This window comes from Bacillus songklensis, from assembly GCF_042649685.1.
GTDB classification, from domain to species: Bacteria; Bacillota; Bacilli; order Bacillales; family Bacillaceae_H; genus Bacillus_BA; species Bacillus_BA songklensis.
The window spans coordinates 369,102-424,494 of the sequence record NZ_JBHRZT010000072.1 but is presented as its reverse complement, the minus strand read 5'-3'; the positions used below and the strand labels follow the sequence as shown (position 1 = coordinate 424,494).

62 protein-coding genes, 3 tRNA genes, 3 other RNA genes, 2 pseudogenes and 2 other annotated features (2 of these 72 only partly in view) are annotated in these 55,393 nt (G+C 40.4%); of the genes and pseudogenes, 19 read left to right on the top strand and 51 right to left on the bottom strand.

Annotated features, from left to right (window positions below; translation table 11 throughout):
• Positions 1 to 532, top strand: the 3' portion of a protein-coding gene (locus ACFOU2_RS20950) for a hypothetical protein (protein WP_377918233.1). 164 nt of this gene lie to the left of the window's left edge; 532 of the gene's 696 nt are visible here — the last part of the coding sequence; its start codon lies beyond the left edge, outside the window; it ends in the stop codon at positions 530 to 532.
• A 24-nt stretch (positions 533 to 556) separates the two neighbouring features.
• On the opposite strand, the gene ACFOU2_RS20945 is transcribed toward ACFOU2_RS20950, so the two are convergent.
• Positions 557 to 1,243: a metallophosphoesterase gene (locus ACFOU2_RS20945; RefSeq protein ID WP_377918232.1), complete on the bottom strand. Its 687-nt coding sequence runs from the start codon at positions 1,241 to 1,243 to the stop codon at positions 557 to 559.
• A gap of 63 nt (positions 1,244 to 1,306) precedes the next feature.
• Between ACFOU2_RS20945 and ACFOU2_RS20940 the strand changes: the two genes are divergently transcribed.
• A complete protein-coding gene (locus ACFOU2_RS20940; protein ID WP_377918231.1) occupies positions 1,307 to 1,438 on the top strand; it encodes a hypothetical protein in 132 nt (43 codons plus the stop codon).
• A 264-nt stretch (positions 1,439 to 1,702) separates the two neighbouring features.
• Here ACFOU2_RS20940 and ilvD read toward each other — a convergent pair whose 3' ends face one another.
• Positions 1,703 to 3,379, bottom strand: a complete 1,677-nt coding sequence (gene ilvD, locus ACFOU2_RS20935; RefSeq protein ID WP_377918230.1) for a dihydroxy-acid dehydratase — start codon at positions 3,377 to 3,379, stop codon at positions 1,703 to 1,705.
• Positions 3,380 to 3,846: 467 nt separating this feature from the next.
• Positions 3,847 to 5,970 (bottom strand): DNA helicase RecQ, encoded by a 2,124-nt coding sequence (gene recQ, locus ACFOU2_RS20930; RefSeq protein WP_377918229.1) that lies wholly within the window; start codon positions 5,968 to 5,970, stop codon positions 3,847 to 3,849.
• A 256-nt stretch (positions 5,971 to 6,226) separates the two neighbouring features.
• Between recQ and ACFOU2_RS20925 the strand changes: the two are divergent.
• The 3 genes and pseudogenes from ACFOU2_RS20925 to ACFOU2_RS20915 all read left to right on the top strand — a co-directional run.
• Positions 6,227 to 6,870 (top strand): annotated as a pseudogene (locus ACFOU2_RS20925) (aminotransferase class I/II-fold pyridoxal phosphate-dependent enzyme); the annotation flags it as partial.
• Between the two features lie 416 nt (positions 6,871 to 7,286).
• Entirely contained in the window at positions 7,287 to 7,649 is a 363-nt protein-coding gene (locus ACFOU2_RS20920; protein WP_377918228.1) for a hypothetical protein, read from the top strand.
• A 67-nt stretch (positions 7,650 to 7,716) separates the two neighbouring features.
• Positions 7,717 to 7,881: a hypothetical protein gene (locus ACFOU2_RS20915; protein WP_377918227.1), complete on the top strand. Its 165-nt coding sequence runs from the start codon at positions 7,717 to 7,719 to the stop codon at positions 7,879 to 7,881.
• Positions 7,882 to 8,068: 187 nt separating this feature from the next.
• On the opposite strand, the gene ACFOU2_RS20910 is transcribed toward ACFOU2_RS20915, so the two are convergent.
• The gene (locus tag ACFOU2_RS20910) at positions 8,069 to 8,158 is read right to left on the bottom strand and encodes a putative holin-like toxin (RefSeq protein ID WP_377918226.1); all 90 of its coding nucleotides are present in this window, start codon (positions 8,156 to 8,158) and stop codon (positions 8,069 to 8,071) included.
• 213 nt (positions 8,159 to 8,371) lie between these two features.
• Positions 8,372 to 9,595, bottom strand: coding sequence for an MFS transporter (locus ACFOU2_RS20905; RefSeq protein ID WP_377918687.1), 1,224 nt, complete (start codon positions 9,593 to 9,595; stop codon positions 8,372 to 8,374).
• 188 nt (positions 9,596 to 9,783) lie between these two features.
• Between ACFOU2_RS20905 and ACFOU2_RS20900 the strand changes: the two genes are divergently transcribed.
• The gene (locus ACFOU2_RS20900; RefSeq protein WP_377918225.1) at positions 9,784 to 10,092 is read left to right on the top strand and encodes a hypothetical protein; all 309 of its coding nucleotides are present in this window, start codon (positions 9,784 to 9,786) and stop codon (positions 10,090 to 10,092) included.
• Positions 10,093 to 10,107: 15 nt separating this feature from the next.
• Here ACFOU2_RS20900 and ACFOU2_RS20895 read toward each other — a convergent pair whose 3' ends face one another.
• Positions 10,108 to 11,202 (bottom strand): nitric oxide synthase oxygenase, encoded by a 1,095-nt coding sequence (locus tag ACFOU2_RS20895; RefSeq protein WP_377918224.1) that lies wholly within the window; start codon positions 11,200 to 11,202, stop codon positions 10,108 to 10,110.
• Positions 11,203 to 11,547: 345 nt separating this feature from the next.
• Between ACFOU2_RS20895 and ACFOU2_RS20890 the strand changes: the two genes are divergently transcribed.
• A complete protein-coding gene (locus ACFOU2_RS20890; protein ID WP_377918223.1) occupies positions 11,548 to 11,907 on the top strand; it encodes an ion channel in 360 nt (119 codons plus the stop codon).
• A gap of 155 nt (positions 11,908 to 12,062) precedes the next feature.
• On the opposite strand, the gene ACFOU2_RS20885 is transcribed toward ACFOU2_RS20890, so the two are convergent.
• Entirely contained in the window at positions 12,063 to 12,359 is a 297-nt protein-coding gene (locus tag ACFOU2_RS20885; protein WP_377918222.1) for an HAD-IA family hydrolase, read from the bottom strand.
• A gap of 35 nt (positions 12,360 to 12,394) precedes the next feature.
• Complete coding sequence (locus ACFOU2_RS20880) at positions 12,395 to 12,634, bottom strand: HAD hydrolase-like protein (protein ID WP_377918221.1); 240 nt, start codon at positions 12,632 to 12,634, stop codon at positions 12,395 to 12,397.
• Between the two features lie 492 nt (positions 12,635 to 13,126).
• Between ACFOU2_RS20880 and ACFOU2_RS20875 the strand changes: the two genes are divergently transcribed.
• Positions 13,127 to 13,453: a helix-turn-helix domain-containing protein gene (locus tag ACFOU2_RS20875; RefSeq protein WP_377918220.1), complete on the top strand. Its 327-nt coding sequence runs from the start codon at positions 13,127 to 13,129 to the stop codon at positions 13,451 to 13,453.
• A 222-nt stretch (positions 13,454 to 13,675) separates the two neighbouring features.
• Here the strand turns inward: ACFOU2_RS20875 and ACFOU2_RS20870 are convergent, their stop codons facing one another.
• Together ACFOU2_RS20870 and ACFOU2_RS20865 are read right to left on the bottom strand one after the other, a co-directional pair.
• A complete protein-coding gene (locus ACFOU2_RS20870; protein ID WP_377918219.1) occupies positions 13,676 to 15,259 on the bottom strand; it encodes a cation:proton antiporter in 1,584 nt (527 codons plus the stop codon).
• A gap of 181 nt (positions 15,260 to 15,440) precedes the next feature.
• Complete coding sequence (locus ACFOU2_RS20865; RefSeq protein WP_377918218.1) at positions 15,441 to 15,926, bottom strand: GNAT family N-acetyltransferase; 486 nt, start codon at positions 15,924 to 15,926, stop codon at positions 15,441 to 15,443.
• 214 nt (positions 15,927 to 16,140) lie between these two features.
• Here ACFOU2_RS20865 and ACFOU2_RS20860 point away from each other — a divergent pair, with 214 nt between their 5' ends.
• Positions 16,141 to 16,359, top strand: coding sequence for a hypothetical protein (locus ACFOU2_RS20860; protein WP_377918217.1), 219 nt, complete (start codon positions 16,141 to 16,143; stop codon positions 16,357 to 16,359).
• 166 nt (positions 16,360 to 16,525) lie between these two features.
• On the opposite strand, the gene ACFOU2_RS20855 is transcribed toward ACFOU2_RS20860, so the two are convergent.
• From ACFOU2_RS20855 to ACFOU2_RS20845, 3 genes are all read right to left on the bottom strand, one after another.
• On the bottom strand, positions 16,526 to 16,876 hold the full coding sequence (locus ACFOU2_RS20855; protein ID WP_377918216.1) for a DUF1033 family protein: 351 nt from the start codon (positions 16,874 to 16,876) through the stop codon (positions 16,526 to 16,528).
• 116 nt (positions 16,877 to 16,992) lie between these two features.
• Positions 16,993 to 17,139, bottom strand: a complete 147-nt coding sequence (locus ACFOU2_RS20850; protein WP_377918215.1) for a hypothetical protein — start codon at positions 17,137 to 17,139, stop codon at positions 16,993 to 16,995.
• Between the two features lie 358 nt (positions 17,140 to 17,497).
• Positions 17,498 to 18,538: a LysM peptidoglycan-binding domain-containing protein gene (locus ACFOU2_RS20845; RefSeq protein WP_377918214.1), complete on the bottom strand. Its 1,041-nt coding sequence runs from the start codon at positions 18,536 to 18,538 to the stop codon at positions 17,498 to 17,500.
• 210 nt (positions 18,539 to 18,748) lie between these two features.
• Here ACFOU2_RS20845 and ACFOU2_RS20840 point away from each other — a divergent pair, with 210 nt between their 5' ends.
• Together ACFOU2_RS20840 and ACFOU2_RS20835 are read left to right on the top strand one after the other, a co-directional pair.
• Positions 18,749 to 18,937, top strand: a complete 189-nt coding sequence (locus ACFOU2_RS20840) for a hypothetical protein (protein ID WP_377918213.1) — start codon at positions 18,749 to 18,751, stop codon at positions 18,935 to 18,937.
• Positions 18,938 to 19,091: 154 nt separating this feature from the next.
• Positions 19,092 to 19,499 carry a hypothetical protein gene (locus ACFOU2_RS20835; protein WP_377918212.1) on the top strand — a complete coding sequence of 136 codons (408 nt, stop codon included), beginning with the start codon at positions 19,092 to 19,094 and terminating at the stop codon, positions 19,497 to 19,499.
• 206 nt (positions 19,500 to 19,705) lie between these two features.
• Here the strand turns inward: ACFOU2_RS20835 and ACFOU2_RS20830 are convergent, their stop codons facing one another.
• On the bottom strand, positions 19,706 to 20,044 hold the full coding sequence (locus ACFOU2_RS20830) for a MerR family transcriptional regulator (RefSeq protein ID WP_377918211.1): 339 nt from the start codon (positions 20,042 to 20,044) through the stop codon (positions 19,706 to 19,708).
• A gap of 422 nt (positions 20,045 to 20,466) precedes the next feature.
• On the opposite strand from ACFOU2_RS20830, the gene ACFOU2_RS20825 reads away from it, so the two are divergent.
• Positions 20,467 to 20,589 (top strand): GapA-binding peptide SR1P, encoded by a 123-nt coding sequence (locus ACFOU2_RS20825; RefSeq protein ID WP_377918210.1) that lies wholly within the window; start codon positions 20,467 to 20,469, stop codon positions 20,587 to 20,589.
• 271 nt (positions 20,590 to 20,860) lie between these two features.
• On the opposite strand, the gene ACFOU2_RS20820 is transcribed toward ACFOU2_RS20825, so the two are convergent.
• The 8 genes and pseudogenes from ACFOU2_RS20820 to ACFOU2_RS20785 all read right to left on the bottom strand — a co-directional run bounded on the left by ACFOU2_RS20820 (position 20,861) and on the right by ACFOU2_RS20785 (position 26,869).
• Positions 20,861 to 22,093: an aminopeptidase gene (locus ACFOU2_RS20820; protein WP_377918209.1), complete on the bottom strand. Its 1,233-nt coding sequence runs from the start codon at positions 22,091 to 22,093 to the stop codon at positions 20,861 to 20,863.
• Between the two features lie 138 nt (positions 22,094 to 22,231).
• Positions 22,232 to 22,543, bottom strand: a pseudogene (locus ACFOU2_RS20815) (GNAT family N-acetyltransferase); the annotation flags it as partial.
• A gap of 180 nt (positions 22,544 to 22,723) precedes the next feature.
• Positions 22,724 to 22,861 carry a Fur-regulated basic protein FbpA gene (gene fbpA / locus ACFOU2_RS20810; RefSeq protein WP_377918208.1) on the bottom strand — a complete coding sequence of 46 codons (138 nt, stop codon included), beginning with the start codon at positions 22,859 to 22,861 and terminating at the stop codon, positions 22,724 to 22,726.
• 57 nt (positions 22,862 to 22,918) lie between these two features.
• Positions 22,919 to 24,241: a branched-chain amino acid transport system II carrier protein gene (gene brnQ / locus ACFOU2_RS20805; RefSeq protein WP_377918207.1), complete on the bottom strand. Its 1,323-nt coding sequence runs from the start codon at positions 24,239 to 24,241 to the stop codon at positions 22,919 to 22,921.
• Between the two features lie 51 nt (positions 24,242 to 24,292).
• Positions 24,293 to 24,537 (bottom strand) — a binding site (T-box leader).
• 416 nt (positions 24,538 to 24,953) lie between these two features.
• Positions 24,954 to 25,193 (bottom strand): hypothetical protein, encoded by a 240-nt coding sequence (locus tag ACFOU2_RS20800; RefSeq protein WP_377918206.1) that lies wholly within the window; start codon positions 25,191 to 25,193, stop codon positions 24,954 to 24,956.
• Between the two features lie 89 nt (positions 25,194 to 25,282).
• The gene (locus ACFOU2_RS20795) at positions 25,283 to 25,438 is read right to left on the bottom strand and encodes a hypothetical protein (RefSeq protein WP_377918205.1); all 156 of its coding nucleotides are present in this window, start codon (positions 25,436 to 25,438) and stop codon (positions 25,283 to 25,285) included.
• 175 nt (positions 25,439 to 25,613) lie between these two features.
• Positions 25,614 to 25,847 (bottom strand): hypothetical protein, encoded by a 234-nt coding sequence (locus tag ACFOU2_RS20790; RefSeq protein ID WP_377918204.1) that lies wholly within the window; start codon positions 25,845 to 25,847, stop codon positions 25,614 to 25,616.
• Positions 25,848 to 26,479: 632 nt separating this feature from the next.
• Positions 26,480 to 26,869, bottom strand: coding sequence for a hypothetical protein (locus tag ACFOU2_RS20785; protein WP_377918203.1), 390 nt, complete (start codon positions 26,867 to 26,869; stop codon positions 26,480 to 26,482).
• A 400-nt stretch (positions 26,870 to 27,269) separates the two neighbouring features.
• Here ACFOU2_RS20785 and ACFOU2_RS20780 point away from each other — a divergent pair, with 400 nt between their 5' ends.
• Positions 27,270 to 27,533, top strand: a complete 264-nt coding sequence (locus ACFOU2_RS20780) for a CD3324 family protein (protein ID WP_377918202.1) — start codon at positions 27,270 to 27,272, stop codon at positions 27,531 to 27,533.
• 307 nt (positions 27,534 to 27,840) lie between these two features.
• Here ACFOU2_RS20780 and ACFOU2_RS20775 read toward each other — a convergent pair whose 3' ends face one another.
• The 11 genes from ACFOU2_RS20775 to ACFOU2_RS20725 all read right to left on the bottom strand — a co-directional run bounded on the left by ACFOU2_RS20775 (position 27,841) and on the right by ACFOU2_RS20725 (position 35,290).
• Positions 27,841 to 27,993, bottom strand: a complete 153-nt coding sequence (locus ACFOU2_RS20775; RefSeq protein WP_377918686.1) for a DUF4395 family protein — start codon at positions 27,991 to 27,993, stop codon at positions 27,841 to 27,843.
• A gap of 165 nt (positions 27,994 to 28,158) precedes the next feature.
• Positions 28,159 to 29,088: a glutaminase A gene (gene glsA, locus ACFOU2_RS20770; RefSeq protein ID WP_377918201.1), complete on the bottom strand. Its 930-nt coding sequence runs from the start codon at positions 29,086 to 29,088 to the stop codon at positions 28,159 to 28,161.
• Positions 29,089 to 29,259: 171 nt separating this feature from the next.
• The gene (mprF, locus tag ACFOU2_RS20765; protein ID WP_377918200.1) at positions 29,260 to 31,779 is read right to left on the bottom strand and encodes a bifunctional lysylphosphatidylglycerol flippase/synthetase MprF; all 2,520 of its coding nucleotides are present in this window, start codon (positions 31,777 to 31,779) and stop codon (positions 29,260 to 29,262) included.
• Positions 31,780 to 31,965: 186 nt separating this feature from the next.
• Positions 31,966 to 32,817: a tyrosine-type recombinase/integrase gene (locus ACFOU2_RS20760; RefSeq protein ID WP_377918199.1), complete on the bottom strand. Its 852-nt coding sequence runs from the start codon at positions 32,815 to 32,817 to the stop codon at positions 31,966 to 31,968.
• Positions 32,818 to 32,906: 89 nt separating this feature from the next.
• Positions 32,907 to 32,997, bottom strand: an RNA gene (gene ffs / locus ACFOU2_RS20755) — signal recognition particle sRNA small type.
• Positions 32,997 to 33,068, bottom strand: a tRNA-Gln gene (locus ACFOU2_RS20750). The genes ffs and ACFOU2_RS20750 overlap by 1 nt, the downstream gene beginning before the upstream one ends.
• Before the next feature lie 52 nt (positions 33,069 to 33,120).
• Positions 33,121 to 33,211, bottom strand: a tRNA-Ser gene (locus ACFOU2_RS20745).
• Between the two features lie 17 nt (positions 33,212 to 33,228).
• Positions 33,229 to 33,620, bottom strand: an RNA gene (gene rnpB / locus ACFOU2_RS20740) — RNase P RNA component class B.
• A gap of 316 nt (positions 33,621 to 33,936) precedes the next feature.
• Positions 33,937 to 34,019 (bottom strand) — tRNA-Leu (locus ACFOU2_RS20735).
• A 151-nt stretch (positions 34,020 to 34,170) separates the two neighbouring features.
• The gene (locus ACFOU2_RS20730; RefSeq protein ID WP_377918198.1) at positions 34,171 to 34,914 is read right to left on the bottom strand and encodes an alpha/beta hydrolase; all 744 of its coding nucleotides are present in this window, start codon (positions 34,912 to 34,914) and stop codon (positions 34,171 to 34,173) included.
• Positions 34,915 to 35,086: 172 nt separating this feature from the next.
• A complete protein-coding gene (locus ACFOU2_RS20725; protein WP_377918197.1) occupies positions 35,087 to 35,290 on the bottom strand; it encodes a DUF6501 family protein in 204 nt (67 codons plus the stop codon).
• 189 nt (positions 35,291 to 35,479) lie between these two features.
• Positions 35,480 to 35,681: a binding site (T-box leader), on the top strand.
• Between the two features lie 53 nt (positions 35,682 to 35,734).
• Between ACFOU2_RS20725 and proB the strand changes: the two genes are divergently transcribed.
• Together proB and ACFOU2_RS20715 are read left to right on the top strand one after the other, a co-directional pair.
• Positions 35,735 to 36,838 carry a glutamate 5-kinase gene (gene proB, locus ACFOU2_RS20720; RefSeq protein ID WP_377918196.1) on the top strand — a complete coding sequence of 368 codons (1,104 nt, stop codon included), beginning with the start codon at positions 35,735 to 35,737 and terminating at the stop codon, positions 36,836 to 36,838.
• 17 nt (positions 36,839 to 36,855) lie between these two features.
• A complete protein-coding gene (locus tag ACFOU2_RS20715; RefSeq protein WP_377918195.1) occupies positions 36,856 to 38,097 on the top strand; it encodes a glutamate-5-semialdehyde dehydrogenase in 1,242 nt (413 codons plus the stop codon).
• A gap of 72 nt (positions 38,098 to 38,169) precedes the next feature.
• Here the strand turns inward: ACFOU2_RS20715 and ACFOU2_RS20710 are convergent, their stop codons facing one another.
• A complete protein-coding gene (locus ACFOU2_RS20710; protein WP_377918194.1) occupies positions 38,170 to 39,147 on the bottom strand; it encodes a DMT family transporter in 978 nt (325 codons plus the stop codon).
• Between the two features lie 607 nt (positions 39,148 to 39,754).
• On the opposite strand from ACFOU2_RS20710, the gene ACFOU2_RS20705 reads away from it, so the two are divergent.
• Entirely contained in the window at positions 39,755 to 39,931 is a 177-nt protein-coding gene (locus tag ACFOU2_RS20705; protein ID WP_377918193.1) for a hypothetical protein, read from the top strand.
• A gap of 169 nt (positions 39,932 to 40,100) precedes the next feature.
• Entirely contained in the window at positions 40,101 to 40,250 is a 150-nt protein-coding gene (locus ACFOU2_RS20700) for a hypothetical protein (protein ID WP_377918192.1), read from the top strand.
• Positions 40,251 to 40,499: 249 nt separating this feature from the next.
• Here the strand turns inward: ACFOU2_RS20700 and ACFOU2_RS20695 are convergent, their stop codons facing one another.
• The 12 genes from ACFOU2_RS20695 to ACFOU2_RS20640 form a co-directional block, all read right to left on the bottom strand.
• Positions 40,500 to 41,732: an NAD(P)/FAD-dependent oxidoreductase gene (locus tag ACFOU2_RS20695; RefSeq protein WP_377918191.1), complete on the bottom strand. Its 1,233-nt coding sequence runs from the start codon at positions 41,730 to 41,732 to the stop codon at positions 40,500 to 40,502.
• The gene (locus ACFOU2_RS20690) at positions 41,723 to 42,031 is read right to left on the bottom strand and encodes a (2Fe-2S)-binding protein (RefSeq protein WP_377918190.1); all 309 of its coding nucleotides are present in this window, start codon (positions 42,029 to 42,031) and stop codon (positions 41,723 to 41,725) included. The genes ACFOU2_RS20695 and ACFOU2_RS20690 overlap by 10 nt, the downstream gene beginning before the upstream one ends.
• Positions 42,028 to 42,306, bottom strand: a complete 279-nt coding sequence (locus tag ACFOU2_RS20685; RefSeq protein ID WP_377918189.1) for a (2Fe-2S)-binding protein — start codon at positions 42,304 to 42,306, stop codon at positions 42,028 to 42,030. The genes ACFOU2_RS20690 and ACFOU2_RS20685 overlap by 4 nt, the downstream gene beginning before the upstream one ends.
• On the bottom strand, positions 42,299 to 43,576 hold the full coding sequence (locus ACFOU2_RS20680) for an NAD(P)/FAD-dependent oxidoreductase (RefSeq protein WP_377918188.1): 1,278 nt from the start codon (positions 43,574 to 43,576) through the stop codon (positions 42,299 to 42,301). The genes ACFOU2_RS20685 and ACFOU2_RS20680 overlap by 8 nt, the downstream gene beginning before the upstream one ends.
• Positions 43,577 to 43,656: 80 nt before the next feature.
• Positions 43,657 to 44,379, bottom strand: coding sequence for an amino acid ABC transporter ATP-binding protein (locus ACFOU2_RS20675; RefSeq protein ID WP_377918685.1), 723 nt, complete (start codon positions 44,377 to 44,379; stop codon positions 43,657 to 43,659).
• Positions 44,380 to 44,431: 52 nt separating this feature from the next.
• The gene (locus ACFOU2_RS20670; RefSeq protein WP_377918187.1) at positions 44,432 to 45,088 is read right to left on the bottom strand and encodes an amino acid ABC transporter permease; all 657 of its coding nucleotides are present in this window, start codon (positions 45,086 to 45,088) and stop codon (positions 44,432 to 44,434) included.
• Positions 45,089 to 45,099: 11 nt separating this feature from the next.
• Positions 45,100 to 45,912, bottom strand: a complete 813-nt coding sequence (locus ACFOU2_RS20665) for a transporter substrate-binding domain-containing protein (protein WP_377918186.1) — start codon at positions 45,910 to 45,912, stop codon at positions 45,100 to 45,102.
• A gap of 1,038 nt (positions 45,913 to 46,950) precedes the next feature.
• Positions 46,951 to 47,166, bottom strand: coding sequence for a small, acid-soluble spore protein, alpha/beta type (locus tag ACFOU2_RS20660; RefSeq protein WP_377918185.1), 216 nt, complete (start codon positions 47,164 to 47,166; stop codon positions 46,951 to 46,953).
• Between the two features lie 442 nt (positions 47,167 to 47,608).
• Positions 47,609 to 47,926 carry a DUF1292 domain-containing protein gene (locus ACFOU2_RS20655; RefSeq protein ID WP_377918184.1) on the bottom strand — a complete coding sequence of 106 codons (318 nt, stop codon included), beginning with the start codon at positions 47,924 to 47,926 and terminating at the stop codon, positions 47,609 to 47,611.
• Between the two features lie 69 nt (positions 47,927 to 47,995).
• Positions 47,996 to 48,166, bottom strand: a complete 171-nt coding sequence (locus ACFOU2_RS20650; RefSeq protein WP_377918183.1) for a hypothetical protein — start codon at positions 48,164 to 48,166, stop codon at positions 47,996 to 47,998.
• A gap of 93 nt (positions 48,167 to 48,259) precedes the next feature.
• Entirely contained in the window at positions 48,260 to 48,544 is a 285-nt protein-coding gene (locus tag ACFOU2_RS20645; protein ID WP_377918182.1) for a hypothetical protein, read from the bottom strand.
• 38 nt (positions 48,545 to 48,582) lie between these two features.
• Entirely contained in the window at positions 48,583 to 48,834 is a 252-nt protein-coding gene (locus tag ACFOU2_RS20640) for a hypothetical protein (RefSeq protein WP_377918181.1), read from the bottom strand.
• Between the two features lie 78 nt (positions 48,835 to 48,912).
• On the opposite strand from ACFOU2_RS20640, the gene ACFOU2_RS20635 reads away from it, so the two are divergent.
• Positions 48,913 to 49,674 carry a CAP domain-containing protein gene (locus tag ACFOU2_RS20635; protein ID WP_377918180.1) on the top strand — a complete coding sequence of 254 codons (762 nt, stop codon included), beginning with the start codon at positions 48,913 to 48,915 and terminating at the stop codon, positions 49,672 to 49,674.
• 76 nt (positions 49,675 to 49,750) lie between these two features.
• Here the strand turns inward: ACFOU2_RS20635 and ACFOU2_RS20630 are convergent, their stop codons facing one another.
• The 5 genes from ACFOU2_RS20630 to ACFOU2_RS20610 form a co-directional block, all read right to left on the bottom strand.
• Complete coding sequence (locus ACFOU2_RS20630) at positions 49,751 to 49,978, bottom strand: DUF2187 family protein (RefSeq protein WP_377918179.1); 228 nt, start codon at positions 49,976 to 49,978, stop codon at positions 49,751 to 49,753.
• A 294-nt stretch (positions 49,979 to 50,272) separates the two neighbouring features.
• Positions 50,273 to 52,189, bottom strand: coding sequence for a vWA domain-containing protein (locus ACFOU2_RS20625; RefSeq protein ID WP_377918178.1), 1,917 nt, complete (start codon positions 52,187 to 52,189; stop codon positions 50,273 to 50,275).
• 11 nt (positions 52,190 to 52,200) lie between these two features.
• A complete protein-coding gene (locus tag ACFOU2_RS20620) occupies positions 52,201 to 53,091 on the bottom strand; it encodes an ATP-binding protein (protein ID WP_377918177.1) in 891 nt (296 codons plus the stop codon).
• 262 nt (positions 53,092 to 53,353) lie between these two features.
• Positions 53,354 to 54,451 carry a copper resistance D family protein gene (locus ACFOU2_RS20615; protein ID WP_377918176.1) on the bottom strand — a complete coding sequence of 366 codons (1,098 nt, stop codon included), beginning with the start codon at positions 54,449 to 54,451 and terminating at the stop codon, positions 53,354 to 53,356.
• Positions 54,452 to 54,456: 5 nt separating this feature from the next.
• Positions 54,457 to 54,999: a copper resistance CopC family protein gene (locus ACFOU2_RS20610; protein ID WP_377918175.1), complete on the bottom strand. Its 543-nt coding sequence runs from the start codon at positions 54,997 to 54,999 to the stop codon at positions 54,457 to 54,459.
• Between the two features lie 378 nt (positions 55,000 to 55,377).
• Between ACFOU2_RS20610 and ssrS the strand changes: the two genes are divergently transcribed.
• Positions 55,378 to 55,393, top strand: a non-coding RNA gene (gene ssrS, locus ACFOU2_RS20605) — 6S RNA (it continues 163 nt past the right edge of the window).

Below are 55,393 nucleotides of genomic sequence, written 5' to 3'. Positions count from 1 at the left end.
TTGCATTGTCCATTTCGATCCGATCCATCAAGAATTTTATGCATTCCATTATCAAGAAGACTCTGATCTTGAATCCAAGCTTCTGTTTGCGAACTTAGATCAAATGCTTGTATTCATTCATACCGCTTTCCATGAATTCATCGGCGACTATGATGAGGAAGTGGACTATGATGAGGAAGTAGACGATCTGGATGAAGATGGTGATGCGTATAATGGCGAAATAACGGATGATGAAGATGAATATGAAGAGATGGAGTTTATCGGCGGAGATGTGGAGGATGGCATGGAAAGCATCGAATGGATTTCCAATGATAAACATCTTCATATTGAAGATAATACACCTGATCAAGTGAGCGAATATGACATTCACTTAAAGCTTGGCCGCGATCTTGAGACAGGTGATGGTGTGTTGTTCCGAAACACCATCACAAGACAGAACGGGGAAGAAGACGAAGAAGTGGTGATGTTCTATTTCAAAGAAGACGAAGCCTCTTATATCGCGGATTTACTGAATGAATATCTTTCCCATTGAATAAAAGAAAGTAGCCGAAAATGGCTACTTTCTTTTAATTTTCTTGATTTGAATAGTTTTTGTGGCAAAATCATACTCATAAACGATGGATTCCTCCAGCTCGACAAGTGCCAGCTTTGGAGATTGTACGACTTGAGCTCCCAAATCGATGGCTACTCTCGCTCCATCAAACGAAACGGCCGTCGTCGGTGTATGGCCATGTACGACAGGTTTACCATTCGTTTCGTCTAAAAGCGTTTTGGATTCAATAGCATAAAACATTTTTCGCTGAAGCCAAAGAATGTTTCGGTCATGTTGGCTTTTTCGGTATGGGAGTTGAATTCCAGCATGCGCATATATAAATCGTTCATCTTCCATAGTCAGCGGCAAGGTTTGTACCCACCGAACCAAACTTCCCACTCCTTCTTCCTGGAATGCCTCATTTATACTATCAGCCGCTTGCTTTCCGCCAAAATGCACCCACATATCATGTTTGCCGGCTAAATACCATAGCATCATTTCCTCGTGATTTCCGACTGTTACATGAACTTGATCATAGTTTTCTTCTAAAGCCTTAAGTTCTTTCAGCACTTTTCCGCTGTCGGGACCCCGGTTCATCATGTCGCCTGCTACGACAAGCTGATCATCGTTCGGATCAAATTTTGCATATCCCAGTAGAAGCATCATTTCTTTATAACTACCGTGAATATCACTGATTGCAAACCTTCTCAATAAAAACGCCCTCTTCAACAAAAAATGATGATTTCTCCGCTTTCTCAGCGGAAATTTTTAAAAATGGCTTCTTTTATTTCCTTGGCAAGCGCAAAAGATGATAAATATCAGCAAAACTCGCTTGCCTTTGCCGTCAACAGCCGTCGAATCCTATATTTTTATGCAGTTGAAGAGCCTTATATTCCGCTTGTCTAAACGAAATAAACAGGAAATTTCCCCCGCTTATTATACAACTTATTTTATATCCAGGCTAATTCTTTACCTTTATATGCTAAAAAGCCTCCCCCGGTATATGGGAGAGTCTTTTAACATTCGGCACAGCATCGTTCCGCTATCAACTCGAACAGTATACAATCTATGTTGTTCATTCCCCTTTGATCTTCCAAAATGAATTCTCAAAAAAAAGATACACGGAAGTCTAATCATTTAATAGATTTCACATGTATCTTTATAGATTCGTCAGATTTTCATAATGCCGCCAGTACTTGCGGATGTCACAAGCTTGGAATAACGAGCAAGATAACCCGTTTTTACTTTCGGTTCAAATCCTTTCCAGTTCGCTTTCCGTTTTTCCCATTCTTCTTCTGCAACCTGCACATCCATCGTGCGGTTTTCAATATCAATCACGATATGGTCACCGTTTTCTACAAAGGCAAGCGGTCCGCCCTCTGCCGCTTCAGGAGATGCATGTCCGATGGACAATCCGCGGGAAGCACCCGAAAAACGCCCGTCCGTTACAAGCGCGACTTTCGGCCCAAGGCCCATACCGACGATTTGGGAAGTTGGAGCAAGCATTTCCGGCATTCCCGGTCCTCCTTTTGGCCCTTCATAGCGAATGACCACCACGTGTCCCGCTTTCACTTTTCCTTTTGAAATCCCTTCTAACGCTTCCTCTTGAGAATCAAACACAATGGCTGGTCCTTCGTGGCGAGTAATTCCACCTTGAACGCCTCCTGTTTTGATAATGGCACCGTCTGGGGCAAGGTTACCGAACAAGACCGCAAGACCGCCTTTTTCTGAGAACGGGTTATCAATTGAACGAATGACATTATAATCTTTTACCTCGCAGCCGGCGATGTTTTCGCCTAATGTTTGGCCTGTTACCGTCATGGTATCAAGGTGAAGGGCCCCTTCTTTTTTTGATAACTCATTCAGCGCTGCAGATACACCCCCTGCCTCATGTAGGTCTTCGATATGAACATCAGAAGCCGGTGCCAATTTCGATAAGTGTGGTACACGTGCAGCCACTTCATTAATGCGCTCAAGCGGATAATCAATTCCTGCCTCATTGGCTAACGCGAGTGTATGCAAAACGGTATTTGTTGAGCCGCCAAGTGCCATATCTAGCGCAAAAGCATTGTCGATCGCTTTTTCCGTCACGATATCACGAGGCTTTAAATCGAGTTCAATCAGCTTCATTAATTGTTTAGCGGATTGTTTGACAAATTCCTTGCGCTCAGGGGCTACCGCTAAAATCGTTCCGTTTCCAGGAAGCGCAAGACCAAGAGCCTCGGCCAGGCAGTTCATGGAGTTCGCTGTGAACATTCCTGAACATGATCCACATGTCGGACAGCCGTATTGCTCCAATTCTTGTAATCCTTTTTCATCGATTTTGCCTGATTGATACGCGCCCACTCCCTCAAAAACAGAAGAAAGAGAGATTTTGCGGCCATCGCTTGTACGCCCTGCCGCCATCGGTCCGCCACTGACGAAGATGGTTGGAATGTTCAGGCGCATCGCTGCCATCATCATACCTGGCGTGATTTTATCGCAATTCGGAATACAGACCATTCCGTCAAACCAGTGCGCAGATACCACGGTTTCCACTGAATCCGCGATAATTTCACGGCTCGGTAAAGAATAACGCATGCCGATATGGCCCATAGCAATACCGTCATCCACTCCGATTGTATTCATTTCGAACGGAACGCCGCCCGCTTCACGAATCGCTTCTTTTACGATCTTTCCGAATTCTTGCAAGTGGACATGTCCAGGAACGATATCGATATATGAATTGACGACTGCAATGAAAGGTTTGTCGAAATCTTCTTCTTTAACACCGGCAGCACGCAATAAACTGCGGTGTGGTGCACGGTCAAATCCTTTTTTGATCATGTTGCTTCGTAGTTCTGCCACACTAAATCCCTCCGTATTCATCTCTCTAAAAATAAAATATTTAAAATTATTAAACTTTTTTTAATATAACTATAAATTTAACAAACTTTGTTTGGGTTTGTAAAGATTTGTGCCAAAATAATCGTTTTTTGTATAAATCCAAGAACCTTTGCAAGCCAATTCAAGACGCAAGAACAGAAAGGCGCAAATAGAAGATGAATCGGTGACAGAGACTTGAGTGCTAGAGGTATATAGAAGCCTTCAAAAAGCAGGAATAAAAGATGTGACCTACCAATGTACTTAACTATCCATTCGGTATGGGGTAAATGATAAATCGTCGGTACCCGGTTTTCCAGTTCCTTGATTAGGCGATGCGGGGGTGTTGGATTTAGAGGGAGTCTTTTCCCTTGAACAGTCGCTAATGCTGTCTCTCCACCTCCCCCGCCTTCTTCTGCTCAACTCTTGGCGGAATTCCCTCAATTCTTTTTTTATTGAACCGTTTTTTTTACCATATAAGCTTTTATCATAAAATAGCTGATTTCTTCAGGGAGCTGCTCTTTAATCGGTTTTAATTTCTCCGCCCCGACCGCTTGAATTGCTTGTTCGATAAGAGGTTCGTACTGCTTCGGAATGAGTTCATTCCAATTAACATCCATTCCTTCTGATGCACAGCGCAGGAGATGACCTTCAACCGTTTGATTGGATAACCCGCGCTCTCGGGAAATGTCTGCAATTGTATGGCCTTGTTGATACATCTCATATGTAATGAGATGGGACGCCTCTGTCTCTTTTTTCACTTTGTTGACGGATGAAACTTCAGTGACTTTCCTTTCTCGTTCAGGATGTTGTTCACAAAATCGGGTAATTGCCTGGATAAAAAAGCGACCGTATCTTTCTTGCTTTTGAACGCCGACTCCTTTTATACTTAAAAACTCCTCATCTGTTATGGGCAGCTTTAAGCACATATCATGCAGCGTTTGATCGGAAAAAATCATAAACGGGGGAACATTTTCTTTAGCAGCAACTTGTTTACGTACCTCCCGTAAATGATTGAACAACTCGTCATCCCGGACCACTTGCTTGACTTGCATTCGTTCTTTCCGCCAAACGGCTGTATTCCCCCTCAGCACTTCTTTTCCTTTGTTTGTCACATATAAAACCGGATATGGACCCTGGGTCACTCCGATATAATCCTCCGATGTTAAGAAATCAATAAACTCACTGACATCTTTACTTGTCTGATCCGATAAGATTCCGTATGTCGAAAGCTCATCGAACCTCATTTCCCGTACCTTTTTATTATTTGATCCGGTTAATACTTGTGCAATCAGCGTCTTGCCGAACCTCTCCCCCATTCGAATCATGCAGGAAAGGACCATTTGCGCTTCTTTTGTGACCTCGACAGACTGACGCTCATCTGTGCAATTGCTGCAGCGTCCGCATGGTTTTGTGTCGATTTCCCCGAAATACTGCAAAATGAACGATTGCAAGCAACTTTCCGTATGAACATAGTCAACCATTTGGCGCAACCTTATGAGTTCCTGGTGCTGACGATTCACATGAAGATGTTGCTGCTCGATTAAAAACCGTTGAATCTGGACATCTTGGGCAGAAAAAAGCACGACACATTCACTGTCCAACCCGTCACGGCCGGCACGCCCCGCTTCTTGATAATAGCTTTCCATATTTTTTGGAAGCTGGTAGTGAATCACATACCGTACGTTCGATTTATTAATCCCCATTCCAAACGCATTTGTGGCAACGATGACCGAAATGTCATCCTGCAAAAACCGTTCCTGCTGATCCGCTCGTTCACGATCGCTCATTCCGGCATGATAGCGACCGACGTTCAATCCTTTTTTTCGTAATTGCTCATACAAATGATCGACGTCTTTCCGTGTGGCGGCATAAATAATTCCGGACTCTGCGGCGTTTTTCTTAACATACTGCTCAATAAAAGCAGAACGGTCTTCCCCTTTTAGTACTTTGAACGCTAAATTCTCACGTTCAAACCCGGTAATGATTGTGTTTTCTGAGGGGATATGCAACGATTCACAAATGTCTCTTCTCACCTCCGGAGTCGCTGTAGCCGTTAACGCAAGAATGGTCGGCTGATCGGGCAGTTGCTGGATCATCTGTTCAATTCGCAAATAGCTCGGGCGAAAATCATGCCCCCATTGGGAAATACAGTGAGCTTCATCAATCGCCACAAGCGGGACGGGAAGTTGTTTCAGCTCTTCTAAAAAAGCGAAAGACTCCAGCCGTTCGGGGGCGATGTATAGAAGCTTATATTCTCCTTCTCTCGCTTCCATCAGTATTTGATGAATCTCGGCAGAAGACAAAGAACTATTAATATAAGCAGCGGGGATTCCGACTTGCAAGAGGGCATCTACTTGGTCTTTCATTAAGGAGATAAGGGGTGAAATGACAAGCGTAATGCCTGGCAGCACCAGGGCCGGAATTTGATAACAAATCGATTTCCCTCCCCCTGTCGGCATAATGCCTGCGGTATGCTTACCTTCCAGCACAAGCCGGATAATGTCCTCCTGTCCTGTACGGAATGTGTTATAACCGAAATATTGGCGTAAATAATCTTTTGCTTGTCCCAACATTCTCGAAATTCCTCCCATTTCATTTCTCTCTTCATTCAAATTGTCTGTCACTCATCTGACAGAACGTTTTTTCTCTTTGTATAGGGTAACATCTTATAGATGGACAATCTACTTTTATCTAATGTATATATCCTAACATAAGTGATCGATTCATCACTGTCCGTTCCTTTATGCATCTATATGTGAATCCACATAAATCATTTAACATGAGCAAAAAAACGCTCTCATGTTAAATGATTTACGCATAAGCGGATGACAATCGTTTTTTGCGGACGTCATTTCCTTTGCGAAAAAACACGACATCATCGTCGTGCATGATTTTGCCTACTCTGAACTATACTTTGACGGAAACAAGCCTCTTAGTTTTCTGTCAGTCCAAGGAGCAAAAGATGTGGGAATCGAAATGAATTCCCTTTCCAAAAGCTTTAACCTGGCAGGCTGCCGTATCGGCTATACGATTGGAAACAAAGAGATTATTCGTGCATTAAGCCAGTTCAAATCCAATCTTGATTACGGTGTATTTTTACCTGTTCAAAAAGCAGCCATTGCCGCTTTAAAAAACGGTGCTGACTTTTGCAGGCAGAGCCGAGACATGTATCAAAAACGAAGAGATTTATTAGTGGACGGACTAGCTTCGCTTGGCTGACATGTTGATAAACCGGCAGGCAGTATGTTTGCATGGGCCAGGATTCCTGAAAGCTGGAATTCACTTGATTTTTCTTATGCTCTCATGGATCGTGCCAATGTTGTTGTCACACCTGGACACGCTTTTGGTCCGACCGGTGAAGGTTATGTAAGAATGGCACTTGTCCAATCAGAAGAAAAAATCCAGCAAGCTTTGAAAATATTGAGCGAAGCGGTATTTTCTCCGATGCCAACCAAAAAGCGGAGGTTAAGTAACCTCCGCTTTTTGGTATCTTACCTTTCCTTAGACTGTTCTTTATAGTGGGGGTCTGCCCACTTTTTTAAAATATTGTGCAGTTTTCCAAAAATAACAGGAACCAGCACAGACAACAACATGCAAACGAAAGCGAGCTTTGAGGGCAATAGAAAAATCATGTCATCGAAATCCATGGTGGAAGTTGGCATGCAAGTCCAATCCGATGTTCGCAACATCCTTTTCATTGCTATCGGCGTTCATCTCTTCTCCTCCATTACTTATGCAGAGAGCTTATGTTCATCATCCCCCATTTTTTCCTTTTTATGTATGAAATGCTATTACCGGGCATCAGGATAAATCACTTTTTTCCAACATGAGATGTTCAGTCGTTTATGGACACACTAACCATAAGAATACTTGAAATAAGGTGAGGTTCATGAATACACTGCAATCGATTTATCAAGACGTAAGACAAATATTCCAGCAGGGAACACAATCCGTCAAAGATAAGTTAACATCTCTTTTCCAGCATGAAACGATGACAGTCGAGGAAATAGCTGACTTCATTCAACATCATCCAAATACCATGAGAACCCAACAAACACTACTGGGAATTACTTACCACTTTTATCATCTTCATCTCGAAGAAGCTACTTTTTATATGGAAGCAAAAGGGAAACAAGGCGAACATATTTTATATGCAACAGCCTACATTGATAGCCAGGTTTTGTTTACGTACCGCTCTTACGGAGAGAATCCATCCCTTAATAAGAAAGTTGCCATCCACAACTTTCATTAACACTTCAATAATTTAATTTGGTTTCGTTCATATTAAAAAGGAATGATCAATGTTTGGAGGAATGGACATGTCAAAACAAGGCAGAATGAACAATAATCAAAACAACCAACAAATCGCCAAGCAGGCGAGTGATTTTGACGCAGAACTGGCATCTGAATTTGTAGAAGGGAACACCCGAAGTCAGAGCCAAAAGAAAAGCGGAAAGCAAATGAATAAGAAAAAGTCAAAGTAAAATTGTTTTTACTCGTTCCTTGTTCTTTTTATTTAAAACACAATGTGGTATGATGACTGTAAAAGAAGAAAAAAAGACCGCAGTTGCGGCAACAACTCCGGTCATACAATAGACGTTCCCTTCAGAGGATCGGCCTATATACAGAAGGAATAGACCTCTCCCTTATAAAATTGATGTCAAGGGAGGTCTATTTTTTTTGATGAAATGCCAGCAACGCAATAATTAAGGTCGCAAATGAGATCATAAGAGTTAATGATTCGTACACTGACAAAGGCATCACCCCCTTTCAAACGGGAGCTAGCCGACCACCCTTGAGAAACATTCTATTGTATATCATCATTCTACCATTTCTCTCTGTTCAGAAACAGAACATTTGTTCCTATTTTAGTGATAAATGGAATTAAACAGAACGTTTCTTCCATACATTACTCTATTATCTTTAACTCCTTTTTCTATTAATTGAATTACACTATACTTGAGTGAAACCCATTTATGTGTTTTCATTCCACTCTCTTACTTTTTGATCACTTGGCAACAGCCATGTCAATACGCCGAGGATCGGCAGCATGCTGCACAGAATCATAATAAAGCGTAGGCTATAAAGGTCCGCTAACTTACCAAGAGCAACGGCCCCGATCGCTCCCATTCCAAAGGCAAATCCAACGATCAGCCCCGATACCATACCGACTTTTCCCGGCATGAGTTCCTGGGCGTAAACGACTGTAACACTGAAACTTGTAGACATAATAAAGCCGATCACAAAGAAAAGCGGAATGACCCAACCAAGCGGGACATGAGGCAATAACACCGTAAGCGGCGCCGAACCGAGCATGGAGACAAAGATGATATTGCGTTTGCCAAATCGGTCAGCCAACGGACCGCCGAAAAATGTCCCTAATACACCAGCTATCATAAAAATAAAAATATAAAATTGCGCATTTTTGATCGTTAAACCGTAATGGTCGATTAAATAAAACTGATAATAGTTTGAAATGCCGGCACTGTACCAGGAACGGGCAAATGTAATGAAGACGAGAAGCACAATCGCCAGTTTAATGGACCTGTTCAATGTACCCGTCGCTTTTGCCGCACTTTTCGTTTTCTTCGATTGCCGCCCAAAAGCAAGCTGTTGCTTATACCATGTGGAAACATAAAGCAATACGACAATGGCCCCTCCCGCAAGTGCCGTAAACCAAATCGCTCCAAATTGCCCCAAGGAGACAAAAATAAAAGCGGTATACAGCGGAGCCATCGCATTGCCCGTGTTCCCGCCTACTTGGTAGATCGACTGGGCCAACCCTCTCTTCGCCCCTGCTGCCATGTATGCCACTCTTGCCCCTTCCGGATGAAAGATGGCAGAGCCAAACCCAATAAACAAAACCGACAATAGAATAAAATAGAAATTAGGTGAAAATGCCAAACCAATCATCCCCAGCATGCTTAAAAACATTCCCACAGGCAATAAAAACGGGGATGGCTTCTTATCTGCATAATATCCAAACATCGGCTGCATGACAGAAGATGTCATATTGAGCGCAAACGCAATCCACCCAATTTGTGTATAGTTCAGATTCATCGACTTTTCCAGGATCGGAAACAAAGCCGGTACGACCGCCTGCATCGAATCATTCAAAAAGTGGCCCAGACTAATCGCGAATAAAATGCGATACACCGTTTGGGCCGGGATACTGGTTGTTTTGACAGCTGCTTGCATATTTAACTCCCTTCCTTCACAAACATTCCAAATCTTTAGATCCTCTTCCATATTACACCATCCACAACTATTTCGGGTAGGGAAATAAATTTTCAAAAAAATTTTTATAAAAAGAGGTGTACCTTACAAAAAAGCGGGTATACACGTACTAACAGACAACGAAAAAAATGAAAAAAGGAGTGTGGATGATGTTAGATCAAAGTGTATTAAATGCCATGCAAGCAGCAAATATAAAAGGTGAATTTATTTGGAGCATGAAAGAAGGAAAAAAACTTTTAAAAGACTTGCCGAAAGAAGTAATCCAAAAAGCGATTGATTTAACAGAATATCCTTCAAATGCCTTACACGAGGAAATCATTGAAACATACATAAGCACATTACGCATTTTAAACTTCGTTAAATATAAACAAGTTAGTTTCGCGTCTGTTCTATTCGGTGCAGCCAAACCTGCTGTGAAACTAAATGTCCTTAATAAAATTGAATCGGCCATTGATTAATTGTCTGCATAAGGTTCAGCTTTTATAAGGCTGTTCCTGATAAAAGTAATTCGGGAGAACAATTTCATTATCGTAAAGCTTATGGAAGATATGGGTCGTCGCCGGCGAAACGGGCGGAATCAGCCATGTCCAATCCCCTGTCACATGGCGTTCGCATTCACTTTCCTTTTCTTCAAATAACTTAAACTGACCGGCAGCGGTATGGTGGTCGACAATGCTGACGCCTGCTTCCTTGTATGAGTGCAATATTGCAATGTTGAGCTCAACAAGCGCTTTATCTTTCCAAAGCGTAGCATTCGTGTCTGTATTTAAGCCCATTAAGGATGCGACTTTTGGCAGCATGTTGTAACGGTAGGTATCCGCCAGGTTTCGGGCCCCTATTTCGGTTTCCATGTACCAGCCGTTAAACGGAGCGGCCACATATTCGATTCCCCCTACTTCAAGCTTCATATCTGAAATGAGCGGTACCGCATACCATTTAATATGGAGATCTTCAAACCATTGGTATTCAGGATGCTTGATTGGAACTTCCATCACTATGCCTTTTGGAATCTCAAACCATTTTGGCTCATTCTCTCCCGCTTGGATGACAAGAGGCAATACATCGAAATGGGTTCCTTTCCCTTCCCAACCTAACTGCTGACAAACTCGTGTAAAGGCTATAGAGGAAGGATCGCCGATCACTCCATCTTCCGTTTCATATCCCGCATATCGAATCAACTGGTGATTCCAAATGCGCACCTGTTCTTTTCCATGCTGTTTCGGCTTAAAAATGGTAATCGTTGGCCGAATTTTTCCCATGTTTGTCGCATACTCGATATGATGGCAAAGGGCTTTGAAAATGTCTGCCTTTGTTTCTAGCTGTCGTTGATCAAAGACGTGCAGCGAACTCCAAAACAACCGCCCGATACAGCGATTGCTGTTGCGCCAGGCCATTTTAGCCCCATGTTCAAGCTCTTCAAATGAATGGTAATATGTACCTGTTTTCTCAATCTCCCGCTGAATGTCCTCGATACGTTTATCGATTTGATTCTCGTTTTTCTCAAGTTCTCTATAGCAAATCGTAATAAATTGTTTCGCTTTTTGAAATAGTTGGTTCTGTGTCTGCACTTCTATCCTCTCCGAACAGTATTGTCAAAAATATGTTTTTAGTTTGATGTTAACGCTTTCCGCTTATACAAAGCTTTAGTATCGTGAATTGAATAAAATGCAGCAATGAATAGTCGGTCATGGCCCCCCCTGATTTTACAGAATTCTTCATGACCATTCCATTGCTGGGCTGACTCAATAGTCTTTAGAGGATAAACATCATCTGTTTTGCTGCGATGAACCGTCATCACAGGAGGGTGTCCCCAAAGTATGCTTTTTTTACTTTGGGGACACCCTCCGTATTATTTCTCCCTCATCCTCAATATACTGAACATAAACAAGCCTTTTTAGAAAGCAGGGGTCGTTATGCTTGAATACATCCATAAACAAAAATCGTTATATAAAATGGTAGTCTTTTTCATCTTATATATGAACGTTTTTATCACGTTTGCGATGATTTATATTTTATTAGATATGACCCATCTCGGTTATTTAAGAGACCATTATGCTTCGTCCGCTCATCAACAGCAACCACTCGACTATGTAACCCGTTCCTTATATTTCAGTGCGATCACCTTGCTTTCGGTCGGTTATGGCGATGTCACACCATTCGGACTTGCACGTGCAGTCGCGATGCTGGAAGCGATTATTGGGTATTTACTGCCTGCCGTTATTGTTATTCAATTTATCCCTTCGAGCGACAGATCTAAGATGAAGGAGCATTGAACGATCAAATCTCATCGCTGCTTTTTCCTTTTACGAGTTTTTCTAATAATCGTTTAAGTGTCTCCTGCTCTTCTTTTGTTAAATGCTCTGTTTGAGTGGACATCAGTGTGAAAACAAATACCTGTAAAAAACACTTAACCATAAATGGCCGAGTGTTAACGATTTTCGACGACTGCAAAAAAGTCTTTATACGATGAAAGATGATAATCTGCTTCCAAATCTGGATTTTGAAAAGCGCATGTCTTGATTCCCAATTCCCTTGCCGGCTTTAAGTCAAGCTCACGATCACCAATGACCATGTCAATCCCGTACTTGTCATGCAAATAAGCATAAGCACCTATATCCGGCTTTCTTTTATATCCGTCATCTTTTGTAATGATTTCCGTGAAATATTTCTTCATATCGTAGCAATCTAATATTTCAAGCGTAGACTCTTTTGATTTATGTGTCACAATGACATTCAGCTCCGCACTTTTCAGCACGTCTTCTAAATAAGGAAAGGGGGCTTGTCTTTCGGATGAAGCTGCTTTTCTAACGTATGAAACTTTTCATCAAACAGTTTCTTTTCAATCCGAAAATATCGAACGGCTACTTCTGAAGAAATTTTCATCTGCTTTAACACTTCTTCATCCGAAACCCCATGATCCGGAAGTAACTCCTTAAATGATTTGACAATCGTCGGATATGTATCAAACATGGTTCCGTCAAAATCCCATAGTAATTTCATTTGTCCACCTCATTACTGCATAAGCAGCTGTTTTCTTTGTTTATCCTGCATTAACGGGCAGCAAGATTCCCCAATTCAAAATTTAGCGTAATCGTAGAAACTTAAGTAGGGAATCACTGCCCTAATCTAGCTGCGGCTCCTAGCTCCTCCTACGTTTCACTCCTTCCTACAGAACCAAAAAGCGGTTCCTAGTCAGGAGTTCCAACGCACGTCAGAGCTAAACAGTCGCCTCTGCTTTCTCGTGTAAAAGCCCGATAAGACCGACTAACCCTCCGTGGGAGATCAAGGAACGGCCCACGGAGGGAAGTTTCCTTGATCATATCAAACCGTTCGAACCCTGTCATTCTTTTTAGTTTTAGAATAAAGTATAGTCGTTTTTATATACTATATGTATTCTTTCGTTTTTATTGATTTTACGATCCATCATTCGATAAAATATTATTAGAATATTCTAGACATTAAGCGCGTTTACAAGGAGGATGGAAGATGAACGTGAAAAACGAAGAAAAACAAAAAGCGCAAACGCTCCTTCAACAAGGCTTAAAACCGAAAGAAGTTTCTTCTCTTCTGGGTGTCCACATCTCCACTATTTATAATTGGAAAAAAGAAATGACCCAACTTTCGAAAAATACCCAGGAACAATCCCTTCCAAAAATCGAAAGAACCCACTCTCTCAAAATAGAAAACGAAAAAGAATCAGAAAAAGAAAAATTAAAAAGAGAGAACGGAATTTTGAAAACGAAAATTAAAGATTTAGAAGAAGTGATTGCAGACCTTATCATTAAACTCAAGCAAAGTAATGATAATTGGTTGAAGTAACAATTTCTGTTATCCAACCATCTCCAAAAACGAAAATCAAAAAAATCTTATGTATTTTCGATTTTCGTTTTTGATCCGCTTTTTCTGGTATAAAATTAATGAGAAGTTAATCCCTCTTTTTTATATACGGCTTGGGCGTTTTACATTCGATTGCTTCTTCAAGCAAGTCTCTCCCTATTCTTTTTCCTAGGCGGCCATCTGCGGAAATCTCATCAAGCATCGCTAAGAATTCTGCCGCTCTTCTAATTGGACGATTAAATCCGTTACATGTTCATGTTCTTTTTCAGCTATATCCGTGGAAATGATATCTTCCCTTACCAATTGATCAATCGCTTCATGCTCTGCGTATAACACATGTTTGCGTAACGATTCCAGCTGCTTTGCTTTTAGGATCGGATGCTGATTGAACAACCGCTCCAAACTTTTATAGATGTTTTGAATTTCAATGTTATATTGCCGTATTAACTCACTGGAGATAGGTTCTGTGACAAATAGTTTGTTTTTAACTTGATGAATTTCTCTTATTGCTGCTTCATAGCGGTGCAATCGGGCGATGAGTGCTTCATATTCTTCAAAACCCTCACTTTTTGTCACGATTCTTAGTATGGAGGTCAAAGGCTTGATGGTAAGGCTTTGAAAAACCAAAGAAAATAAAACGACGCTAAATGCCAGCAGCAATACATCTTCCCTCCCGGAGAAATCACGCGGCAGGCTCAACACAAGCGCAATCGATAACGAGCCTTTTAACCCTCCCCAGTTAATGATATGTTTCCACGAGGCGGGAAAATTTTTGATAAAGGCCATACTTATATAGACTGCCACACTTCTCGCAATCAGGACGACGACGATTGCGGCTAATACATATGCCCATTTATCCTTAACGTCAATTCGTGTAATCTCTAGCCCTACCATTAAGAATACAAGAGAATTGGCCAAAAGCGCCCCCACTTCCCAAAAGTTGCGGATGTTTAGCTTCGTGGTCGGGCTCATCCCGATCCGCGCTCCGTAATTGCCGAATATCAAGGCGGCGACGACCACGGCAATCACCCCTGATGCATGGACGCCTTCAGCGATGAGGAAAGAGCCGTAAAACAATATGACACTAAAAATAATTTCAAGCGGGTAATCGTCAAAATAGCTCGTTAGCTTAGAAAAACCATAACCGAGTGCTCCTCCGATCATAATTCCAAGCGAAATAACTTTGACAAACTCCCATAATCCATATCCAAATCCAGCCCACCCTGCTTCTATATATGCAAGCAGTGAAAAGGCTGATATTTTAAACAAGACGACCGCCAAACCGTCATTGAATAAGCTCTCCCCTTCCACTACAATGGACAAACGTTTATGTACGCCAAGAGTTTTGAAAATGGACAGCACGCTTATCGGATCTGTTGCACTCATTAAGGACGCAAATACAAAGGAGGCTGTCAAGGAAAAATCAAATAAATAATAAGCCGAAAAACCGACAATCAAAAAAGAAAGCAATGTCCCCCCAAACGCCAATGCAAGAATCGGCCCTTTATTTTCCCGCAAATGTGAAAACGGCAGCTTCAATGAGGCCTCTCCCAGTAATGCGGGCAGAAACAGTGTGATGACAACAAAATTAAATATTTCTCCTTCTGTTATAAACAGCTTGAGCGGTTCCAATACCGGGATGTCGAGTAAACCAATGAGGGCTCCGACAATAACCAATGCGATGGAATACGGCTGCTTAAACTTTTTCGCAACGGCAGTGACTCCGGCTGCCACAATAACAAGAATCAATCCAAGTTCAAACACATAGTGAAGATCTAACTCCCCCAAGTCCATATTCCCCTTTCTCATATAAACGGTTCATTGATTTCCGGAAAATTCTCTTTATTAATTTTCCGGGGGTTTCTTTTTTTATGTATGACTTTCTATTGTTTCCCCCTTCGATGTGAGGGATATAGTTTTTTTATACAAAAGAAAAGGTCAAAACAACCAAATGTTTTGACCTTTTCTCTTACAATATAAGCTGGTAATACAACACATCCTGCCAGCTGTTAAATTTAAAACCTACTTCCCTCATCTCGCCGCATTTAATAAATCCATACTGTTCATGAAGCTTCACGCTTGTATTATTGCCCTTTGTAATGCAAGCAATAATCACATGATAGCCGAGTGTTTTACCCAATTCAATGATATGAGCGAGCAGTTGCTTTCCGACTCCTTTTCCTTGATGGCGTTCATCTATATAAATAGATATTTCGACGGTGCGGTTATATGCCTCTTTTGAGTGATACCTTGATAAGGAAGCATAGCCCATTACGATATTCCCTTCTTCTGCCACAATAAGCGGAAAGCGGCCCTTATGCTCATCGAACCAGCTTTGCCGGTCTTCAATAGACACAGGTGTAAAATCAAATGTAGCAGTTGTGTTCAATATTGCCTGATTATAAATGGAAACAAGGACAGGCAAATCTTCTTGTTTGGCTTTTCGGATATTCATTTTGTTTTTCCTCTCGATAATAGCTTTAACATTTTCTCGTTTCTATTATATAAGGGAACTACTATAAATGTCACCTTTCTATCAAAGACTCCAAAATACCATTTTTCTTTCTTGTTTAATCCCCCTGTTGTTTTCCTATAATGATAAAGTGAATATTAATCGCCGCGATCTTACTGAGCATTTATTCGTGATGAATATAATAGGAGGACCAAATATGACTCCACAGCAAATCGAAGATGTATTTGATTCGTTTGGCTTCAAGCCTCTTTTTCAACACATTCGATATCCGCTTGAATTATCAAAGATATTCGAAGATGCAGATGAAGAGATGTTGGAGTGTTTTTTGGAAAGATGGGATTTTCCAGTACGCCTATCTTTTGAAGAGTTCGCGTATTGGTTTGATTGTTTTGCCGTTGTCTACAAACAAATGTAAGAAAGAGGGTGTCCAAGTAGAAAAACGCACTTCTGGAACACCCTCCTGTGAGGAACGTCATTAAAATTCCAGGAAAATCAAGGGTTTTGGTAACGGTTCATCAAAGAAAAAATGGATTGTAATCATCCATTGCAGGCTTTTGAGCCAACCTCTTTTGTTCTTTTTATTATCTTTTTAATAAGTCGAAAAAATAGTGTGCTGCTTTTTCATCTTTTCCTAGTTCATAAACTTTATCGTCTTTCATGAACACAATTCCGTAAAAGACTTGCAAATAATCATCACAAGCTTCACAGTAATGTTCATCACCTTCGTTCCAGAAACTATAAAGAGACAAATTCGTCTCTTTTTCAGATTCGAATTTATTTCTATATTCTTTAATTAATTGGGCATATTTTTCTAAAGCCTCGTTCTGTTGGTCAAACGAAAAGCGATCTGTGATTTCATCTTGCCAGCCGTCTAAAAACAACCATGGCTCGCAATCTCCTTTTGTTTTACATACACTCCATTGTTGGCTCATGATAACCTCTCCTCGTTGTATGTTTAGAAACATTATAAGAGAAAAAGGCATAAATGGAAAATAAAATGCGTTGCAGCAAATATTGTTGTTCAAAAACTCATATTACAATTTCGATTCTAAATTGTATCATTTTCAGAAGTCACACTTGCCCCCTTGCCTAAAAGACCTTTTCCGTTTGTATGAGGTGTTCTTTGGTCTTTTTCTGTACCGTATTGGTAGTTCGTTAATTTGCCTGTATCTTTGGATTGTTCTCTTTTATCCATCAGTTTGGCCTCCTTCATGTCTTTTCACTTTTATTGTAGGCAAAATATATTTTTTCAACGGTGGCAAAAACAACCTATTCATCTGAATTATGTTTCCTTTTCGTACTACATATTAATACTAACCATATAAAAATATAAAAAGCTAAAAATAAAAGGGGCTGACTCAAAAACCGCCCGGGAATGACAATCATCTATTTTTCTGCGATGAACCGTTACTAAAATCCTTGATTTTCTTTGGTTTTTTAATGACGGTTCATCGCAGAAGGGTGTCCCAAAAGTACAAAAAACGTACTTTCTTTTGGGACACCCTTCTTATTTTATATCCAGGTTTTAGTTTCTTTTCACCTTATGCCGAGTTTCAGCTGTAATGAACAAGCTTACCCACGCCCTCATGGTGCTCGACATATGTAATCTTCATTTTTTTTCCTCTTAACAGCTGCATCTCCCATTCTTTTCCGTATGGAATTTGAAGAATTAATTCTGTACCGTCTTCTCTCGTAAAATAAGCGGTTGTCGGATCTCCAATATCTGTCATTTTAGCTGTAACAGTTTTGACGTTTTGATGTCTAATAGCGATTTTTTGGCCCACCTTAAGATTAGATGAGGATAATTGATTATCTGTCATAAGGCGTTCAACGGTTGTGTGGTGACCTCTTGCAATTTTCCATAAATTATCTCCATTTTTCACGATATAACTCGTTTCTTTGTAAGAAGATAAATTTTCATTGGAACTTTGTTCTGAATCTTTCGAACCGACAGGCTTACTGTTTATTGTTTCTGTCTGCTTAATGATCATTTTTTGACCCGGCTTTAGCTTTGTGGAAGTTAAATGGTTATCATCCATGATTTTTTCAACGGTTGTATGATGATTTCTTGCGATTCTCCATAAATTGTCTCCGTTTTTCACGATATGGACTTTTTCGTCTTGATCTACTTGACTCCGTTTTTCATTTTCCTTTTGTTGGTTATTTATCGCTTTTTTTATCAGAATGTCTGTGTTGAGCGTTTCATAGTCTTCTACCTCGGTAAGATGTTCTTCTATATCAGGTAAAACCACAGTTTCACCTATCTTTAAGACGTTTGTCTCTTTCCCGTTGATTTGTTTTAAATATTCAATTGTAAAGCCGCTTCGCTTGGAGAGTTTATCCCAATTGTCGCCGGCCTGTACCTTATATTCATTACAAGCAAAAGCCTGAGTGGCGAATAGCCCGTTTGCAAGAATCACAACGGCCAATACAACCTTTCGTAATCTTCCTTTGATCCAGTCAGTCGACACTCCAATAATTTTTACGATTTTAGATTCAAACTTTTGGCTTTTTAATTCTTTTATTCGTTCTTTGTATTCTTCCCTCGTAATTCCAATTTTGTTTGGATTTTCAAAGCTCATTGCTATCTTCATTATTTGATTGACCTCCGTATTGCTGCATCTTGTGTTATATATAATAGAAGATTTAAACCATATCCCACTCTTCAGACATGAATCTCAAGTAAAATATGGTAACCTTTATAAAATTTCGCTCTATTGGTAACTTTTATGGTGGTCAAAAATAAATTTTCGCAAGTTTTTTTGTGGATTGGGAAACGTTAATCCTTGAAAGGAGAGATTTCAATGACGAAAAAACAACAAATCCCTGACCATCAAATGAACTTCACCGGAACAGTAAGTCAAGCCCTTGGAGGAAATGTCGACACCAGTGGGACTCCGAAAAATATTTCTAATGCGGAGAAGACCGAAAATGCCTTGCCAACAAACGAGGCTGCCCTTTCATCCAATAAAGAAGATTCATCCACATTTTAAAATGCAAATGGAAAAAGCCTTAGGATTTTTATCCAAGGCTTTTTCCTCGAATGATAAAACTTTAAAAGAAAAAATGCTGGAAATATTGCATGCAAAGAGGTATTGTTAACTAGAAAAATGTTAAATTGAAGAATACAACAAGGGTGAATGATAGATGTTAAAACGTAATTTAATTGCATGTATGGGCATTTTTATTTTAATTTGCTTTCAAGCGGCATTTAGGCTCGTAAAACCTGCTGATTTCCTCGACACCTCTTCGTTTCCAGCCATCATAATGGCAACAGTACTCACTTTGTATTTTTTATTTGGATTTATAGGTTGGTATAAGGAAGAATTGGGCGGTACAGGTATAGAACGCAGTAAGATGAAAAAGATTCGAATTTTTGCCGTTATTTCGGCTGATCTGGCGGCAGGCTCATTTATTGTCATGACCATGTGGCTTAATAGTGTCCCAATCGCATTAATATTTCTATTTGAGATTCTCATGATTGGCATCACTTTATTTTTAGCCAATAAAATCTATATACATAGTCAAAGGCTAAATCCAGAGAAAAAGAAATAAGAAAGTAAAAAAACATATCATACAATTTTATATGAACTAACATTGTATGATATGTTTTTAGAAAAAGAGACGGCGAGAAATGGGACGGAAAATATTTAAATGCATTTCTCGCTTGATTACTTTACTATTTCATGTTAGAACTTGCAACATGACAGTATATGAGGATCGATGATAAAACAGCACGCTTAATGAATGCATGAACATGTTTATTTTAAATTAGTTCGTTGAAAATGGGCATTTAATTGACCTCTAATCATATTTTTCTTCATATTAGCATCATTTTCTCTTTTTTTGAAATCTCTGCGAATTTCATCTGTTTGAACACCCTCTTCAACTTTTTCTGCAATTTCCATTAGCTTTTCTATATCAGAGAAGGAGTATTTACGGATGCCCGTGGATGTACGGTCTGGAAAAATAAGTTTTCGTGCTTCATAATAGCGAATTCTTCTTTCCGACAAACCCGTCATTTCCGTTACAATTCCCATCGTCATGACCTTTTTATCACGAAATGAATTAGTATTATCCAACAATACCCCCGCCTTCATTTATTTGTTTGAAAATTCACAATTTCCCCTATGTTATATATTCTAACATATAATGTAAGAAAATCGTGTAAAAAGAATGTAAAAAAAAGGATAAGAACACAGAAAAAGTGTCATAGCTTATATTTTTCATAAAATATACCTACTTCACGACCTTAATCAATTTGGTACAACTGAACAGCCTGGTGTTTCAATTCGAATGAATACGTAAAAGCCTTATTTCGTAAGACTGGTTCCATAAGAAAAAGTACTCCCAAAGTAGACTAGATATAATTCTATATAAATCTCTTAATTGTGCTATACTATTTATGGTTGACAAAATAAATATGACATACTATTATAATATCAATAACAAAATTAAAACGTTTACAATTTTAACCATTAAGAGTATTAACAAAAAAAACAACCAAAGGAGAGTTTTTAAAATGGGAACTATCATTTGCCAAATTTGCAACAATACAATCGATCATTTTGAGAATGAAAAAGTGGCAACCTTATATGGTCAATGTAACTGTTGTGATGAAAAACAAGAAGAAGGGTCGAAATAATTAGGTGACAAACACGAAAAAAGAAAAAACCGTCATGAGAACTAAAAACGCTTAAAGTCCAATTTATAATCGGATTTTAAGCGTTTTTTTATTTATGGAATTTGATCATTTTGTATATATTGGAGAGGGTACACCCACGTCCTGCCGAGCATGCAACAGGAAGTGGCTACTAAATTAGACCATCTTTTCAGTGATACCAATCATTCTGTGACCAATGCGTGACCAATATAAGGGATATATCTCTTAAAACCCTTTTGTATCAACATATAAATTAAAACGCCCAATTTCCGTTTCGGAAGATTGGCTCTTTCGTTCCGTCCAAAAGCTCACCGTCGATGTCCATTTCCGCAGAACCAATCATGAAGTCTACGTGAGTAATGCTCGTGTTTGCACCGTTTTCCGCCAGTTCTTCTTTAGACATTTGTTTGCCGCCTTCCAGACAAAATGCATACGCATTACCGATCGCAAAATGATTAGAGGCGTTTTCATCAAACAACGTATTGTAGAAAATGATATTGGATTGGGAAATTGGGGAACTATGCGGCACAAGCGCAACTTCTCCTAAGTAATGAGATCCTTCATCCGTTTCGACTAATCGTTTTAAAGTTTCATATCCCGTTTCTGCTTTAATATCAACAATACGGCCGCTTTCAAATGTTAAGGTAAAGTTTTCGATTAAGTTGCCGCCGTAACTCAGGGGCTTTGTACTTGTCACGGTACCGTTAACACCTTCTTTTAACGGAACGGTGAATACCTCTTCTGTCGGCATGTTAGCCATAAAGGAGTTGCCTTTTTCGCTTACACTGCCCGCGCCTATCCAAATATGTTTTTCAGGAAGTTCCACCGTTAAATCCGTTCCCGGTGCTTTATAATGAAGCTTTTTATATTTTTTACTATTTAAATACCCGGCTTTTGTATGTAAGTTTTGGTCATGTTCTTTCCACGCCTGAACCGGATCTTCCAGATCAATTCTCGTCGCTTTAAAAATCGCATCCCATAAGAGCTGGACTGCTTCTTCTTCAGCTGCAGCAGGGAATACTTTCTTTGCCCATTCTTTTGATGGAACGGCAATGACAGACCAGCTTACTTTATCGGCTTGAATGTACTGGCGATATGTTGACATCGCCGCTCCTGCCGCTTTGTTGGCAGCTGCGATGCGGTCTGGATTAATCCCCTTTAACAAATCCGGGTTTGATGCTGTAATCGAAAGGAATGCCGCACCGTTTTCTGCCATCTCTTCATAGCCTTTTGCTTTCCACAATGGAAACTCATTAAACGCTTCATCCGGAGCCAACTCATATTTCGTTCTTGTCAACTCATCGTCATTCCACTCCACGTGAACATTCTTCGCGCCTGCTTCATATGCTTTTTTTGCTGCTTTGCGAACAAATTCCGCTGCAGCAAGAGGAGCATTGATTACTAATGTTTGCCCTTTTTGAATATTGACCCCTACACGAACGGCCAAATCCGCATATTTCTCAAGATTTCCCTCGAAGTTTCCCATATCTTTTCTTCCCTTCCTATTATTTCTCCCCATTTTAGCATGAAAATTCTTGATGTTCTAGCAATTGAACATCATACCTGTTCTTTGACAAAATAGGATACAGCTCTATCCGTATAATCATTATTCTTAATGGTCAAGTTAAAAAGATTTATAATAAAAAACGGTTGTATGCAGTTCCCCATTTGCCGACTTGGCATAGTTAGGGATCCGTCCCGATTCAACAAAACCTATTGAAGTATATAGGTGATTAGAAGGGTCCCCTTCTCTTGTATCGAGAACTAAAAGCGACCTATCTTCTTGTTTTGCTCTTTCTTCAGCTTTTTGCATTAATGAACGACCAATACCATTACGTCTAAAATTAGGATGTGTCATTAATTTTCCGATTTCCCCTCTATGACTACCGTTCTGCTTAGTGCATAAATGTAACTGGACGCTTCCGACTACCTCTGATGCTGATACTCCAAAATGTCTTCTTTGGTTCTCTCGTATAACTCCATTATTTGTTTCGCCCGATCACATACAGCAGCTGTCCCGATGGCTTAATACGCAAATTACAACTACAATATTAACGAAATGATAAAAAGGATAGAAGAAGCAGACGATTGCTTTCTCTATCCTTTTTGTTTCTTTTTATTTCTCTACCTTGTCCACTAATTCTCTTAACTGCTTTTCGTTTAATTCGTATAAATGCTGTCCATCCCCTGTTTTATATACCCCTTGACTAATCAAACGATAGATTAACAATGATTGTTCGTTTACCCCCATCATTTTTTATTCCCTCTCTCCCGTGATAATAACAGAATTATCTGAATATATTAATCGACATCAATGTACAATCGTTTTGCCGACTGTTTGCTTTGCGATGAAATGTACTGTATATCCGATCAATCCCCCTGCAACGGCTGGGATAACCCATCCTAGGCCCACTGTATATAACGGAATGAGTTCAAATAAAGAAGTTAAAACATCTGTCTCAAAGCCAAACATCTTCATTCCATCATACAAACTCATAATTCCTGTACCGAGTAACGCTCCTGCATACACAAGGCGTGAACCTTGAAATGCCTGGTGACAGAACGATAATGCCACAAGAACAATCGTGATTGGATAGATGATGATTAAGACCGGTACGGATAAAGAAATAATCTGGTTCAGCCCGAGATTGGCAACCAAAAAGCTGACAAGCGTGATCATGGATACAAACATTTTGTACGATACTTTCGGAAGAAGCTTAACAAAAAATTGGCTCGTCGCAACGACCAGTCCGACACATGTCGTAAAGCATGCAAGCATAACGATTAATCCAAGAAGCATTAAACCAGCTTGACCATATACTTGTTTAGCAGCCACCGTCAACAATTGACCGCCATTTTCATATGTTCCCGCCATCTTGGCACCCAAAAGGCCAACAACCAAATACACAGCCGCCAGACCGATACCGGCAATCACGCCGGCTTTCAATGTTACTTTGACGATGCTTTTTCGGTCCGTAACCCCTTTTGCTTGAATAGAAGTAACCACTACAATTCCAAAAGCCAATGCCGCAATGGTATCCATCGTTAAATATCCTTCCATTACTCCTGAAAATACAGGAGATTCCGCATATTTTGCCGATGTTTTCCCAAGGTTCCCGTCAAATTTCATAAGACCTCCGGCACCAAGCAGGGCAATTCCGATCAGAAGAACCGGGGTTAATAAATTTCCGATCCGATCCACTAATTTAGATGGATTCAAACTTAGCCAATATACAAGGAAAAAGAAGACCACCGTAAAAATAAATAAGGCCATCTTCGAATCCGGTGTACTTAAGAACGGCTTGACACCCATCTCGAATGCAACGTTTGCTCCGCGCGGAATTCCCATAAACGGCCCGATGGACAAATAAACCGCCGTAGCAAAGATGACGCTAAACAAGGGATGGACCCGATTTCCTAAAGTTTGGACACCATCTTTCGCCAATGCAATGGCGATGACAGTGAGTACTGGGAGTCCTACCCCCGTGATGATAAATCCAAGGATTGCCGGCCAGAAATTTCCTCCTGCTTCCTGCCCCAAAAACGGCGGAAAGATGAGGTTGCCGGCGCCAAAAAACAGGGCAAACAACATTAAGCCAACAAACAATGTATCCTTTCTTGATAATGATGTCATAATTTGACCTCCTCTAATAATGAAAGACAAATAAAAAAACCCATCCCTCAAAATAGGGACGAGTTTACTCGCGTTACCACCCTAATTCCGCACGAAAAAAACATGCAGCACTCAGTTCAACGTACGATCATACGTGTTCCTTTTAACGGCGGACAATCCGGCAAAAGCTTACTGATCCTTTCAGCTTTGCATCTCCGAGATGATATTCGGCTACATCCTGAACATTGACTTTCAGCAACATGTCAACTCTCTAGGGAACAGGATTGTAACGTACTTGTTCTCTTCAGCGATTTTATTCGTCGATTTGATAGTTATTATACTAAACTTATTTATTTTGTTTGTCAATATAATTTTCTAACTTTTTTAAAAAGTGATTTTTTTGCGGAAAATGACTTTTTACCTGTTATTATATACATATTTATTCATGACATTTATTATAATACAGAGGTAAAAAATAATGGAAACACCCCTAATATGTTAATTAAGTTGTTAAGTATATATTTAACGGTTCAACATGCTTCTCTCTTATCTTGGATCTGTTATATTTGTTTCAACTTTATTAAGCAATTGCTCTCGTTAGTTCAAAAGAAGAAAAAGAAAAACATCTTAATTAAAGAAGGATTAATTTCTTTACATTTGTACATTTCAATCATCTCGTCAACCACTGCTTTTAAAATGGGAGCTCCATACCCTTTTCCTTGATATTGATGTCCTATAATTCGTATCTTTTGTGTTCTTTTCTATAGCCATAGGAAGTAAATCCAATTAAAGTGTTATTGTCATAAATGGCTCTTGGAACAAAACCATAAACCTGACAAGCCCCAAGGAAAAAGGCATTAGAACCAACCCATCTTTCAAATATTTGAATACGTTCTTCTTGTTTTTTATCCGATTTCAAATTAATAATATCCCAAAAATTGTCCTCTGTTACCCCCGATAATCTGAGATTCATTCTTCTCCTCTTTCCTTTTTCCAATAATAAAATTACACGACTAATCAATAAAGAATATTAGCACCCCATTCATGATTAACCTTGGAATATTAAACCTTTCTCCAAGGTAATTTAAAATTCCCTGCTTGTACATCCTTGATAGTAGTATAAGGAATTCTTAACTCACCTTTTAGACCTGCAATCGCTGTTAAGCCCGAAAACTTAATCACTAAATCATCTTTTTCAAATATAACTTGTTGATTCATCTCATCCTTCCTCCCTTTTTTGCGATTCTAAAGATATCTTATTACAAATATTAGTAATTTAGGTATTTTTCTATTGATTAAGGATTTTTTAAATTTCTAAAAGCTTTTACAGTTCAGTTACAAGTTGTTGGAATACATCCATGTCCAATAACAGAAATAAGGAACGGTTAAGTGTTTATTGTTCATCCACAAAAATCTCAAACCACGTTTCCGTCATACCATTGTTTCTTTGGTCAATCGAAAAACAAACGCTATCATACTTAAAAGTGATAAGTGAATTTCTTCCCTTTTTATAAAAAGATATACCACTCACTTTAATTAATGATATTAAAGATTCTACATCACTTGGACTCATATGAAAGGTTTTAAGGTATTCCCTCTCATCGACTGTTAAAATATCAACTCTCATCATGACCCCTCACTTTATGTTTATATTTTCTAACACCAAATTCCTTCCACAAATAATTTATTAACCCACATATGTATTTATGAGAGTGATCTTTAAGGGATTAAGGTTACTCTCATAAATAAAAAAAGACACTATAAAAATAGTGTATTTTAAATGATGTAAATATTGATCTGCTTTCTTGTTATCGCTGAATTTTTGATCCATGCATGTGAGAGTATATGCTTGATTCCCTACAGTAAGTCATAAATGCTCCCAGGATATAAAACACCGCACCCCTTTAAATGTATTGCCTTCCTATCATAGAAGAAATTCTTCATTAGAGAATAGTAATAACTTCTGCATACAACACAGTATTTATTTACTATATACAAAAGTCCCATAAAGTTGTACAATCATATTCACATCATCTTTGTAAAATTCAGAATATAAAGGGGGAACAACAGTGAAAAACTACATAGAGCTTTTGCATATAAAAATTGAAATAGAAAGAGAAAGAATGATTTCATTAAGGATGAAGCATGGATTTGAATGGTAAACCATTCGTATGTATCTGAAAGTCTTAAAATACCTATATAGAAGTTAAACATGCAAAGCAAAAAGCACCCATTGATTTGAGTGCTAAAAGAAAGATTCTACTCTATATATCTCTCAAATAACTTTTCAACCCTTCCTATGTAGTCGGAAAAATATTCATCTAACTTCATCTCGCTCATTTGTTTGGCCTGTTTTTCAAGCAGAGAAACTGTGGAAATCTTAATCATTTCTAGTTCGATTTTTGATCGATTAGGGTTTCTTAGGTCTTTTCTTAGATTCCATAAACTTTGTTCCATGTAGTGTTTAAATTGTTTAAGTGATTCCGGCTCTTCAAAGCTCAATTTGGTTATTTCCTTTTTGAAGCCATTCATATAATCACCTCTCATCCAAGTGTAACATACTTTCTCCTCAAACTTGTACAAGATCGATTTTATTGTCTCCAATAACTTCTTCGATTTTTTGATGAACAATATCTCAATCCCTTCCATCGAATTATGTCCCAAATTACTCCATCAGACATGTATAATATGTAAAAACTAATTAACAAAAGAAGAGTGCTGAGTGACAATAAAGTTGTTTAAAAAGCAAGAAGATGCAATAGGGCTTAATTTATTTTATAATAATTGGGAATAAAAAGTATTATTGAATTGTATGAAAGATTCAAATGGTTAGGCCATAAAAATTGGGGGAGGTGAAAAAATGGCAAACAAGTTGGGATTGCCAAAATCTGCAGCGTCTCATGCAAAGCCTAGTATTGGAAAGGCGATACTTTGCATGGGGTGGACTTTCAGCTGAAATAAAATCGCCTAAGTGAGCTTTATCATTTCTAATGTATTAGGCTTTGCACCTTATTTTCTTTCGTAAAAATAAAATAAGGGGCTGGCAGAAATGAAATATGTAAAAGCAACCACTATATTACCCGAAAAACTGATAATTGAAATTCAAAAGTATGTTCAAGGAGAAACCATTTATATTCCTAAACCCAAAACGACTTATCAAAAATGGGGGACGCGTTCTGGAGGAAGAAAGTTAATTGATGACAGAAATGCCTCTATTAAAAATGCCTTTAAAAGCGGCAGGACGATTGATCAATTAGCTGAGGAATATTTCCTTTCAACAGAAACGATTAAAAAAATTGTTTATTCTAAATAAATAAGGACAGGGACTGGAGCACTGAGGATCTTAAGAATAGATCATCAGTGCTTTTTATATGTTGAGTTTGATTCTTAGTTATTTTCTACATTTCATAAAATAAAGTACTCTCATAAAATAAAAAGGGAACTAACAAGCAACGTGAATAGGAGTGATAAAAATTGTTACTTCTAAGAGGATAGATGAGGCGCAGCTAAAGAAATGAAATAACTTTTTTAACACCGTCCGAAAAAATTGAACGGTGTTTTCTTTGTTTATAACGGTGAAATATTTTCGGTTATTTCGTAACGGGGGTTGGTGCTTCTTCTTATGAAATCCCTTTGTGTTTATGCTTCCACAGCATATACCGGTATCGGATCGTGCAGCCAATGCAGGACCCACAAAATGCAATACCGCTTGCGGCAATGACCATCAAACTTAATACATAGCCAGCTATATGAAAACCTAATAGGAAAGAAATGAATGTATACCTATTTATATACTATGATTAAATAATTAATATGAGCTTAATAGCTTTTGGTTTATCCCCATCTCCCCTTCTTTTTTCATTGCATCCATTATACCATCGCTATCTTGTTTGTACATAAAAATAAAAAATGATCAAAACTCTTTCATAGAGCCTTGATCAAAACATGCTTAACGAGTGCTTTGCCGACAACAATTCAAGCAATTTGATTCCCGCAATGCTGTTTCCTTTTTCATCTAAAGCAGGACCGAAAATTCCAATACCAAATCTTCCTGGAACGGCTCCCATAATGCCGCCTGATACGCCGCTCTTCGCCGGAATGCCAATTTTGATGGCAAATTCTCCAGAGGCGTTATACATTCCGCATGTGACCATAAATGTTTTGCAAATACGGGCGATATCCGGGGGCATAATCTGCCTGCGGCTTACAGGGTCCACTCCGTCCATTGCAAACACCACCCCGATTTTGGCCAAATCCAAACAATTCATTTCAATGGCACACTGCTTCGTATATAAATCCAATAGTTGTTCTACATCCTCGTCGATGATTTTGTGTTGTTTTAAAAAATAACATAAAGCCCGATTCAAATGAGCCGTTTCAAATTCTGAACGCGCCACTTCCTCGCAATAATTGACTGTTGGATCGTTTGTCAATTCCCGAATGAAGGATACGAGGCGCTGAAATCTCTCTTCAATAGATTTTCCTTTAATCATATGGGTCACGACAAGTGCCCCTGCATTAATCATCGGGTTCAATGGCTTGGCCGGAATCATTGTTTCTAGCTTCGCAATTGAATTAAAAGGATCCCCTGTCGGCTCCATTCCAACATAATCAAATACATAGTCAGATCCTCTATCCATTAAGACAAGAGCAAGGCTAATTACTTTCGAAATACTTTGAAGTGTAATCTTTCGCTCGATATCCCCCGCTGAGATACATGGCCCGTCCGGATAGTGAATGGCAATTGATAAATCTTTTGGATTCGCTTTTCCAAGTGCAGGAATGTAATCTGCTACCTTACCGTCTTTTGTATATTTTTTCGCTTCTATCACCAATGCTTTTAATTCATCACTTGATTGACACGGCATATTCATCACCGTTTATAGTGTAAACCAACATGACACGAGTTATGAATATAAAACTGTTTTTATGTTAGGGTGGAGTGCTGACTTTTCATTTTTTTACATGAATGGGTAAAGAATCAAGGAATCCTATCATATCAAGAAAGGAGTACTTCAAATGAAAGCACTCCTTTTCACTTACTTTCGCTTTTTGGAGATTAGGATCGATACTTGCAGCATCGTAAATGGCAAAGATGCCTTTCTTCGATAGGCCAAATATTTAGGCTCCCATGTGTGGGCATACTTTTCTTTAAATTGTTTCAATCCTTGAAAATGATATAAAAAGTGCCCATGTAAGAAAATTTGGGAAGCGATTTTTTCGCTTAAAAAGGAATACTTGGATAGTCCTACGTTCGCTAATGGCGCCATTCCCAAATTGAATCTTTTATATTGTCGATCCTTTGCCCATGATAATAAGTTGACAAACATAAAATCCATCGTGCCGCTTGGTGCTTCGGAAATATATCTCATTAAATCGATCGATAAGGTTTGATCGTTATCATACATAGGCATCATGCTGGAAAAAGCGATGATTTTTCCTTCTGGATTTCTGACAATGGCAATCGGAGTCAATTCAAGATAATGAGGATTAAAAAAACCCAGGGAAAACCCCTTTTCTTTCCGGGTTCCTAACCATCGGTCTGATACCTCCTTCAATTGCTGAAAACAATCATCTGAAAATGGAGGAGAAAGAACCTCAAACGAATACTGCTCTCGTTTAAATTTATTATTGATGGCTCTTAAGCCTTTCATCTTTTTTCCGTTCAAAGAAAACTGTTGTAAATCAACAAACGCTTCTTCCCCCAATTTAAAAAAGCCATAGCCGTTCTCGTGTAAATACGGGAGCATTTCCTTATCCACCTGATAGTAAACAGGAGAAAGTCCATATTTGTCCGCTTCCTCTTGGATTTCTTCCAATGCCGAACGGATGGAAGTCGGATCTCCGGTCGGGTTTCCGAGTACAATTAACTTGTCTGCAAATTTTTGTAGAGCGAACAAGACTCGTCCTCCCTGTGCCCAAAACACTTCTTTGTCATGAAGAAACAGCAGATGGGACAAGGTCGTACCACCATATTGATGTAAATGATCCAGCAGCGCCTCCTCTTGATGGGCTGTTTTCTGTAACGGCAAGGAAGGAGGCTTTCGAATCACAAAACCTAATACCATTGCAAGGATGGCGATAAGTAAACCAATCCATGCACTTTGAAAGAGATCGTTATACTCCCTAATGGCATATGGTTGCAAATAAGAGCCGAATTTTAGGTTAACCGAAGGCAAATTCATATAACCGATGACCACATACAGCCCCACAAAAAAGAAAATAACCGTCGCATCAACCAAAGCCTTCCCCCAAGTAACCGCAAAGTTTTCACGATAAAAGCGGTCCTTCGATAACCAAAGAACACATAATACAAACAATAAAAAGATAGCTTCTTCGTAATCAAACCCTTTTGACAGCGAAAAAACAGCTGCCAAAACAAGTACCGCGATGGTAATGTAATAAATCCTTTTTACTTTATATTCAATCCCCCTCGATAAACTTATAAGCATGATTCCTGCTGCCACTGACAATTGGTGGGATAGATTCATGATTGGAAACGACAGTATGTGTTGGACGTAGCGCAATCGTTCCAGGATCCCGGGGACAGCTGCCGATAACAATAAAACGACTCCCGATAATAAGACTAATATCGTTAAAACCCAATGACTTACATGTTTGACGATCGTTTTGGGAAGACGGTTCCATTTTTGATTCATTTCTTCCCAGCCATACTGAACCACAAACAAAGTTCCAATGACAAACGGAACAATATAATAGGACAAGCGGTAAAGAAAAAGCATAAGCACCGTTTGCTCTGTAGGAATGCCGTGAAGGCCAAATCCCATCAGAACAATAAGGTCAAACGATCCGAGCCCCCCAGGTATCATGCTCACAATACCGGCACACATAGCCGTAATAACGATGGGAGCAAGCTCACTGAAGGTGATGGGAATGTTAGTGATGAGGCTGATGCCCCAAATGGTGAAAATGACGAAGCCCCATTCGCCGATGGATGTAAGTATCAAGTAAAGGCTTTGCCGCGGCAGAATACTAGATTCCTTTCTTATTTTAAAGACCGCCATCATGACGGGAAAGTATAAAGCCATTCCCCAAACAGCAAAATAAAGCCACTTCACTTCCTTCAAAAGCCTTGTATCCAACATTCCCGCTGCAATCGGCCACGAAAAGAGAGATAAACCCATTAAATAATACAACGAAACTTTAGCCATCGTTTTGACTAACTGACCTTTATGTGGATAATAATTTTTATAAAAGTACGTTCGAAGAGCTGCCCCTGCCACTCCTCCAAAACCAACCAAGTTGGAATATGTATTAAATGTCCATGAATATTTCAACAATTTGACGCGCGAAATGTTGATTTTAAGAATTTGGACCATCACCACATCATAAAAATGCATCGGAAAGACACCGATTAATCCAACGGCTATAACCGCTAACAATTCAAATGTACTTAATTGCCGGATATGTTGCTGCAATTCTCCAAAATTAAAGTCTTTAAAAGCACTTTTCGATTCCAGAAAAAGGAAGGTGATCAATAAAATCGGAAAGGCTATTTTTGCTACAGACAATATTCTGGTTTGAAACCTCTTTTTCAATATTCCTCACCATCTTCGGTAAATCTGTGGCCTACACGCATATTTATATCTTAATCGAACACATTGATTTTATCATCTTCCATTTATGAAGTTGCAAACTTTTCATTCAATTTTGTGCAAAAAAAGAAATAAAACGAGAGAATAACTTATAAGAAAGAAGTTGTCCTTATAAGCTCTCTCTTTACATTATGCAAACACCCGATTGATCGCTTCTTTCAAATTGGCGGAAGCCAATGAGGCATACCGTTTTGTCACATTAATATCGGAGTGCCCTGCCAGTTGTGCAACTGTAGCTAAATCAACTCCTTTATGAACTAATTCGTAACAAAACGTATGACGGAGCTTATGGGGATTCACGTCATACTTCTTTAGCATATATTGAACAGCACGTGTTGTCATCCGCTGTCCTATATTTGAAAGAAAAAGCGCTTCCTGATGTCTGATTATCCGAGAGAGGTAACGATTCACGTGCTCTCCCGCTTCTTTTGAAAGAGGTATCGTTCTTTTTATTTCTCCCTTTTGTCCGCGAACAATCAAGCCGCTGCCGATCTCATCTTGAATGACATCGCCACGATCTAAATGACAGAGCTCGGATACACGGATTCCCGTGTGAAGTAATATATACACAATGGCAATATCACGAAGATTACCGTCCTTTTTAACGGAGGCCAATAATTTTTCTCGTTCCTCATGGTCCAAATGCTCCGGCATTGTTTCTTTGTGATTGGAAGATGATCGAACTTCAATGCCGTGTACAAGAGAAGGCTTTTCGATGAAGTGCGCAAACAAGCTAAAAGCGGCCAGCGTTTTCCCGATTGTAGAAGCACTTTTCCCTTCAACTTCAAGGTGGTGAATATATGCTTGAAGATGTTCTTTTGATAACTCATCTATATACTCATTTTTTAAAAGCATCCATTTGTAAAAAGAATGGAGCACTCCTTTATATGTTTTAATTGTATTTTCAGTCTTGTTATGTTTTTCTAACCAGCTACTAAACGATTCTAGTTCAGAAAAACATTCCCGCTCATTTTGTTTCACGCTTTATTCCTCCCCTGTTGTCAGTTAATCCAGCTTGATGTTTACTATATTTTCACTATTCGCAGAAATCTGAAACAGCGAAATATATGTACAATAAAAATAGTCCACACGAATTGGCTACTAATGGCTGCTGCATTCCTGCCCTGACCCTTTCATAGCTTCATCGTTGGACTATTTGACTGGGCTAGCTGGATTCGAACCAACGCATGACGGAGTCAAAGTCCGTTGCCTTACCGCTTGGCTATAGCCCAATAATTAAGATTACCTTTTCTAGTATAGACAAATATAAATTATTTATTCAAATGGCGGAACAGGAGGGATTTGAACCCTCGCGCCGGTAACCCGACCTACTCCCTTAGCAGCGGAGCCCCTTCAGCCTCTTGGGTACTGTTCCATTTTGGGTATACAAAACCTCATAAGCCGCGTTTTGTTCACCATGTACTGCATGCGAAGATCACTTCTCGTACAAGGTGGAGAATCATCTATCTCAGTGCATTGCTGCACTGGTGTCTATATCGGTTCATTTCCCTCAAGACACTTCCCCTACCATTGTTTGGGTTTCTCGCTCGTGGGGTTTACCTCGTTCCACCTTCAAGGTTTCCCTCGAAGCTCCGTCACTGTGGCACTTTCAAGGTAATCACACCATATCCGATAGACTTAGGTGCTTTCCCTGCCGTCAGCCTAGTCGTAAAACCAAGCTGCCCTGGCTTATCATTTCGCCAGGCACGATCACTACAGACATCTCAGCCTGTGCGAGCACGGACTTTCCTCACAGATTAAAATCTGCGCGATTCTCTCCGGTTTTGTATACAGTTGTCATCAGAAGCTCCAACGCCTTTCAAGATTGAACAGTCGCCTTCGCTTTTCTTATTGTCTAGCTCTGCAAGCTATATCCTACGGTCATTTCACTCCTTCCTACAGAAGCAAAAAGCGCTTCTTTGTCAGGAGTTCCAATGTCCTATGGATATGAACGAGCTTGCTTCGCTTTTCTTATTGTCTAGCTCTGCAAGCTATATCCTACGGTCATTTCACTCCTTCCTACAGAAGCAAAAAGCGCTTCTTTGTCAGGAGTTCCAATGTCCTATGGATATGAACGAGCTTGCTTCGCTTTTCTTAAAGTGCAGCCGAGAGGACTTGAACCTCCACGGGATTGCTCCCACTAGGCCCTCAACCTAGCGCGTCTGCCATTCCGCCACGACTGCATATGTCATATCGTGCTGACATTTATTATATTATCATGTCACTTCGCAGAAATCAACTTCTATAACGTAGAAATTAATTCCATTTCCTTTCTAATCAGTTGATGGGTTGTTGATTCTTTAAGACCCGTCTTGTTAGGACGAGTCAACTTATTTAACAAAGCCTTTTTATGAACTCTATACATTTATCTGCAATAAATTCCTTGTCGTGATCCAATGTTGCCACATGGTAGCTGTTTTTAAGTTCTACTAGTTGTTTATCGTTAGAAGCAAGCTTTTCATAGATATATTGGCTGTTTTCCGGCGGAACCACATGATCGATGGTGGAAACAAAAATTAGAGCCGGACACAAAATGGAAGATACGGCTTCTTTTGTTTCTTTCATGAATTGATTAATTTCAAAGATAGATTTTACAGGCGTTTTCTCATACGCGAGTTCCACAACGCCTTGTGCCTTTATGTCCGAACCGATCGCATCAAGAAAACGGACGTCTTTTAGTTGTTCTCCTTCTTTCATCGATGGAATATCGATGGCGGCATTAATCGGCATAATGCCTTTTATATCTTTGTGTACACTCGCAAGATGTAGGGTTAATGTCCCTCCCATGGAAAGACCGGCAACAAAAATTTGTTCGCATCTTTCTTTCAGCCATTGATATCCCTCTTCTGCGGATTGAATCCATTCTTTGTATGTACTTTGCTCCATATCTTCCTGATGAGTACCGTGACCTTTCAAGCGAGGGCCGCAAACTGTATAACCTGCATCTGCAAAACGCTTTCCAAGCCCGTGCATGCTTTGGGTCGTACCTGTAAACCCATGTACAACGAGTACACCTATATCGCTTCCTTCATAATAAAAGGGTTTCGCTTTTTCTAAAACAGGATATTTCTCTTCCATTCTCTCCATCCCCCTAAAAAAAAGAATGCGCTTTCAAGATAATTTTATCATATACCAACAATCTTTTTAACCAAAATATTACTTTTTCTTGAGAGGTTGGTTAAAAAGAACCTACTTCCTACTTTCCTGTTAAATAAAAAAATGACCCGCTTTGTACAAAGCGGGTCATTTTTTATGCCTCTTCGAAATACTCTTTATAATAGCCTCCAACATGACCGGTATTATCAACAACGAAATAAAATTCTTCTGTTTCGTTTTTTACCTCGTATGTTTTTCCAGCTGTCAATGCATTGTTAACCATATATTTCTCAGCTTTCGTATGTACGCATTTCACCGTTTTGATCGTTTCGCGATCTTTCCATGTAAGATGAATCATTTTTCTACACTCCTTCTATGTATATCGCTATATCTTTATATTAACGAAAAATATGGGAAAATCCAGTTCAAATTATGATTGATGCGTTATTTTAAGAACATATGATAAAATGACATTCAATTTTCAAAAAAATCCATCTTGACATTTTCTTCTTTTCCAAGCATAATATCAAACAAATAAAGGATAACGATAATAGTGTGGGACTAGTAAATCTGGGGAACGTGATAGAGAGTGGAACTCATCGGCTGAAAGGTTCCTCACGGAAAGCAGATTGAACCTGCCCTCTTGAACTGCTTATGCAAACATGAGCCGTTTTTCCACGTTACGGATTGAGGTGGATGCTTAGGCATCAATGAAGGTGGTACCGCGGAGCGACAATTCCGTCCTTTTCTAAAGGATGGAATCGTCGCTTTTTTTATTTTGATAAAGAAAGGTTCGAAAAACATGAAAAAACAGCGAATTGTTGTGAAAATCGGAAGCAGCTCGTTAACAAACGACAAAGGAATGCTATGTGAAGAAAAAATGCGCGATCACATCGAAGCTTTAGCTTTTTTAAAACAGCAAGGTCATGAAGTGATTTTGATTTCCTCCGGAGCGGTGGCAGCAGGATTCGGATCTTTAGGCTATCCAACCCGTCCGAAAACGGTCGCTGGAAAACAGGCGGCAGCCGCGGTCGGTCAAGGATTGTTGATGCAAGGATATATTTCACTCTTTCGAGAATATAACATCGTGACCGCTCAAATGCTGTTAACACGTGAAGATTTTTATAGCCAGGAGCGTTTCCGCAATTTATATTCTGCCATGAATGAACTGCTGGAATGCGGAGTTCTTCCCATCATCAATGAAAATGATTCTGTTTCGATCGAAGAATTGACGTTCGGGGATAATGACATGCTTTCAGCACTTGTCAGTGGTTTTTTGCATGCCAACGCCCTGATTATTCTAACAGATATAGATGGTTTGTATGACGGAAATCCGAATGTTTCAAAAGATGTGAAAAAATATCATTTTATCCCTGAAATCACCGAAGAATTGTTAAGTGTTGCAGGAGGAAGCGGCTCTTCCGTGGGGACAGGCGGTATGAAGTCGAAACTGCTGGCAGCCCAAAAAGCCCTTTCCCTTGGAGTAAGCGCCTTTGTCGGCACTGGAAAGGGAAAGGAAAAACTCGTCGATATTTTAGCCGGAAAAGGTGACGGCACCTATATCGGCGGCCCTTTCCTAACTCAGATGCAAATGAAAAAGCAATGGATTGCCCATCATTCTCAAGTAGCAGGAACCATAGAAGTGGATGAAGGAGCCGAAAAAGCCGTCCTCCTGAACGGAAAGAGCTTATTGCCTGCCGGTGTGACTGAGGTGATTGGTGTCTTTAAGGCACTCGATGTTGTCGAAGTGATCAACCACAAAGGCCGGGTCATTGGAAAAGGTCAAATTTATTACTCATCTGAGGATTTACAAAAAGTGAAAGGATATTCGAGTGAACAGGCAAAGGGTTATTCCATCAATCAAAGAGCAGAAGTCATCCATCGTGATAATTGGGTATCAATTTGAAAGGAGCGAACACTAAAATGAGTGAGTTAATCGAAAAAGCAAAGAAATTAAAGAAAGCCTCAAAAGCAACGGCCATGCTTACTACGGAGGAAAAAAATGCAGCTCTTGCCAAATTGGCTGAAGGCATTTTAAGTGAAAAAGATTGGATTTTACAAGAAAACGAAAAAGACATTCTGCAAGGAAAGAAACAAGGCTTCTCGCCTGCCCTCCTCGATCGCTTACTACTAACTGAAGAGCGGATTGAACAAATTGTAGGCGGAGTACGCCAATTAGTGAACTTGGAAGATCCAGTTGGCGAAACGATTGAAGCGTGGGAACGTCCAAACGGATTACATATTCAAACGGTGCGCGTTCCACTTGGTGTAATCGGAATGGTGTATGAAGCACGTCCAAATGTAACGGTAGATGCAGCAAGCCTTTGTTTAAAAGCCGGAAATACCGTCTTGCTGCGGGGAAGCTCATCGGCACTGCATTCCAATAAAGCACTCGTCCATGTCATGAGACAATCGCTTGAAAACTCCCCCATCCCTAAGGATGCAGTTCAGCTGCTCGAAGATACGAGCCGCGAAACGGCTTCAGAAATGTTCAAGCTGAACGATTACTTGGATGTCCTCATACCACGAGGGGGAGCGGGTCTCATTCAATCTGTCATTCAACATGCGACGGTTCCAGTGTTGGAAACGGGTGTTGGCAACTGCCATATTTTTATCGATGAAACCGCACAGGAAAAGATGGCCATAGACATTGTCATCAATGCCAAAACACAGCGGCCTTCCGTGTGTAATGCAATCGAAACAGTCCTCATTCATGAAAATTGGCCTCACACATCCGCCCTTTTACATGCACTAAAAGACAAAGGGGTCGAACTTCGGGGTGATGGCAAACTATCTGCTTCCTATCCATTTGTAAAAGAGGCGACGGAAGAAGATTGGTATACTGAGTTTTTGGCTCCCATTTTAGCCATAAAGATCGTATCAAACGTTAAAGAAGCAATCGAACATATCGATATGTATGGAACGAAACATTCAGAAGCTATTATAAGTGAAAACGAAAAGCATGTTCATTTATTTTTCCAGGCAGTAGATGCGGCCGTCCTCTACCATAACGCGTCTACCCGCTTTACAGACGGGGAGCAATTCGGATACGGTGCTGAAATCGGCATAAGCACCCAAAAGCTTCATGCCCGCGGTCCAATGGGATTGCGTGCGATTACGACAACAAAAGCAATTGTGCGTGGAAATGGACAAATTCGCCCGTAGCATAAAAAAGAAGCCTTCAAAAACAGAGGCTTCTTTTTTTATGCTGCGTTATGACTATATATAGAGCATTTATTAAAATGTCAGCTCTTTTGTTTCGGTTTTTATCTTCTCTTCTTTTTGACGGGAAAGGAAGCTGTGAAGAACCATTCCGCTCATGACCAATATGATTCCCATCCATGAAAGGAAAGAAGGCAGCGGTGTTGACAGGAACCAGACCTCCCCTGCCAGTGTAAAGATAACTGCGCCTGCCTGTGTCGCTTCAACAGCTGCTAATTTTTGTTGATTGGCTTTTACCATATCGGTTGCCCAAAAAAACAGAACGGTCGCAATGAGTCCCGCTGAAACAGCAACAATCAAGGATTGAATCATTTGACTTGCGGAGGGAGCCCCTTCCGTCACATATCCACAGCCTGCCAGAATCAGCCAGAACGGAAAGGTGGCAAGGGTCATGCCAAATGTACGCTGAAACGCATCCAGCCTTTCCCCGCACATTTCCATCATTTTGCGATTGCCTAAAGGATAGGCAAATGCAGCAACCATGACCGTGGCAACACAGCCAACAGCCGTTAAAAACGAGAGAGATTCAGCATGCTCGATTTGCATGAAAATGACGCCTAATAAAATGATGCTCGACATTAACAATCCTTTAACAGGCAGCTTCTCTCTTATGAGAACAGGACCTGATGCTGTCTCTACTAATTTGTAAAACAACGGTGTTAACAAAATGCCTGCAATAATCACCAGCTGCCAGGTGGAAGCGATCAGCCATCCCGGTCCAAACGAGGCGGCAAACGTGAGCGGTGCATAAAACAAGACAAACCCTACAAAACTCCACAAAAACCAAGGAAAGGGATGTTGCCTCATCTCTCGCACAAGAGACGTTACTCCCCCTCTATAGCCAACAACTGCCCATAAAATCGGAACCATGAATATATAACGAAGCGAAGCGCTCCACATCCAGCTTCCCCCTTCTATCTCCATCGCCCGATTGAAAATGAACGTAAAAGCAAAGAAAAAAGAGGCCAACAGTCCGTATACAATTGGTTTCATTCTCATCTCTCCCTCCCACCAAAGTCCTTATACAGATAAATATTCATTCTGTATCTATCTCGTTCCATAAAAAAACTTATCCAACATGTAAAAAGCTTTCCTTTTTATTTTCAAGAGCTTGGGTATCAAAAAGCGGAAATTACATCTTCCCTCTTTTTGCGTTTGCCCATTATATGAAGAAATCAGGAGATCCCACGCAACCTTTATGTTTTGAATTCGCATAGGCTGTCAATAACACCCTTGTTTCCGAAGCTTCATTTTTATGGGAATTCATATAAATGATTTCCCCTTTTTCATCTATCCAAAATATAGGATGCGGAACAATTGACAAAATATCAAATTGAAAGGAGTTTCCTAAGATGTTGGCAAGCATGAAAACACCTCTTCCTACTAGACGAAAACCTTTTTCTTTAATAAAACAATTTCTGACACCTATTTCTCCATAAATTTGCGGGAAAATTTAAATTTTTTATATTTTCCCAAATTTAACTCTTCTTGGAATGACAACGAAGGTAAATGTGCCGACCCCTCATTTTTCCACACTTGTTTTGTTGCATTCTGATTCAAACTAAAGTTGAATGATACTATTTCATGAGGAGGCTTTCAGATGGACGAAAAAGAGTCAGCACGTCAATTTCAAGACGATTTGGAACAATATAAAATGGAGAATGTAGTAAATGCACCGAAAAATTATGTGTATCGAGTGGGATATGAATCATCCAGCGGAAATGCGACTACTCCGGAACATACTGTGGTAAAAAAAACAAGAGAGGTAAATGACTAACAGTGTTCGATAAAATTATGGGATAAAGCTTCATTTGTCGTACACCATCCCGAATTCTTTAGTGATGCTGTCATAAGGCGAGCGGAAAAGGGATCAGGTGCTTATTCCATATACTCCCTGTCATTTTATCTAATATACTCCGCAGATTATGAATAGGGGGTGAACATTTATGCCAATGAGAAATACAACTGGTACTTTAGATAACCAAAATAATGCGAATGAAACTTCCCGTTTAAAAGCAGAAAGAAAATCTCACCGTAATAATGAGGATAAACCAACCTCGAACCTTTCAGGATTGCACTTAAACCGTAAGCATTAACATTAATAAAAAAGGGCAACCGAAAACACCTAAAATGGTTGCTCTTTCATCAATTCTGTTTTTGATCAATCGTTCTTTCAAAAACAGGTTCTTTTATTAATGTAAAAGCAATGATACTTCTTGTTCGTATATTTTGTTCGGCTTAAGAATTATCCCCACATCATCGAAAGCTAAACCGATACGACCGCCCTTGTTCCCTTTTTACTGAAGTATAAGTTCCGGCTCGTTTGTTCCTCATTCAGAAATCAATTACAAAGATAAAGCATGGTGTTCTTCCCATATTCTTTTCAATTCATGCCGCGCTGCAATGATGGAAGGATGGAACTGGATGTCCGCGTTTTTTCTCACTTCATCGACATATGTCACCGCGTCATTTATTTCATGATTTCCAACCAAACCAATACCCAGCTTCAAGCAAATGCTTTTTCCTGCCAACATCCCTTGTGCGAGAGCTACTTTTGCCCCTTCAATCCCGGTAATGTTTCCTGCGACAAATAAGTTCTCGACCTTTGTTTCCATTGTTTCGTTGTGAAGCGGAACGACCCCGCTCAAACCTTCAAGGCGAACAAACTGACATCCTGTACTCACCGCTAACTCATAGAGCGGAGACAATCCGCCTGATATACAAACGGCGTCGATTTGTTCTTTGTATGAATAGCCGGATGGATTTCCTTGTGAATCGACATTGGCTATCAGGACATGCTCTGCCTGCCGCCCACCTTCGACCGCAAGAATGGCGCGTCGAAAATGTACAGGGATGTCCCACACTTTTAATCCTCTTGCCGGATAAAATGCTGCTGCCAATTTCCGCCCGATTTTCGTTTTTAATAAGCGCCCCCCTAAACGCAGTAGAGGCGAAGGGGCATGATGGGTGAACGATTTGAATGTATCCAATAAACGGTACGGCACTGCTAATTCTTGTGAAAATTCATTTCGGGGCAGCATAAAAATGCCTATCACGTCTACCCCTGCCAGCTTCATTGCTCTAGCGATACTTAAAGAAAGGATATCAATCCCCGCAACTGCCACTTTGTGCCCGGGCTTTATCTGATACACATTCGTTAATACTTGAGCCGCTCCGATTGTCATGACTCCCGGCAATGTCCAACCTGGAATTGGAATTGGTTTTTCCACTGCCCCTGTTGCCAATAGAATGGCTTCAGCCTTAATGGTGAACCCGTCCGTTCCTTGATTATGGACATCGGAAACAAAAAGCTTCCATCCTTTTTCCATTGTCCAAACTTGCTTGCCGGAGAGAATCGTGACATTTGCTGCCAAAGCTTCCTTGACCAGCCGCTCTGCCTGCTCATAACCCTTCCACCACCCGCCGTTCTTCGATTCTTCATGAAGTTGCCCTAACAGTTTTCCTCCCGGCTTTGGATGATCATCAATCACGATGACCGACCCTCCTTTTGCCCCAATTTCTCTTGCAGCCGCTAAACCGGCGGGGCCCCCTCCCACGATTGCCACGTCTACTTGCAATTGTCCAGTCCCCCTTCCTCCGAGAAAAAACGATGCCTTTCTTGAATAGGGGTGATGCAGGCTCGGACCATTCCAAAATGTTCTTGATAAATTCGACAATCATAACAATGACCGATGCCGCAAAAAATTCCCCGGCCATTCCCTGCTTTTTCCGTTACACGCAATGCTCTAATCCCACTTGCCCATAGAGCTGATGCCACCGTATCTCCCTCTATCCCCTTTATAACTTGTCCATTGAAGTAAAAAGCAATGTCTTTTTGAGTGCGGGATGGAAGAATCGGATGGTGCTGTACTCTCATTCACCTCTCCCCTTTCCGATAACCATTGACAGCGGGAGGGGCCGAACTGGCGAGTGAACCGTCAACTTGCTTGCTGCCGATTGCATGCCTTCTTCCTGTTCAAATACCATTGTCTCCAGCGGAAAGCGGCAAACTCGTCCCTGGCACATTCCCATTCCCGCTCTGGTAGCCATTTTTAACTCTTGTGATGTACAAGCTCCATTTTCAATCGCTTCTTTTAATTGACCGTATGAGACCTCTTCACACCGACAAACAATCGTTTCGTTATCATTCATAAACGGTTCCCCCGCTCGCTTTCTCAGTTTGAAACCTTTTTGGAGACACAAACGATAAGATGCTCGTCACATCATCAACATGAATGGAATCATCGTCATGGTCTGCCGCTAAGCAAGAAAGCAATTTCCCCATGATCGCTGACATACCGTAGCCATGACCATTGTATCCCGCTGATATATAAGCATTATCATAGGCTTCTAATCTCCCGAAATACGGAAGGTGATCAGGTGTAATTTCCACGGTACCGGCAAAAGCACGCAGCAGTTGTTTCGTTCGATACCCCGGGAACAGCTCCAAAAACCTTTTTGTCAATAACTGTATGGCGAAGGTGGTGTTTGATACATCAAAACCTGTTTGTTCCCAGCCTCCTCCGCCTCCATATAGCAAATTACCTGCATGCGTTTGTTTTAAATAAAGGCCGTTCCCGGATACAAAAGGGCCTATTTTCTTCTCTTTGACAATTTCTGTGACCATAATTTGGGATCGCCTTGGCTGGATTTTGATTTCTTCTTTCATCCATTCGGTGATTTCACCCGTCCACGGGCCGGCGCTAACGACAAATATGTCTCCTTTTATGTTTCCTTTACTTGTCACGACATGCTTTATATAAGATCCGTCTGTTTCAAATCCAATGACTTCTGTATGGCTCAATAACGCAACTCCATTTTGCTTCAATACTTTTTGCAGACCTGTTATCGTTGTAAACGGGTAGCTTTGGCTGTCAACCGGGCTGAAAATCCCCCCTGAAATTTGTGTACAAACGTCCGGAAGCACTCCCTGGACTTGCTTTTTTGAACATAATTTAATGTCTAATCCGCTTAATGTATACAATTCTGCTGCCCGTTCAAGTTTTTGACGTTCATAGTCATTACAGGCAATCATTAAATGTCCGCGCTGACAAAACTTCATATCAACCGGTGAGAGTGAGCCCCATAATTCAATCGATAGGCGTGCGAAAGGAATTTCCGCCAACTCTCTGCCCATGGCCAAGACCCCGCCCCCGTTTCTCCCGGAAGCGCCAGCTCCAAACGATTTTTTTTCAATGATCGTTACATGAAATCCTTGCTTACGCATATAAAATGCACTCATCAACCCGATGATCCCGCCGCCTATGATGACGACATGCCGGTTTCGATCAGCCGTACAACGTCTATAATGGATATAGTCTTTCAGCAGCTTATAAGTCTCATTTGCTTTGAGGGCATCGCCGTCTGTTTCTTTTTCCATATCGAGACTCAACAATGTCAACCGATCTTTTTCTTCCGTCATCTTTCCCGACTCCCTCTCATTTCACAATAGAGGGGACTGACTCAAAAGGTCATCCCCCCTTCTATCATCCTTATTTCTTTTTATTTCACGATACGCAAAAAGGACGACAATCTTTCGCTAGTCGGGTTAGATAAGACAACTTTCGGGTCCCCCTGCTCTTCGATTCTTCCGTTATGCATAAACACCACCCGATCCGCCACTTCTTGGGCGAATCCCATTTCATGGGTCACGATAATCATGGTCATGCCTTCTTGTGCCAGTTGTTTCATGACTTGCAAGACTTCTCCCACCAACTCGGGATCGAGGGCAGACGTCGGTTCGTCAAAAAGCATGATTTTCGGTTTCATCGCCAGGGCCCGTGCAATCGCGACACGTTGCTGCTGGCCGCCCGAGAGCTTTTTCGGATACACATCTTTTTTGTCCTTTAACCCCACCTTTTCTAACAAGGCAATCGCTTCTTGTTCAACCTCTTCCTTCTTCCTTTTTAACACTTGAATAGGGGCGACCATGATATTTTGCAATACCGTCATATGCGGGAACAGGTTGAACTGTTGAAACACCATCCCTACTTCCTGCCTGACTTGGCTGATGTTTTTCACCGAGTCGTCCAACACGATTTCGTCAATAATGATTTTCCCATCGGTAATCGTTTCGAGACGATTCAAGCACCGGAGCAAAGTGCTCTTTCCTGAACCGCTGGCACCGATTAGGGCCACTACTTCTCCTTTGTTGATCGTCAAGTTGATTCCTTTTAGTACTTCCAATTTATCGAAATGTTTATGAAGATTCTCAATTCGAATAATAGTCTCTGCTTTTTCTGTTTTAACGGCTTGAACCTCCAGTTTAGTCACCCCCCTATTGCTCACTGACAGATAAACGAAGCTCGATTTTGTTTAAAATAAAGGTGAAAATGGTCGTCAGGACTAGGTACAGCAAGGCTGCTGCAATGTAAAATTCAATAAAGGCATAGTTCGTTGAAGCGTAGCGCTGCGACACCATCATTAGCTCCGACACGGTTACCAAGGATGCTAAAGAAGAATCTTTTAACATCATAACCGCCTGGTTTCCAAGAGCCGGGATACTTACTCGAAATGCTTGCGGCAATACAATAAGCTTCATGATACCGGTATAGCGCATTCCCAACGATTGTGCAGCTTCAATCTGTCCTTTTGGAATCGACATAATGCCCCCGCGGTAAATTTCCGCAATGTACGCAGCGGCATTCATCCCTAATGCAATGACGGATGAGACAAACGGTGATAATTCAATGCCGATTTGAGGCAAACCGAAATAAACGAGGAAAAGCTGAACGAGCATCGGTGTTCCCCGTATGATCCAAATATAAAAATCGGCCATCCACTCAAGCGGTTTTACATTGGAGATTTTCATTAACGCGATAAACAAGCCGGCCACTAATCCTAAAACGATGGAGACAACTGAAAGCTCAAGTGTCACGATCGTCGCCTTTAACATAAAGGGTACAAAATCAGAGATTAACGAAAAATTGAGCATATTCTCCCCCCTTAGCGGATATCTTCACCAAACCATTTCACGCTTATTTTTTCGTATGTGCCATCATCCATCATGGCTTTTAAATGTTTGTTGATTTCTTCTTTTAGTGCGTCTTCACCTTTGTTAAGTGAAATCCCCGCTTCTTCTTCGTAAAGGACATCGCCAATGGATTCAAATGGATACCCATTTTCTTTAATGATGCGGGCGCCAACCGCTTTATCCGTAATGACACCTTCCACGCGATTAACAGCCAAATCCTGGAATGTAAGCAAATCACTTTTATAGTTTGTTACTTGGGCACCAAGCTCCACCGCCTTTTTCTCAAAAGTTGTTCCGATTGCTACCCCGATTTTTTTTCCTTGCAAATCTTTCTCTGGATCTTTTACACGGTCATATCCTTTATTGACGAATAATTGTGCACCTGTATGATAATACGGATCGGTAAAATCCACTTTTTTCTGCCGCTCCGGTGTAATCGCCATACTGGAGACAATGATGTCATACTTGTTGGAAAGTAATCCTCCGATGATCGTATCCCACGGTGTCTCTACAAAATTGGCCTTCACTCCCATTCTGGATGCTAGCTCTTCAGCAATATCCACATCAAAACCTACTAATTTATCACTTTGATCATGATAGTTGAATGGAGGGTACACTCCTTCAATGCCAATATTAATTACTTTTTCTTTTTGAATCCTTGCCAACGATCCTGACTCTTCACTCTTTCCTCCAGACCCCGATTTACTGCTCGTTCCCTGGCTTCCGCATGCCGCCAGCATCATGACGATCATGATTGTGAGAATTACACTTATCCGCTTTTTCATCCCTATCCCTCTTTTCTTATTTTAGTAAGCTCCCTGCAGACATTTTCTCTCTTTCTCTTGTTGTCTCTCTTTTACCATTCTCTCAACCGTATGGCCAATCTGTTTTGATCCCCGTGTCTTTAAACTGATTATGTAGGATGCAAACGATGATGAACTTTCTCTTTGCCTTATGAACGAACCTGTCCCAATCTTTTTTCTGTCAGCCACCACCACCTCAAATGTTGTCGATGTCTGTTACTTTTTACCAAATGATTATTTTAATTATGTTCAAAGTTGTATAAAAAAAAGCCAAGCAAAAGCATGTATCACCAAAAAGAATGTTTGTCTTAACATTCTTAACACGTGTTCATGTTTGCCCGGCTCTAATGAGACCATGGGAAGAGGTCGTCTCCCCACTTCATTTTAACCAAACGTTCTTGTGTAAAATTCTCGTAAATCCAGGAATGTGACATCATTATATAAAAATTGTTTTCATTCATCATTCAGTTGGAACCTTATCTTTTGCATATGAATCGTTCACATTATATTTTTAATGACTAGTTGAATCATTTATTGTTTATAATAGGATGGATTTTATTTACATTATATTTTTCATTACTTTTATAGTCAACATTAAATTTAAAATATTCTAAATTTTATATTTATTTTGTCTATTCATATAGAATCATCTCTTCTTTATCTTAATTAGGTGAGAAGACCCCCTCCTTAAGGAATGAGAAGGGCGATAGCCCAATGAGTAGAGTGGAGATGATCAATTGATTAAACCCTTAATTTCCAGAGATTTTCATATCTAGTATTCATATTTGTTCACCTTCAGTTATGGAGAGTTGCTATTATATAGTATCCGGGTGATCCTGCATTTTGGGCAGGATTACCGAGCGGTTAAACTCAAAAAGCCCTGCCTGTAACATAGTGGAAGGCTGCCTTCATATAGGCAGCCTCAGCCATTAAGCTATTTAGTTTTAACCTGTAGCCATTCACTAATGTGAAGTTAAAACTATACCTGATGAATTCCTGAGAAGGGATTCATTCGTTCGATTAGCGCATCATACCAGCTTGTCCTGATAATTGAGATTGAGCTGTAGCAACAAGACGCTTTGTAATTTCGCCACCTACTGAACCATTTGCACGAGATGTTGTATCAGCTCCAAGTTGCACACCGAATTCAGAAGCGATTTCAAATTTCATTTGTTGTAAAGCTTGTTCTGCACCTTGTACTAATAATCGGTTACGACCAGCACTGCGGTTTGACATTTGTCTTCACCTCCTTTTGTATTCTTAAGGTCCCTTTCATTCAAAAAATCCATACCTTGTAAATTTTGGATGAATAATAGAGAAAAAAACATTCATAATAAGACTGTTGAGAGGAACAGGGTTAACAAGCAACTTGTAAGACTCCCTCCCTTCATCTCCTTGTTATTTTGACTTTATGTTTGCCGTGTGTTTGGAGATTAAAAAAGAGGGTGGTGATAGAGCCACTCTCTTTTTTACGTCAACTAGAATTTTGAATCATAACCGTGTTAATGGAGATGAGAGGCTGTGTTTCTCTTCTTCTCAAGAAGCCGCCTCACCAAACTATTTTTTTCTAGGAACATAAAAAGCGCGTTCACACTTTTCCAATCCAATGCGGGGATAATACTCTCTCTTTTTCCATATAAAAAGAGGATAGACTTTTTATAGCTATCCTCCCGTTTGTTTATATACGTTGTTGTCGATAAGAATGTAATAGATGTTCCGCTTCATGCTCTTGAACTTTCATAAAGTAAGAGGAGTGCCTTGCATCCTCACGCAATTCCATGACGGTTTCGTGCCCATGACCGGTCAGAACGGCATATTTCCTTCCGTTAATCTCAAATATATCGTTCACGGAACACTTCGTTTCTTGACCGTTATCATGAATAAACGTTAATGCTGATCCCAGGACATCTCCATCAAAATATTTCGCGTCCACTAATCTCACCTCATTATGATATATATGAGTAGCGTATCCTTTTTTATCCATGATTATGTCCATTCATTCCATCTTTCACAATCCGCTCTTCCACCGCAACAATATGATCATGAGCATTTTCCCATAACCGCTTTACTCATTTTTTCGTTGATGTTCAATAGCTTCATCACGTTCTCCGCCATCGGCGAGTTCCTCTGAAAACTCATGCCCTGCTTGCTTTTTCCTTGAAACAAGCTTAGACGAACGGATTACCGCTGCGGGCAGGTTATTATTCGGTGCGGCTTCATTATTCCATGTTCCCATATCAATTCATCCTTCCTCTTCTTTTTCATTAGTATGGGATAACACGATAAAAACATTCAACAAGAAAGCCTAGTTCTTTCTGACGGGATCCTTCTACATACCCAGGCTTCCTTCTGCTTGTTCGCAAGCGCGAATGGCCTGTTCATACGAATTTTGGGTTGCTTGTGCGTTCTCGGGCTGTTTCGCCGCATTGCATGCATTATGTACCGCGTTATACACATCTTGGAGCATGATGGCAGAATCCCCTTGTAGACTGCCAATGCATGCTTGAAGATTTTGGGCTGCTTGCTGCAGTTGCTCCTGTGCTAATTGCGGATTTTGCATCGCCTGTTGAAGCGCTTCCTTTGCTTCCCCTAACACTTGTTGAACATTTTGCATAATTGTTTCCTCCTTGATAGGTAAAATCTCAACAAAAGTTACCTTGCCACAAGGTGGAAAATTTTATACAACATCCTCTTCTTCCCCTTTTCCCCAGACTTGCCTGGAATCAATATTATCAGCAGATCTTCTATTTCAAGCAAAATACTTTTTTCCATAACAGAATTAGTTTCCCATCTAAAACACTCCAAATCCAAAAGGTCCCTCCTCATCCATCGTTCCCTCTTTGTTGATGTCTGAATATTCATTTTTATCATAAAGCAAATGATATGGCATGCGTTTTTTTCCAAGAGTGTCTCTCTTATTAAATGGAACACTATAAAAGTCAAGATAAAAACGATAAAAATCAGCAAAAAAGGAGTATCATCATGAAGAAGTTACATGTATTAACAGGAACTCTCATATTCATTCTTTCCTTAGCTGTCATAAGCGGCTGTAACACTGATAGAAGAAACCTCGGGGCAGAAAACATGAATGAAAATAGGGAAGAAAACAGAAATGAAAAAACACCTTCCCCTGTAAAAGTGGTTAATACCGAAAATGGACGAATTACAGGAGAGCCGGTTTCTTACAACACTGACCGTATGTCCATCAAGGCCAGAAGCAGCAGGGTACCAAATAACAATATGATGAATACCCCTCAAGACTACAATATGAACACAAACATGAATACGAATTTGAATACTATTAATAATCCGGATACCGGCCAAATGGCCCCATGGGTACCCGCTCCGCCCCCTTCTGATGTTAACGGAGACTCCTTGATTCAGCAAGTCGTTCAACTCACGAACGAGCAGCGCAGGCAAAATGGCCTTCCAGGACTGCAGATGGACGCTGAGTTGTCTAATATGGCCCAAACAAAGGCAAGAGACATGCTTGATAATCATTATTTTTCGCATACAAGTCCGACTTATGGTTCACCTTTTGAGATGATGAAAAGGTTTGGCATTTCCTACACATCTGCAGGGGAAAACATTGCACAGGGACAGCAGACAGCTGAACAAGTGGTCAGCGATTGGATGAATAGTCCCGGGCACCGTGCCAATATTTTAAATAGCCGCTTTACTCACATTGGAGTAGGACACACAACAAGTGAAGGGTATTGGACACAAGAGTTTATTGGAAGATAATCCTTGTTTTTCTTATAAAGGAAAATGACCTAGGGAACCTTCTTAAAACGAAAGGAGTGGGCATCCACTCCTTTCGTTATTTCGTCTTTTTGTAATTTTTATGATTGACGACCGTACGAATTGGTTCGCCGGTATTTGGATTTTTTCCAATCTCGGCGATGACCGAGTTCTCCCGGACAGCAATCACTTTTGCCTTTCGCCCTTTTCGTTCCCCTTGTTTAAACTCAATTGTGTCACCTACATCCGCTTTCTTGATGTTTTTTTGCTCTTGCGTGAGCTCTTCTTGCAGAAGTTCTTGTGCCATCTGACCCCTCCTCGGCAGATTACGATGAAAGAAAACCCAGAATATGAATCAACCGGCATAACCGTCATTCCATCCCGCGTTTTATTACTGCTTTTTTTGGATACTGTCCCGTTCAGTCAATAACTGAGAACGGCCTTAACCATCGCATCCATTGTTAGTGTTGTAATCTCCGCCCCGATTCATGCGGTCTTGTTTAGCTCCCCGTTCGTCCTTATGTTTACATATATGGAAGTTCATTGCAGAAAAAATAGATGATTGCCCTTGCCCGAAGGCTTTTGAGTCAGCCCCGTGTTATTAAATACTTTTATGAAGCAATTTCCGTAAGAGCGGGAATAAAACATCCGGCAATTCATCGACATTCGGCACAAGTATGCTGTACTTTCCGTAAATATTCTGGATGGTCTTTTGCTGTCCTTCGTCAATATAGCCGTTCGACAAAAAGACATTGATGACTTCGATTCCTTGCTTTCTTGCATCCAAAACGGCTTCATGCGTATCGATGATCCCGTTTTGCTCGTACCCCATTGCAGCCGGTTCCCCGTCTGAAAATACAAGTAAAAACTTTTGGGCCTCGGAGCGTTCCATCAGTCTCTTTGCCATATGACGGATCGCATACCCGTCACGATTATCTTCTTCCGGTTCAAGCTGCATAATTTCTGGTCCGCTTTTTCGTTTGATGGATGAAGTGAAATCAATCACCGTATTAAAGTAATTCGGCTGTTTCGTTTCTGTCGCCTCATTCGTATCTTCCCAGAAGCCGACGACTTCATGCGGTACACGAATGGATTTTAAGGCTTCGTGGAATAAGGTAATTCCAAGCTTTGTTTCATCCATTTTATCAAACATCGATCCAGAGCAATCCACCAGCAGAGAGAATACTGCATCAATCTCAATGGACGGCTGATGTTTCTTATAAAATAACCTTGGGTTTTCGTCCGTCAATAAGCGAAGAAGCTTTTTGTTCAACCGGCCGAAATGCAAGTCTGTTCGCGGCAGCGTTTTTTTGTGTTCCAACGTTTTTTCGATCATTTGTTTTAGCTTTTTCTGGTATGGAGCAATGATTTTTGCGTTTTCTTCATAACTGCGAATGTGTTCATGCGTAGGGATATCAGGGGTTTTAAAGACCGGATAAGCATATTTGTTTTCTTTTCCAAACTCGCTTTCACCGCCGCCCTGTTCCTCATCACGTCTGCTTTCCATCGCTTCTATGTGGGAATAATCGTTTCGTTTGCTTTTACGAGCGGAGCCCTGGACCATTCCAAGCGCCTGGTCGCCATCATCTCCTTCACGACCTCCCTCGCCCATTAAATCGGTTTTGGAACCACGCTCGATGTCAAACTGCAGGAAACTTTTCGTTGCCTTGCTTGTTTCGCGGTGATGCGTCGGCATATGGTTTTCATATATATCTTCATCACCTTCTGCAATTTTCCCGAGTGAATCATCATTATCGAGTTTGGCTTGCCGTTTGATATCATCAAACGTTAATCCGTCTTCTATCTGGTCATACTCAAGTTCAGGTAAATGAAAATACATGTTCAGCATGTCATTTTCCAGCACTTCATCCAATACTTCCGCGATTTCCACCACCATTTTTGTAATGTCGCCGGTCGTTTTCGCTTCATACACTTTCATCAGTTCATTGCGGACGAACGGCAAGACACGATCGATTGAATCCGAAATGGAAGGAATATCTTCAAAAGGATTGTCAGTCGTTAATAAAAGAAATAAACCGTTAAAGAACGCATCGGTCTGTATACTTTTAACAAGATTGACATTAAGCTGGTCTTGAAAATATTTTCGATAAACATTTCGGCGCACCGCAAATGCTTTCTTCGTACCGGGACGTTCCCGCTTACATACTTCTTCAAGACGCAAATCCTCACATACCATCAATAATTGCTTCGCAAAGCTTGAGACGGAAAGATTTCTTACTTTTTTCAAAAAAGCGCCGATTTCTTTAAACTTCGTATCCTTATAACTTCCGATACTGCGAAGAAAGACATCCGTTTTCAATCCATTTATCATCTCATGTGCCGGGCGGTTATCCCAAAAATGACTGACATACACTTTACCGGCGAACGGATCATAGTACGATCTAAACGCATACTCGACTTCAATTTCATCTTGTTTCGTGAGTGTCTTCGCTAGATCCGAAAGTTCCATAAACAAGAAAGAGTCGATATTTTTATCATTAAATTTAATAAATCTCATGGTTTACAACCTCACTCAAACAGCGTTTCCGCAATGTTTTGAATGGCTGCCTTTTCCCTTTCATCTTCTAACTTTTCAATGATTCCCCGCTGTATAGCACGCATTGGCGGCATATAAACCGCAAGGTCGCACGTATCGATCAGTGCACGGATAGATGCTGCCTCTTCTGAAATCTGCCCATTTTGTACTTGTGTAATCAAGTCGGATGAAAGTGTCACGAATTTCTCGACCATTGCCTTGTCTTTCAATTGAGATTGTGACGTTAACACGTCTTTTAAGCTCTCTCCCTGAATGTACGGTACTTCGATGACAACAAAACGATTCTTTAATGCTTCATTTAACGGAACCGTTCCGACATATCCTTCATTAATCGCTGCCACAACGCCAAAACCTTCGGCTGCTCTCACCACTTCGCCTGTAAATGGATTCGTGATCATTTTACGGTAATCAAGCACCCCGTTTAAAACAGGAAGCGTCTCGGGTTTTGCCATATTGATTTCGTCGATATATAGAAGGTGGCCTTTCTTCATTGCCTGAATGACAGGGCCTGCCACAAATTCAATCACTGTATGGCCATCACGCTCTCCGATGGTTTTGAATCCAAGAAGAGCTTCCGTATCCAAGTCGACGGAACAGTTAATGGAATGCATCGGCTGGTGGAAAATCGCCGACAAGGTTTCCGCTAATTTCGTTTTCCCCGAACCAGTCGGTCCTTTTAACAACACATTTTTCCCAAGAGCGAGCGCAATGACCGCATCTGTTATGATAGCCTCTTCCGCAGCGGTATAGCCCCCTTTTCCAATAAGCCTTTCATCTTCAGCGGAAAGGTTTGTCGCTTCTCTATTTGAAAGTAATGGTTTAATTTCCTCTGGTAAAGATAAGCCGTTTAAATCGAATGACATAAAAACAATCCTTTCTTTCTCTCGTTATCAAATGAGTCCACTAATGTATTCTACTATATAAATCCACATAAATCATTCAACACGGGCCTTTTTTGCCCATGTTGAATGATTTATGCATAAGCGTTTGGCCATTTACCTTACGGTCCCTTGCCAAACGCTTATACGAGAACCTTTTTAGCTTATTCAAGATGAGAGAATAGAAAAGCCGTAAGAGGATAAGGAGTGTCAATTATACTAAAAAAAGAGCCGCGAAAGCTCTTTCTTACTGCACACCATACATAAGGCTCACATAACAAGCCACAACGAGTAAAAGGCTGAATATAAATGCCGCTGCTGCTGGCGCCTTTCTCAAAAAAGCGGTAATGATCACGAAGGCAAAAACAACGGCAGCTGCTCCGAAGCTTAGTGACCACATATTAACATCTAGATTGACCGTCATAGTCGGCAGGACCGTCCCTCTGTAAATCTCTTCAAACAGCGGAGACGCTCCCTCTGTTTTCAACGCCGTTTCCAATTCATGCGGGGGTGACTGCTGTCCTAACAGACCGGTTAAAGCAAATACGATAAACAATAGCGCACCCTCCGCTTTTAACCATGGTAAAGGACTGAAAATATCGCTTTCTTTCATTGTTTTTTTCATTAATAGCCCGTTGATGACGGCAAAAAGAAGAATAGGCAACAAAAATAAATGCTTAAACAGCAGCGTCTGTCCATATGATATAAGCCATATATTCGCATATTGCTCATACGGCACAATCGTATCCATTATGATAAACCCAGAGATGGACAAAACGATGAGACATCCGACCGCCAGTGGTGTAAACCATTTCAAAAAGGCGGACCAATTGGCCGGCTTTTTTGCAAAAAATCCGACATTCAATAAAATACCTGTCCAGACGATCACCGCCAAAAAGTGAAAAGTATGTGCGATGAACCCTTTCCAAAAAGAAAGAGAGCTGGCATGGCTGGACCATCCTACCGTTAGTACAAGAAACCACATACAAATAAGAGCGATATAAAACAATTCGTTTCGTTTTTGCGTCACTGCGATGAACGTAAACATAAGCAGCACAAGGGAAAGCACGGCCGTAACCAACCATGCCTGTCCCGCTTCAAATGTCCACAACACGGAATCCATTGTTTTCCAAAATCCGATTTGTTCTTTAAGAAATAGTACAATTCGCAACACCGGAAAAAACGATAAAACAGGGAGTGCGATGACGGCTAGATAAAGTAAACCAGGCGGCACGGAAACGATTGGACGTCTGGTCGCTGGCCTTGTTTCTAAAATGAAATATCCAATTAGCATAGAAAAGAAAAAATATAAAAGTGTTTCACTGACAACTGTGACGTAAAACATTCAACTTAACCCTTTCTTTTTCGTAAAAAGAATAAGCTTCCTACCGCAATGGCTCCTAAAATAACCACAAGGACAATCGGGAAAGAAGAAGATGTTTCTTCTGCCTCTTGTTCCACCATCTCTTCATTTTTTGTTTCTGGAACTTGATTTTCTGCCTTTTCTTCGGTATTTTCTTCAGCAGGCTCCTGTGCCGCTTGCTCAGGGACATCGACACGGAATGCTAGCGATCCTTTAATCGGGTGTCCATCTGCTCCGACAATGTTCCAATCTAACGTATATTGATCATTTGGAAGCGGTTGTTCAGTCGTTCCTTTCAATAGATCATTTTCCACCGTTACGTTAACCGGGACTTTTTCATTGTTGGAATTTTTCAATTCAAATGTACTTCCGTTCTCAATTTTCGTCGCATATTTTAAAACCATCTCCTGAAGCGGTTCCTTTATAATTTCTCCATCCTGAGGTACAGAAGACTCCAAAGCCGTGTGGGCATAAGCTTGACTCGTGCTGATACAAAATACCAATATGATAAGCACAAGAATTTTTTTCATGATGTTGACTCCTTTCATATGATTAGATTATGTATTTTCTTGCCGTTTAAAAAAGATATCAGGGAAATGTGTTGAAACTGTGAAAAGAGGATGGCGGAAGGCATAAAAAACATGCCTTCCGCCATCCTCCTGAAAGGGCCCGACATAAGAATCAGTTAAGAGCACGGATTTGATAATGGACCCTTTCAGAAAGAAATAATTTTTGTTTATTTAAAGTCTAGGAGGTCGTTCACAAGCGAAGCCCATCCCCTTAAATTGGAAGAAAAGTCTACTTGTAAAACGCCTCTACTTTCGCTATGATAACTATACAAACGATTTACATTGATTATGGGGATTTACCATACAGATTCTTTTGCAGAAGATGATAAAGAATCTTGTACATACCTGCGATGCT

What these genes read in the sequence shown, in the direction of transcription:
- ACFOU2_RS20845 (WP_377918214.1), bottom strand. Translation starts at nt 18,538, where the DNA reads ATGAAGATAGCAATGAGCTTTGAAAATCCAAACAAAATTGGAATTACG.
- ACFOU2_RS20730 (WP_377918198.1), bottom strand. Translation starts at nt 34,914, where the DNA reads ATGGAAGAGAAATATCCTGTTTTAGAAAAAGCGAAACCCTTTTATTAT.
- ACFOU2_RS20650 (WP_377918183.1), bottom strand. Translation starts at nt 48,166, where the DNA reads ATGGGAACATGGAATAATGAAGCCGCACCGAATAATAACCTGCCCGCA.
- ACFOU2_RS20825 (WP_377918210.1), top strand. Translation starts at nt 20,467, where the DNA reads ATGGGAACTATCATTTGCCAAATTTGCAACAATACAATCGATCATTTT.
- ACFOU2_RS20780 (WP_377918202.1), top strand. Translation starts at nt 27,270, where the DNA reads ATGAAATATGTAAAAGCAACCACTATATTACCCGAAAAACTGATAATT.
- ACFOU2_RS20670 (WP_377918187.1), bottom strand. Translation starts at nt 45,088, where the DNA reads ATGCTCAATTTTTCGTTAATCTCTGATTTTGTACCCTTTATGTTAAAG.
- ACFOU2_RS20620 (WP_377918177.1), bottom strand. Translation starts at nt 53,091, where the DNA reads ATGTCATTCGATTTAAACGGCTTATCTTTACCAGAGGAAATTAAACCA.
- ACFOU2_RS20710 (WP_377918194.1), bottom strand. Translation starts at nt 39,147, where the DNA reads ATGAAACCAATTGTATACGGACTGTTGGCCTCTTTTTTCTTTGCTTTT.
- ACFOU2_RS20690 (WP_377918190.1), bottom strand. Translation starts at nt 42,031, where the DNA reads ATGAGAGTACAGCACCATCCGATTCTTCCATCCCGCACTCAAAAAGAC.
- ACFOU2_RS20795 (WP_377918205.1), bottom strand. Translation starts at nt 25,438, where the DNA reads ATGAATCAACAAGTTATATTTGAAAAAGATGATTTAGTGATTAAGTTT.
- brnQ (WP_377918207.1), bottom strand. Translation starts at nt 24,241, where the DNA reads ATGACATCATTATCAAGAAAGGATACATTGTTTGTTGGCTTAATGTTG.
- ACFOU2_RS20785 (WP_377918203.1), bottom strand. Translation starts at nt 26,869, where the DNA reads ATGGAAGGGATTGAGATATTGTTCATCAAAAAATCGAAGAAGTTATTG.
- ACFOU2_RS20940 (WP_377918231.1), top strand. Translation starts at nt 1,307, where the DNA reads ATGGCTTCTTTTATTTCCTTGGCAAGCGCAAAAGATGATAAATATCAG.
- ACFOU2_RS20790 (WP_377918204.1), bottom strand. Translation starts at nt 25,847, where the DNA reads ATGAGAGTTGATATTTTAACAGTCGATGAGAGGGAATACCTTAAAACC.
- ACFOU2_RS20630 (WP_377918179.1), bottom strand. Translation starts at nt 49,978, where the DNA reads ATGGCACAAGAACTTCTGCAAGAAGAGCTCACGCAAGAGCAAAAAAAC.
- ACFOU2_RS20910 (WP_377918226.1), bottom strand. Translation starts at nt 8,158, where the DNA reads ATGCCTTTGTCAGTGTACGAATCATTAACTCTTATGATCTCATTTGCG.
- ACFOU2_RS20715 (WP_377918195.1), top strand. Translation starts at nt 36,856, where the DNA reads ATGAGTGAGTTAATCGAAAAAGCAAAGAAATTAAAGAAAGCCTCAAAA.
- ACFOU2_RS20820 (WP_377918209.1), bottom strand. Translation starts at nt 22,093, where the DNA reads ATGGGAAACTTCGAGGGAAATCTTGAGAAATATGCGGATTTGGCCGTT.
- ACFOU2_RS20880 (WP_377918221.1), bottom strand. Translation starts at nt 12,634, where the DNA reads ATGAAATTACTATGGGATTTTGACGGAACCATGTTTGATACATATCCG.
- ACFOU2_RS20905 (WP_377918687.1), bottom strand. Translation starts at nt 9,595, where the DNA reads ATGCAAGCAGCTGTCAAAACAACCAGTATCCCGGCCCAAACGGTGTAT.
- ACFOU2_RS20865 (WP_377918218.1), bottom strand. Translation starts at nt 15,926, where the DNA reads ATGAATATCCGAAAAGCCAAACAAGAAGATTTGCCTGTCCTTGTTTCC.
- ACFOU2_RS20660 (WP_377918185.1), bottom strand. Translation starts at nt 47,166, where the DNA reads ATGTCAAACCGCAGTGCTGGTCGTAACCGATTATTAGTACAAGGTGCA.
- ACFOU2_RS20685 (WP_377918189.1), bottom strand. Translation starts at nt 42,306, where the DNA reads ATGAATGATAACGAAACGATTGTTTGTCGGTGTGAAGAGGTCTCATAC.
- ACFOU2_RS20615 (WP_377918176.1), bottom strand. Translation starts at nt 54,451, where the DNA reads ATGTTTTACGTCACAGTTGTCAGTGAAACACTTTTATATTTTTTCTTT.
- ACFOU2_RS20830 (WP_377918211.1), bottom strand. Translation starts at nt 20,044, where the DNA reads ATGAAGGCGGGGGTATTGTTGGATAATACTAATTCATTTCGTGATAAA.
- glsA (WP_377918201.1), bottom strand. Translation starts at nt 29,088, where the DNA reads ATGCCGTGTCAATCAAGTGATGAATTAAAAGCATTGGTGATAGAAGCG.
- recQ (WP_377918229.1), bottom strand. Translation starts at nt 5,970, where the DNA reads ATGTTGGGACAAGCAAAAGATTATTTACGCCAATATTTCGGTTATAAC.
- ACFOU2_RS20890 (WP_377918223.1), top strand. Translation starts at nt 11,548, where the DNA reads ATGCTTGAATACATCCATAAACAAAAATCGTTATATAAAATGGTAGTC.
- ACFOU2_RS20920 (WP_377918228.1), top strand. Translation starts at nt 7,287, where the DNA reads ATGAATACACTGCAATCGATTTATCAAGACGTAAGACAAATATTCCAG.
- ACFOU2_RS20645 (WP_377918182.1), bottom strand. Translation starts at nt 48,544, where the DNA reads ATGCAAAATGTTCAACAAGTGTTAGGGGAAGCAAAGGAAGCGCTTCAA.
- proB (WP_377918196.1), top strand. Translation starts at nt 35,735, where the DNA reads ATGAAAAAACAGCGAATTGTTGTGAAAATCGGAAGCAGCTCGTTAACA.
- ACFOU2_RS20610 (WP_377918175.1), bottom strand. Translation starts at nt 54,999, where the DNA reads ATGAAAAAAATTCTTGTGCTTATCATATTGGTATTTTGTATCAGCACG.
- ACFOU2_RS20700 (WP_377918192.1), top strand. Translation starts at nt 40,101, where the DNA reads ATGCCAATGAGAAATACAACTGGTACTTTAGATAACCAAAATAATGCG.
- ACFOU2_RS20915 (WP_377918227.1), top strand. Translation starts at nt 7,717, where the DNA reads ATGTCAAAACAAGGCAGAATGAACAATAATCAAAACAACCAACAAATC.
- ACFOU2_RS20635 (WP_377918180.1), top strand. Translation starts at nt 48,913, where the DNA reads ATGAAGAAGTTACATGTATTAACAGGAACTCTCATATTCATTCTTTCC.
- ACFOU2_RS20625 (WP_377918178.1), bottom strand. Translation starts at nt 52,189, where the DNA reads ATGAGATTTATTAAATTTAATGATAAAAATATCGACTCTTTCTTGTTT.
- ACFOU2_RS20800 (WP_377918206.1), bottom strand. Translation starts at nt 25,193, where the DNA reads ATGAATCTCAGATTATCGGGGGTAACAGAGGACAATTTTTGGGATATT.
- ACFOU2_RS20835 (WP_377918212.1), top strand. Translation starts at nt 19,092, where the DNA reads ATGTTAAAACGTAATTTAATTGCATGTATGGGCATTTTTATTTTAATT.
- ACFOU2_RS20840 (WP_377918213.1), top strand. Translation starts at nt 18,749, where the DNA reads ATGACGAAAAAACAACAAATCCCTGACCATCAAATGAACTTCACCGGA.
- ACFOU2_RS20665 (WP_377918186.1), bottom strand. Translation starts at nt 45,912, where the DNA reads ATGAAAAAGCGGATAAGTGTAATTCTCACAATCATGATCGTCATGATG.
- ACFOU2_RS20705 (WP_377918193.1), top strand. Translation starts at nt 39,755, where the DNA reads ATGGACGAAAAAGAGTCAGCACGTCAATTTCAAGACGATTTGGAACAA.
- ACFOU2_RS20855 (WP_377918216.1), bottom strand. Translation starts at nt 16,876, where the DNA reads ATGAGCCAACAATGGAGTGTATGTAAAACAAAAGGAGATTGCGAGCCA.
- ACFOU2_RS20850 (WP_377918215.1), bottom strand. Translation starts at nt 17,139, where the DNA reads ATGGATAAAAGAGAACAATCCAAAGATACAGGCAAATTAACGAACTAC.
- ACFOU2_RS20680 (WP_377918188.1), bottom strand. Translation starts at nt 43,576, where the DNA reads ATGACGGAAGAAAAAGATCGGTTGACATTGTTGAGTCTCGATATGGAA.
- ACFOU2_RS20725 (WP_377918197.1), bottom strand. Translation starts at nt 35,290, where the DNA reads ATGATTCATCTTACATGGAAAGATCGCGAAACGATCAAAACGGTGAAA.
- ACFOU2_RS20900 (WP_377918225.1), top strand. Translation starts at nt 9,784, where the DNA reads ATGTTAGATCAAAGTGTATTAAATGCCATGCAAGCAGCAAATATAAAA.
- fbpA (WP_377918208.1), bottom strand. Translation starts at nt 22,861, where the DNA reads ATGATGGGGGTAAACGAACAATCATTGTTAATCTATCGTTTGATTAGT.
- ACFOU2_RS20860 (WP_377918217.1), top strand. Translation starts at nt 16,141, where the DNA reads ATGACTCCACAGCAAATCGAAGATGTATTTGATTCGTTTGGCTTCAAG.
- ACFOU2_RS20655 (WP_377918184.1), bottom strand. Translation starts at nt 47,926, where the DNA reads ATGGACATAATCATGGATAAAAAAGGATACGCTACTCATATATATCAT.